This is a genomic window from Apilactobacillus micheneri (assembly GCF_006493595.1).
In the GTDB taxonomy this organism is placed as follows: domain Bacteria; phylum Bacillota; class Bacilli; order Lactobacillales; family Lactobacillaceae; genus Apilactobacillus; species Apilactobacillus micheneri.
In genome coordinates this window covers 1-57,671 of sequence record NZ_QUBI01000003.1, presented here as the reverse complement: position 1 = coordinate 57,671, position 57,671 = coordinate 1, and the positions used below count along the sequence as shown (strand labels likewise).

The following is a 57,671-nucleotide window of genomic DNA, read 5'->3' as shown; positions in this document are numbered from 1 at the left end:
ACTTTTGCGCTAAAACGATTAGAAAAAGAAATGGATGCTAAGCTCATTATCAGACATCGTACGCATGGGGAATTAATTGTTACTGATAGTGGAAAACAATTATTAAAACATGCACGAGCAATTATTCGTCATTTTGAAGTAGCTAAGCAAAATATTGAAAACTTAAAATCAAATAAAATCTCAATTGGATTACCACCAATTATTGAAACAAGATATTTCCCTAAAATTGCACAACATTTAAAGGAAGAAAAATTATTGGGTAACATTAATACTTTTGAATATGGATCTGAAACGACTTTAGATGCATTAAAGAGTGGTGAATTAGATATAGCATTAATTGGCTCAATTAATCCGATGGAAGATGCTCGGATTGAAACTGAAGAAATTGACCAAATTCCTTTTTATGTCTATGTATCCAAAGATAATCATTTGGCAAAACAATCATCAATTAAATTCAGTGATTTAAAACATGAAGATTTTATTTTATTTAAGCAAGGATTTGTCCAAAATGAATCATTTCGCCAATTGACTAAGAAGAATGGGATGCATCCCAATATTATTTTACGATCTAATGAAACCAATAATATTATGAATTTAATATCTAATGATGTGGGAATTGGTTTCTTTAACTCGTTCGTTAATTATCCTGATAGTGTGGTCAGATTGAAATTAGAAGATGATAATATGCCTAAGTTCGTGACTAATTTAGTCTATTTAAAATCACATTATTTTAATGAGTTACAACAAAAGGTTTTAGATAATATTCGTCATTCCATTAAATAAAAAAGAATGCCTTATGATAGGCATTCTTTTTGTTTATATTATCCTTTTGAAATATCAGAAATAACTTTATTATTGGGTAATGTAATCCCAGCAGCTTTAATTGCTTCTAGGTATAATTGTAAGAATTCGAATTGAACATCGAATCTAGTTTCATCAGTTGTTGGAATGTATTCCTTAACTGCGATGGTACCATCACCCATATCAACGGTTCCTAATAATTGAGGATCATCAATGATACCCTTAGTTTTTGGAACATATTCCTTGTTGATATCCTTCATAACATTAATAACTTTGGTAATTGGTGTATCAGGGTTAACACGAATATTAATTTCAGCTTTCATGCGTTCCTTAGACATGTTACTGATACTTGTGATATTACGATTAGGAATAAAATTCAAAGCATCATTATTACTTCTAATTTTAGTAGTTCTTAAGCCTAATTCAGAAACAGTACCAGTTACATCCCCAATGGTTACGTAATCACCAATATTAATTTGTTTTTCAAAAAGAATAAAGAATCCATTAATGATATCACTAGCAAGACCTTGAGCACCAAGACCAATAGCCACTGAGAATAATCCAGCACCAGCTAATAGAGTACCAATTGGAATTCCAATAATAGTTAATGCAGAATAAATCCAAAAGAATACTAACATATAAATATAAGCATTCATGGATAATGAATGTAAGGTTTTCATTCGATTAGATGAAATATTACTATGTTCCTTATTCGCATAGTTACTAAATAAACGATTAATAATAGCTTTACCAATTACTCTTATAATTAAAAAGAAAATAGAAATTAAAACTAAGTCAATCAAAATGTCAGTGATGTTGCGTAGAATTTCATCCCACTTAAATCCTTCAAGGTATTTAGTAAATACGCTAGGATTGTCAGCTTGTGCAAGCATTTGATTCACTCCCTAAATATTTTATTTACATATAATAATAACATTTCTACAATGAACAATGATAGTAAAGAGGCTGTTATTAAAGACTTATAAACATGATAATTAAAAAATTAATTATTTTTTACAAGTAGAGCTGTTATAATAATTACATAATTACATATAAAATGAGGTTTAAAATATGCACAGAAAAAAATTAAGTGTTCAAAGTGTGGTTGCGATTGGTATCGGAACCGCAATTTTATTTTTATTAAAAAGATATGTTTCAATTCCTTCAGGAATTCCTAACACTAATATTGATACTTCCTATGGTTTCTTAGGTTTTATATCCATTATGTTTGGTCCCATTGTTGGATTATTTGTTGGATTCTTTGGCCATTCTTTATCTGATTTTACCCAGTTTGGTGCCCCATGGTGGACTTGGGTATTTACAACTGGATTTATTGGTTTTGCGATTGGATTACTAAAAAAATATATCGTATTAGCTGACGGTAAAATTGGTTTTAAGAAGTTAGTTATTTATAATATTTATCAAATTTTAATTAATATTATTGGTTGGTCTTTGCTTGCACCTACAGGGGATGTATTAATTTATTCAGAACCTAGCAATAAAGTTTATTTACAAGGAATTATTTCTTCAATTACTAACAGTATTTCCACTGGAGTAATTGGAACGATTTTATTAGTTATGTATGCTTCAACTAAAGTCGAAAAAGGTAGTTTAAAAAAGGAATAGATTATGACAAAAACAATGATTGAATTTAAGAACGTTACTTTTCGTTATAATGCCCAAGCAGAGCCTACTTTAAAAAATATTAATCTGCAAATTAATGAGGGCGAAAAAGTTTTAGTAGTGGGTCCATCAGGTTCTGGGAAATCAACACTTGGCAATTTGATTAATGGTGTCATTCCAGAAAATTTTCGTGGCGATTTATCTGGTGAAATATATATTGATGGTGAAAATGCCAAAGATATGTCAATATTTGACACTTCATTAAAAGTGGGAACTCTACTACAAAATTCTAATGATCAGTTTGTAGGTTTAACGGTTGCTGAAGATATTGCTTTTGGGATGGAAAACGATTGCTTTGATAATCAAACAATGCAAACCAAGGTAAATCAATGGTCTAAAAAATTATCAATCAATAATTTATTAAAACAAGCACCTAATAGTTTATCAGGTGGACAAAAGCAACGTACTGGTTTAGCCGGATTATTAGTCGATGATGCACCAATTTTATTATTGGATGAACCGCTGGCTGCTTTGGATCCTATGGCAGGTAGTGAATCAATTCAACTATTGCAAGAGTTACATAATGAATTGAAAAATACCATTATTATTATTGAACATCGTCTAGAAGAATCATTGACTAAAGATGTTGATAAAATTATTTTAATGAATGATGGCGAGATTGTTGGAATTTATAATCCGGCAGAACTTTTAAAGCAGAATATCTTAAATCAATATGGGATTAGAGAGCCCTTATATATTGAAGCGCTTAAAAGTATTGGAATTGATCTAAATAAATTACATGATATTGATTCAGTTGAAGCTGTTGATGGACCAGGTGTTGCAGATCGAATTGAACAAGTTAGTGCAAAGGCTAAATCAATTAGTAAATACAATGCGTCAGCTGATATTCTATCAATTAAAAAATTGAATTTTGCTTATGACAAAAAAGTGATTTTTAATAATTTGAATGTTGATATTCAAAAAGGTGATATGATTTCTTTAGTTGGTAAAAATGGGGTTGGAAAAACCACATTAAGTAAATTAATCGTTGGCTTTTTACAACCTGATGCTGGAGAAATTACTTTTAATGGTGACAATCTTTTGAATAAATCCATTAAAGAACGTGCTGATGATATTGGGTATATTATGCAAGATCCAGACAAAATGATTAGTAAAGTAATGATTTATGATGAAGTAGCATTGGGGCTAAAATTAAGACATTATCCTAAAGAACAAATTAAAGAAAAAGTTGATCATGCGCTAAAAGTATGTAATTTATATCCATTTAGACATTGGCCAATTTCAGCATTAAGTTATGGACAAAAGAAACGATTAACAATTGCTAGTATGTTAGTTTTATCACCTAAATTATTAATTTTGGATGAACCTACTGCGGGACAAGATTACTATCATTATACTGAAATCATGAATTTCTTAAGTCAATTAAACCAAGAACAAGGCTTAACCATGATATTTATTACCCATGATATGCATTTGATGGCTGAATATTCAACTAGAACCTTAGTTATCGGTGATCAAACTATTTTGCGTGATAATACACCTGAAAAAGTTTTAGATGATGAAGCACTACTTGCTAAGGCCAACTTAAAAAGAACCAGTTTAAGCATTTTAGCTAAACGCTTTAATGTTAATTATAATGATTTTTCAAATTACCTAATTAGCAAGGAGCGAGATAACCAACATGAATAGTAATTTATTCGGATATGATCATAATGATACTTGGGTGCATCGATTAACTGGGACTAGTAAATTAATCTTTTTTATTTTAGTTTCAATTATTGCGATGATTAGTTATGATTATCGCTTTATTTTCTTAGTATTATTATTATCTATCTTTGCATTTAAACAATCACAAATTAAATGGTCACAAATTAAATTCGTAGTGAAATTAATTGTTGTTTTTGCAGTATTAAATTTAGTAATGGTCTTTGTATTTTCACCTAATCATGGTGCGGCATTATATGGAACTAGACATGTATTAATCAATTTAGGCTATTTTACTATTACTAAGGAGCAATTATTTTATGAATTGAACTTAGGTTTAAAATATTTAGTAACGGTACCAATTTCATTAATCTTTTTAATTACAACTAATCCAAGTGAATTTTCTTCAAGTTTAAACAAAATTGGGGTTTCTTATCGTTTAAGTTATTCACTTTCATTATCATTAAGATATATCCCTGATGTACAAAATGACTTTAAAGAAATCAGTCTAGCGCAACAAGCACGTGGCTATGAGATTTCTAAAAAGGGAAAATTATTTAGTCGTTTAAAGGGAACTACACAGATTTTAATTCCGTTAATTTTATCTAGTTTAGATAAAATCCAAACAATTAGTCAGGCAATGGAATTGCGTAGATTTGGTAAAAATAAACATCGTACTTGGTATATGAATCGTAAATTTACTAAAAAAGATTATGGAACAATTTTATTATCATTATTCATCGTGGTTATAGGAATTTTATTTATGAAAATGGATGGCGGTAGATTTTATAATCCATTTGTTTAAGGTAGTGATTTATAATGTCTAATTATGAAGCTAAAAGACAGCAAACAAGGCAAATCATTATCAATAGTATGATTATGATTGCAGAAGCTAAGGGGTTAGAAAAAGTAACAGTTAGTGATATTATTAAAAATGCTAACATTAATCGTAGTACTTTTTATCGTTATTTTGAAGATAAGTTTGCTCTGATTAATTTCATTGAATCTAATATTTTAAATGCAATTAAAATTAAATATAATATTTTCAATAATTGTAGTAATGAAGAATTAAAACGAGGTAAACCTCAAGATATATTTATCCGTTCATTTTTAAATGTTATTGAAAATAATCATAAATTATTGTCATTTTTATTAAGTGAAAAGGGTGATTTTGAATTTAATTTTCAATTAGTTCATTTTTTTGAATCCATTATTAGAAAATCTTTGGATAAGAATCCAGATAATTTTGATGACAAAAGAAAGAAAATATTTGCTTTTTATTGTGCAGTCGAAGCAATTGGACTGATTTCATTTTGGGTTCACAATTTTGAAGACTATTCTAAAGATTATATATATAATTTCATAAATAAAGATATGTGGTATGTAATATAAAAAGGATGCTCGAATGAGCATCCTTTATTTTTTATTCAGCACTTAAACTTTCAATTGGATCTAATTTAGCACCTTTATTTGCAGGTAAAATTGAAGCCAATAAGTTAATAATGATTGAGATTACAATTCCAAAAATTGCATTGCCAGGAGTAATTTGAATGATTGAGTATCCGATTGCTCCATCAACAGCAGAATTAATACCAAATTGTAATAAGTAACCAACTATAACGGATATGACTGATGAGAAGATTCCTAATAGTACTGCTTGAGATACGAATAACATTCTAATGCTACTCTTGGTTGCACCGAGTGCACGAAGAATCCCGATTTCTTTAGTACGTTCAGCAACACTGATGTAAAGGACAACAATAATCATAATTGCTGATACTAATAATGAAATTCCAGCAATTGCAGCTAATACATAAATAGCTAAGTTGATATAAGTGTTTAGAGTGGAGACAATTGATCCAGCACCAGAAACACTGTATGCTTTTTTATTATTAACTTTCATAGCATTAATCTTGTTTTGTACGGGAGTAACATTACCAACGCCACCTTTAATTTTGGCATCAATAAAGGTAGTGGTCATCTTAATCTTGTTATCAGCTAATGCTTGTTTAACAGTATTGTAAGTAGTTACTACAAGAGGAGATTGTGAATCATAGATTCCAGCAATCTTAAAATTCTTGGTTACTGGGAATGGACGACCATCTTTTTGAGCAGTAAAAGTAGTTTGAACTTTTTTACCAACTAATGATTTATAATCATTTTTATTTAAACTTTGTGCAGTTGTTTTATTAATTAGTACTTCATTATCTTTAGGAGTAGTACCTTTTTTGATATTACTACTATTAATGGTAGAAGCACTGGTTGTTAACATTTGACTTTGCGCGTTCTTTTTACCATATTTAAATTGAATACCACTCGAATCATATCCCTTTTCAGCAGAAGAAATATCTTTAACATTTTTAATTCGATTAATATCAGATTCTTTAAATGATGAATGATCATTTGAATTTTTATGTTCAATTTGCACACTATTAGGATTTACTTGTGAGTAGATTTCATGATTAATATAACCACGAACTCCATTTCCTAAACCAAGCATGAAAATAACGGAGAAAATTCCAATCATTCCACCGAAGATAATTAATAAATTACGTTTTAAATTATATTTTAAATTGTCCCAAGTCATTTTTAGGGTAGAACCAAATGATAAAGATTTGGATTCTAAAGTTTCATCTTGTTGTTCTGGGAATTTATCACGCAGATTTTTATCTTGATCAATCTTACCGTCAGTCATGTGTACAATCCGAGTTCCATATGCGGCAACTTTATCTGAGTGGGTAACAGTTAAGACTAGTTTACCTTCTTTGGCGATATCTTCTAGGATTTGAAGAATTTCTTCAGTATTTTGTGGGTCTAAAGCTCCTGTTGGCTCATCAGCAATTAACATTTCTGGATCACCAGCTAGCGCACGAGCAATTGAAACACGTTGCTTTTGTCCACCAGATAATTGGTTGGGATGTTTATGCATATGTTCCTTTAAACCAACCTTGGTTAGTAATTCTTCAGCTCTTTTACGTTGGTCACTCTTTGATAATGTGGTCATTTCTAATGGCACCATTACATTATCTAGAAGTGTTAAATGACTAATTAGATTAAAACTTTGAAAAATAAAACCAATTGTATTGCGACGATATTCGTCTAATTGTTTATCAGTTTCATGTTTTAAAGATTTACCGTTTAGTAAAACATCACCAGAATATTTACTATCTAAGCCACCAATAATATTCATTAAGGTTGATTTACCACCACCAGATTCACCTAAGATGGAAATCATTTCACCTTTGTTAAACGCTACATCAATACCTTTTAAGACTTTGAATTCATCTTTTCCTAAATAGTAGGACTTTTGGATGTTCTTTAATTCTAAGAAGGACATCTGAACACTCCTTTCAATTCCCTATATATAAGATTGTAACAACCATTATATTGACGATACAAAAATATACAATCATCAAAATGCATAAAAGTGTTGCATTTTCGTATTAATTTTTCATTTGACAAATAATGACCGATGGTCAATAATATATAAAAATAAAATAGGAGAAAATAAAATGAACGCTAGAACTAATGATCAAAAAAAACAAAAAGCAACATTGATTTCTAATGTTGCATTAAATTTATTTCAAGAAAAGCCATTTGCAGAAATTTCTATGAATGAAATTGCCAAAAAATCTAACGTTGCAAAAGGTACATTATTTAATTACTACAAAACTAAAGAAAATATTTTTATGCATTTATTACTAGTTGGGTATGCAAATTTTTTTAATCGATTATTAAGCCAATTAAATGAAAAGCAAATTAATACTATCAAAGAACTAAAAAATTTTTTATTAAATTCAACAGAAGATTTGATTCAAAAACATTTTACTTTAATTAAATTAAATGCTTTAAGGGGGCCAATTTTGGAAAATAAAGCTTCTCGTGATCAAACCATTGATGGACGAAAAGATCTTTATTTTATTCATGAACAATTATCTAAAAGAATTCATGATTTATTTCCTAAAATTAGTATTAGTCAAGCCAATAAAATTTTTATTATTCAAAGCAGCATTATTAGTGGACTGATTAATTTGTCAGGGCTGGATGCATTTAATCAAGAACCCATAAAAGATGATTTTGTTAATTTTAAAGTTAATGTTTTTGATGATTCTATTGAAACTTTTAGTTTTTATCTTGATGGATTATTAAAAGATAAGGGGTAATAAAAATGGAACAAAGAAATATTAGAAATTTCTCGATTATTGCACATATTGATCATGGTAAATCCACTTTATCAGATAAGATTATGCAAATAACTGATACTGTAAGTTTTAGAAATCATGAAAGCCAAATTTTGGATGATATGGATGTTGAAAAAAGTCATGGAGTGACTGTTAGATCAAGAACCGTAAGAAATTTATACCATGATAGAAATGGTCAGACTTATGAATTGAATTTAATTGATACTCCTGGACATGTAGACTTTTCATATGAAGTATCGAAGAGTTTATCAGCTAGTGATGGAGTTATATTATTGGTTGATGCTACTAAGGGTGTACAAGCCCAAACGGTTGCTAACTATAAAATTGCTAAAGCTAATCATTTACCAGTTATTCCGGTCATTAATAAAGTTGATAATAAAAATGCACAAATAGATATGTGTGAACAACAAATTTATGATTTAGATGATAGCTTAATTGAAAAGAATATTTTGCATATTTCTGCAAAAACGGGGCTAAATGTTGATCAAGTCTTAGAATCTATAGTTGAAGAAATTCCACAACCAAATGGAGATATAGATGCTCCATTAAAAAGCTTAATATTTGATTCTATTTATGATTCTTATAAAGGAATTATTGCTTATGTAAGAATTTATGATGGTAAGTTAAGAGCAAACCAAAAATTAAAATTTATGTCTAATAATCAATCATTTGAAAACAATGAAATAGGAATATTTACACCTTCTTTAAAGCCAGTTAAAGAATTACATTCTGGTGATATTGGATATATAGTTACTGGAATCAAAGATCCTAAAGGAGTTCGTGTAGGAGATACGATCACTAGCAAATTAGAACCAACCATTCATGCTGTTCCTGGTTATAAACCAGTTCGTTCGGTTGTTTATGCTGGAATTTATCCAAAAAATTCTAATTATGATGATTTGAAGATGGCAATTGAAAAATTATCACTTAATGATTCTTCATTATATTACACAGAAGATAATTCTGATTCCCTTGGACAAGGATTTCGTTGTGGATTTTTAGGAATGTTTCATTTGCAAATTGTGCGTGAAAGATTAATTAATGATTTTGATATATCTGTAATTGTTACTAATCCTAATGTAAATTATCGTGTTATTTTAAATGGAAATGAGGCAATTAATAATATTGATAATCCGGCGAAAATGCCTAACTTTTCTAAAATTAATTCAATTGAAGAACCATATGATGAAGTAAAAATGAAAGTACCCTCAAGCTCAATGAGTAAAGTTATGGATTTGGCTAATCAAAGTCGAGGAATTTTAATAACTATGGATAATGATTCAAATCTAGTAGAATTAACTTATGAATTACCGGTTGCAGAAATTGCTTATAATTTTTTCAATAAATTGAAATCAATATCACATGGTTATGCTACTTTTGATACCAAATTTTTAGAATATAAAGTTTCTGATATTGTTAAAATTTCTATTGATGTTAATTATTCGCCAGTTGATGCATTAACATTTATTGTTCATAGAAATAATGCCAGTCAATTGGCACAATCAATTGTGCATAAATTAAAATACGTTATGCCTAAAAAACTATATCCAATTCCAGTACAAGCATATGTAGAAGGACGTGTAATTGCTAGAGTAGATATTCCACCACTTAGGAAAAATGCTGCTGTTAGTGGTGAGAAAAAAAGTATCTCAAAAAAGCAAGCATTATTACGTCGACAAAATATCAATAAACGTAAAATTTCAAGCGCTAATATAATACTGCCACAAAGGATTTTTGATGCTATTCTAGGGATTTAACTCATTTTTAAATAACAAAATTGTTATATTTTGTAATGTTGTCATATCATTCTTGCAATATTTACCCGTTATACTACTAGTTAGTATTGATATTAGAGAAGAATAAATAGGGGTGAATTATATTGATTAAAAAGAGGTCAATATTTCTAATGTTGGCAACTTTATTTGCATTGTTATTTTGTGTAGGTTTTGCTAATACACATAAAGCAAATGCAAGTAGTAATCGAGTTTATGATCTATCCGAATGGCAAGGTAATTTCACTGCTAAAAAAGTGAAAAAATTAAAACATGAAGTTCCATTTGTGATTTTAAGAGTTCAATATGGTAGTTCATACCGAGATAAAACTTTTAACAACAATCGTAAGCTATTAGAAAAGTACGGATTACCTTATGGTGTTTACTCATTTAGTAGATATTCAAGTGCAGGCGCTGCTAAAAGTGAAGCTAAGCACCTATATAAATTAGCACCTAATGCTAAATTTTATGTTAATGATTATGAAATGGCTTCAGTAAAACATGGTAGTTCTAATAATGCTACTAAGGCTTGGGTACAAGCATTACGTCCATTAGTTGGTAGTAAAAAGATTCTGTTCTATTCCTATCAACACTTTATGTTGCAACATGCAGCTAAGGCATTGAAATATTATGATGGATACTGGGTTGCTGCATATCAAAGTAAGAAACCTTCACTAAAAAGTGTAATGTGGCAATATACTGATCGTCACTATTCAAGTGCATTAGGTAAAAAGATTGATGCAAGTTTACTAGGTAAAGGTAAGGATTGGTTCATTGGAAATGTTGAACTACCAGTTTCTAATAAAGATAATAGTGCGAGTAGCAAATCAACAAACACATTAGTTCCAGATAGCCAAAAAAAAAGTAGACCTGTAAAAACTCAAGGTAGCGTTAAATATTATAATAGTAATTTAAAACTTACGGTTAAAGATAATGCTAACTTTAACTTTTATAATCATTTAGGTGAAGATACAACTTATAAGTCTAGAAAACGACTACATTTAGTTAAAGATTATAAAGCAGCTACTCTTTTTGCTAACAAAAAGGGAGTTACTAAAAATGGTGATGTTTATTATCGTGTAACTCGTCATGGTAAGAGCATGGGTTGGATTAAATCTAATTCTGTAGAAAATTACATTGATTATAAGAGTGCTAACGAAGAAAAAACAATTAAAGCAGATGTTACTGGCGAATTTAATGAACACGTCAAAGGTAGTCATTTTGCTGATAATAAATCATTAGGTAATGTCCAAGACTTGGCTGGTAAGAAAGTTAAGATCATTGGAGAAGCTAAGAAAGTTGGTTGGAATACTCATTATTACCTTGTTCAATATGAAGGTAAAACAATGGGATGGACTTATCAATCCGTGTTTGAATAAAATAAAAAGAAAGGCTAGTCTAAAATGACTAGCCTTTCTTTTTTTATAACTGCTCCAGCTGGACTCGAACCAGCAACCTTCGCATTAACAGTGCGCTGTTCTACCATTGAACCATGGAGCAATAAATTAGATTTATGAAAAATAGAGAAATAATATCTCCAACTGCTCCAGCTGGACTCGAACCAGCAACCTTCGCATTAACAGTGCGCCGTTCTACCATTGAACCATGGAGCAATTATTTTTAGGAGATGGTTATTTATCTCCTTGGATAATATATTACTATATTTTAATTTAAATGCAAGCGTTTTTTAATTATTTTTTAATAAAAAATAAAAAGGAAACGATATATTATCATTTCCTTTTTATAGTGCAAACATTTGATCTAGATTTTTCACAAAAAGTGGAGTCCACCCATAGCGATATCCAGCACATGTAGGATGTGCATCATCAGCCATGAAGTATGGATTATTATGATTCATCTTTTTAATTTCTTTATTGTTCCAAACATCAATGATTGCGAAATGCCATTTCTTTTGTAATTCGAATAGTTTATTACGTAGTAATTCATAACCAGGATCAGGTTTTCTTAAGCAAGTATAAAATACAGTAGGGCAATCCCAATTCTTTTGAACATATTCGATGATGTATTCAATTGCACCAATTGTTGTATTAATATCGAAGTCTTCTAAATCATATGAATCACTAATTTTTCCAATTGGTTTTTTCTTGCGTTGATCATTAGTAGATAATTGACAAGCAAATAAATCAATATTTTCATCAGTGTTTAGATTATTTTTCATTCTTGAAACATATGATGATTCTTCTTCACCAGCTAAAGTAGTACCACTAACGGCTTCTTTGATAGTATTAACGCCGTGTTCAACATTTAAGAAATCAACGAATGATTTTCCTTTAGAAGCTAGTCCATGAGTTATTGATGATCCCAGAAAAACCATCTTTTTGCCATTAATATTACTATCAACAAAGAATTCTTTTGATGGCATATAGATTTCTTTGTTAGCTTTTCTTAGTTGCATACTTTTTTTGGAAAGTTTATATAATATTGCACTAGCAAATGTAAAAATAGCTGTTTTAATGAATCCGTTTTTCATATTTAACTCCTTTACTAATACTCGATGTCTTAATAATTAGATTTATCATAACGGCATTATTAACCAATAGCAATTGCTGTAACAGAACCTTAATAATAATGAAAAATATTTTTACTTACATAAACTATTTTTTTCAGTTATGTTATTTAAGTAATACTAATGTAAAGGAGAGTTTTTAATGAATAACAAACAAGTAGTACAAAAATTTTATGATGAAGTTTTTATGAATGGAGATTTATCTAATTTAGATAACTTAATGCAAGATAATTACATTCAACATAGCCCAGAGGTGAAAAATGGTAAATCTGGATTTATGGAATTTATTAAGTTCTTTTTAAAGTTGGATCCTAAGATTGATATTATTAATATTAGCGCTGATCATGATTATGTTTATGTATTTTTCAAATGTACATTAAATAATGGTCATATTAATAAAGTTTGTGACGTTTACCGTTTAGAAAACAATAAATTATCTGAACATTGGGATATTATTGAAAAAAATGTTGAAGATGTAAAAACAGCTAGTGGCAATCCATTATTTTAATTAATTATTGATAGATCAGGTTTTTAAGTGAGCCTAATCTATTTTTTATATATTTATAAAAATAATATGATAAAATGGATTGTACATTTTATAATAACAGGAGGCTTATAGATGCCAAATGAATATAATTTTTCAGCCGTAATTGTGATGGGATCGCAAAATATTTATGTGCAAATTGTTGATATCAATCATGCATCATTAATTGAGAACGCTCACTATGACATTGACTTAGGAGAAGATGTGTTCTCTGATCGATTTATTGCTGGAGACACAGTTAATGAAATTGTTTCTTCATTAGAAGTTGTAAAAAATTTATTACTTGATTATCGAGTATCTGATTATCAATTCTTTGCAACTAATGCATTCCATGAAGCACGTAATTCTGAATTTGTCCGTGATCAACTTCAAAAACGAACTAATTTTGAGATTAATTGGATTAGTCAAAGCCAAGAATCTTTGTACCGTAATTTAGCCACTAATTTTTATCTAAAAGATTTTAAGAAAATAGTTAAAGATAATACATTATTGATTGATATTAGTTCAGGAAATATTGAACTAATGGGTTATAAAAATGGTGAATTTATGTACTCAAAAACATTAAACTTAGGACCTTTAAGAGTTTATGAGGCAATGAGTGATGTTAAACCAGATATTGCTAACTTTAATGAAGTTCTTCATGATTATATTGATAGTCAATTACTAGAATTCGTTAGATTACTACCCAATATTGCATCAACCAAAAATGTTATTTTATTAGGTTCATCAGTAACGATTCTAAAATTACTTTTCGGAACTCATAAAGATACTGATAAATTAACAATGAATGATTTTGATGTCTTATATCACAAGATGCGTCGAGTAAATAATCAAGAATTAACACGTCGTTATAAGATAGATGAAAATGATCTATCACAAGTTGTTCCATTAGTTACGATTATTCATGAATTATTAGATCGATTATCAGTTAAGAAAATATGGTTATCGAACTTGAAGTTTATTGATGGTTTGACCTGTGAATTGATTGAAGATAAACAGGAAAATAATATTCAACAAATGTTGAATAATCAAACTTTAGTTTCTGCTAGAAATATGGCCAAACAATATAACGTTGAACCTACGCATCAAGCAATGGTTGAAAAATTTGCATTAAAACTTTTTGATAGTTTGGAAGATATTCATGGCTTAGATGATCGTCAAAGACTATTATTGCAAGTTTCAACAATTGTTGATGATGTAGGAAACTTTGTAAATAGTTATAATCATTATGCACATTCTGAATATGTAATTAAAAATTCAGAAATACTAGGTTTATCTAACATTGAATTAATAATGGTTGCAATGATTTCTAGATATCACAGTCATTCAGCAACTTCATCGATATTTAAAATGTTAGATAAGCTCAGCATTTCAGATCGAATGGTCGTTATTAAGCTAGCAGCCATTTTAAGAATTGCCGATTCACTAGACGCTAGTCGATTACAAAAAATTAGAACAATTGATATTAATTTAGATGATCCAACTAAATTAATTATTTATGTAACTACTGATGATGAATTAACGTTAGAAAACCTTAACTTAAAACGAAAAGGGGCTTTCTTTGAATCTGTATTTGGCATCAAACCTATTTTAAAAGGAGAGATTAGACAATGAGTTTCAACAAACCAGAATACTTTAATAGTCGTGAATTAAGTTGGGTTGATTTTGATAAACGAGTTCTTGAAGAAGCTAATGATCCTACTAATCCATTATTGGAAAGATTGAGATTTCTTGGGATAACCCAAAGTAACCTTGATGAATTCTTTAATATTAGAGTTGCTTCTTTGCATAAACTAATTTCTGTAGGTTATGAGGGGACTGATTCGGCAGGCCTTACTGCTGCCGAACAATTAAGTGGCATTTCACATAAAGTGCATGAATTAGTTAGAAATCAATATTCCATTCTTTTCAATGAGCTATTGCCTAAGTTATCACGTGAAAATATTAATATTGTAAAAATGAGTCAGGTTACTCAACGTCAGAGAAACTTTTTAGATGAATACTTTCATCAGAATCTTTATCCAGTTTTAACGCCATTGGCTGTTGATTCATCCAGGCCATTTCCTTTCTTAGCGAATAATACTTTGAATATTGGATTAATGATTACTAAAAACGATGATGCAAAAGATGAATCATTTGCGACCGTCCAAGTTCCAGATGCTTGTCCAAGAGTTATTAAACTTCCAGGAGCAGAAAATGATTTTATTTTATTAGAAGAAGTTATTAAATACTTTATCAATGAACTTTTTGTTGGCTATCGAGCTCATGATATGGCTTGTTTTAGAATTACTCGTGATATGGATGTTGAAGCCGATGAAGATACATCTGATTTAATGAAAGAAATTAAGCATGATCTAAGAAAACGTGAATTTGGACCAGTAATGCGTTTGGAAGTTGAAGCTGGTATGAGTCATCAAATTTTAGATTTATTACTAAGTGAATATAATATCGATAAGGAAGGTTTATATGTAGTTGATGGGCCAATTGATTTAAATTGTGTTAACAAATTAATCAAACAAGTTAACGGTCATAAAGATTTATTATTTGAAAAATTCACACCATATATGCCTAAAGTCTTACGCAATCAAACTATGTTTGAAGCTATATCTAAGAATGATATTTTTGTTAGTCATCCTTATGATTCTTTTCAACCAGTTATGGATTTTATTAGTCAAGCAGCCCATGATAAGCAAACATTGGCTATTAAGATGACTATTTACCGTGTTTCTGCTAAATCACCAATTATTAAAGCACTTAAAGAAGCCGCCCAAAATGGTAAACAAGTTACCGTGTTAGTGGAATTGAAAGCACGTTTTGACGAAGCTAACAACCTACATTGGGCTGATGAACTAGAACGAGTAGGTTGTCATGTAATTTACGGATTAGTTGGTTTGAAGGTACATTGTAAGTTGGCCATGGTCGTTAGACAAGAAGAAAATGGGATTAAACGTTACATGCATATGGGAACCGGTAACTATAATGATGTTACTGCTAAGCTTTATACTGATATGGGAGTATTAACTTGTAACCAACAAATTGGTGTTGATGCTACCAACATCTTTAATATGCTATCTGGTTTTTCTCAACCACCATATTTCAATGATTTATCGATTTCACCTGATGGGATTCGTAATTACTTAATGCATATGACTGATAAGGAAATTGAAAACGTTAAAATGGGTAAAAAAGGATTAATTCAAATGCAAATGAATTCCTTATCTGATACGCAAATGATTGAAAAGTTGTACGAGGCTAGTGCTGCTGGAGTTGAAATCCACTTAATTGTAAGAGGGATTTGTAATTTACGAGTGGGTATTCCAGGAGTCTCTGACAATATTACGGTCCATTCAATCGTTGGACAATTATTAGAACATCGCCGTTTCTATTATTTCTATGCTGATGGGGATGAAAAAGTATTCCTATCAAGTGCCGATTTAATGAATCGCAATTTAAGTCGTCGAGTAGAATTAATGTTCCCGGTTTTAAATGATGATATTAGAAAACATTTGATCAATATTTATAAAATTCTATGGAATGATAACGTTAAAGCTAGACAGTTACATTCTGATGATACTTGGACCCACGTTAGAAATGATAAGAAACCTTTGAATTCGCAAAAGTATATGATTGATAATCGTAAAAAAATATCAGATAATTTGTTTAAGCAATTATTCCCTAAGAAACATACTAATCAACAAAAAACAAAGTTTACCCCAATGCGTAAGCCTAACGAAAGGAAGCGTTAATTTTGCAACATTTAGCAGTAATTGATTTAGGCTCTAATTCAGTCCGTTTAGCTGTTACAGAAATCAAAGAAGATGGTTCATTTAAGAACGTTATCGAAAGAAAAGAACCAGTCAGACTTTCTGAAAACATGGGCTCTGAAATGATTTTAAAACAACCAGCAATTGATCGAACCATTAAAACTTTGAAATCATTTAAAGAAGATTTTGAAAATTTAGAAAATGTCCATTTAAGAGCAATGGCGACTGCTGCTACTAGAATGGCAAAAAATCAAAAAGAGTTTTTAGAAGAAGTAAAATCTAAAACTGATATTGATTTGGAGGTAATTCCAGGAACAACAGAAGCATACTATGATTATTTAGGTGTGATTAACTCCTTGCCAGTGGTAAATGGAATCATCATGGATACTGGTGGTGCTAGTACTGAATTAGTATTAATTCAAAATAGACAAGCTGTGAATATGATTAGTTTGCCATTTGGGTCTGTAACACTATCAGAAGGCAATATTGATCCCGACATTCCAACTGCTGGGCAAATGTTCAAAACATTAGATTATTTAAATGAGATTTTTAATGATATCTGGTGGTTATCACGTGGAACTAATTTACCAATTATTGGTTTAGGTGGTTCCAATCGTACTTTAGCTAAGATCAAACGTCGTCGTGATAAAGATCGTAAACATTGGGATGATATTCATGGCTTTCATTTATCTAATCGTGAAGCCAAAGATATTTTCTTAATGTTATTAAATGATAATTTGGAAGAACGTAAGTTGGTTCCAGGAGTTTCTAAAGAACGTGCTGACATTATTGTTGGTGGCCTTTGTCCAGCTATGGAAATGATGAGAAGATTAAATTCTGATCGAATGATTTTTGGTAAACAAGGCTTGAGATATGGAGTTCTTTATGAACATTTAGATAACTTGAGAAGTTCTGGAAAAATTCAACAAAAATAGTAAACAAAAAAGAAGCAACTTTAAAAGTTGCTTCTTTTTTTATTTTTCATGCTGTTCTTTAACATGTTCAGAAATGTTTTGGTAAAAACGTTTTTCCAAATCAGATTTACCAGAACTCTTAAATGCTTGCCAGCTACCTACTAAATCAATACTAAATAGCACAATCCCATCTGGGATTAAGAATTCTTTATCAAGGGTTTCTTTTAAATCCTTTGCAATTTCTTTAGTGCGATCTAATACTTCAAATTCGTTTTCATCAATAAATGATGATTCAAATTCTTTTTGATATTTATTTAGGAAATTGCTCATAACATCATTTAGTTCATCATTATATTTTTCAATAAATTGTCTTTTTCCATCTTTATATGTGTGATATTTATCATCAGCTAGAAAAGATAACTTAAACCACTCTGTATTACCATCTCTGGATTCAATATAGGTTAAGTCGGGATCATTAAATTCATTGAACATTTCTTTAACTAACGCAATTGCCATATTGTTCGAACCTCTTAACTTAAAATATCTTATATTAATATACCTATATTATATACTAATATTTTAAGCTGTTTACTTCAAACCGTTATTTTTTTGAATTTTTAATACTTGATCGTATTGGCTATCCATCCATTTAATATAATTATCCATATTTTCTGGTTTAGTTTCAGTAACATAGATAATAGGTAGGTTATTTTCTTTAGCTAAATTAGCTAGGTTAGTGACAATTTTACTATTAACTTGTTTATTTACTACAAAGAAGGCTAGCTTATGATTTTTAATATCATTTTGCAATTGACGAATGTCGGCAGGTGCAGGATCATTACCTTTTTCGATGGCTTCTTCGAAGTTTTTATTTGCGATGGAGTAGCCTAATTTGTCTAATGAGTAATCAAAGACAGGTTCTGAAACAGCAACTGGTTTATTAATTTTATGCTTCTTGATACTATTAATTTTATTTTCAACTGGTTGTAATTTGCTAACATAATTTTTAGCGTTTTGTTCAAATGCTTTTTTATTTTGTGGCTGTAATTTACCAAATTGATCAGCCAATTCATATGCTAATTTTTTCATAGTATTAATGTTATACCAGATATGAGGGTTATCTCCGTTGCTTTTGTCCATTAATTGGCCAACGTTAATATTTTTAATGTTCTTATTGTTGCTAGTTAGATTTTCAGCCCAGCTATCATAACCTAAACCATTTGATACCATTATGTTAGTTTTAGATACATTTCTGGCATCACTACTCTTAGGTTCAAAATCGTGAGGATCAACATTAGGACTATTGATGATTGATGTAACTGAGCCATGGTTGCCTAATACATCTTTGGCAACCTCACCATAAAAGTTTAATGAAGTAGTTACATTAATACTTTTTTTAGGGTTATTGGTTTTGCCTGAGCATCCAGTAAGAATTAATAAAACACTACTAATAATTAAAAATATACTCATCTTTTTGAATTTATTCATAAATTCCTCCATAAAATACAAATATCTCTTTTTGTTATATATTAAATACATTTATATAACAAAAAGAGATATATGTCAATTAATAAGATTTAATCATTAATATGCGTTTTTAAAGTTAATAATAATTGGTAAACATGCTTATCACTTAATTGATAGATTCTTTCTTTACCATCTTTAGTACTAAAAACTAAGTTAGCATCCGCTAATATTTTCAAATGTCGAGAAATATTAGGTTGAGAGATATTAAAAACATTAATAAGATTTGAAACATTACTACTATTATTTTCAGCTAGATAATATAACATTTTAATTCTTGTTGAATTATCTAGAGCCTTAGTAATCATATGTAGTTTTTGTTCATTAATATTCATTATGGCCTCCAATTGAATTATTGCTTACCTAGTCGGTTAATTTTAGCACTTAATTTTTCTTCGCGATCATCTGAAGCACGATACATAACTTGTGCATAACCGGCGATTATTACTATTAAAGATAATACACTGAACAATGGTAAAGTTAAATGCCATCCAAAAGCATCAAACACAGTTTTAATAGAAACAATTGCTTCTAACATACAAGCAAATGAAATGTATGCCCAGGCAGTAGATTGGTTAGAAATATTATAGAATCTTTTAAAACGTTCGGCATCTTCTTTTGAATTACCACTACTTTTAAGAATATTTCTTAAGCGATTTCTTTCAAGCATAATTTTTAATGGTGGAATCATCCATAGTCCGGTTCTAATAGCTTTAAATTTTTTAGATGAATTTTCAGCTTTATGAATTTCATTTATTTGGGCGGACATATCTAAAACGCCTTGGAACAAACAAAAAACAAACATTATGTATCCAGCGATAAAACTGATAATTGCATAAATCATAGGCATCCTCCTAATAAACTTATTATTAACAATATTATAACATTTTAATAAATTGATTATTTGCAAAATTCTCAAATAGATTTATCATTAACAGTAAATGAATTTTTATAGGGGAGGTGGTTATCTTGAAGACTTTAATATTCGGACATCGTGGTTTTCCGGCTGAATATCCAGAAAATTCAATACAAGGATTTCGTTATGCCATTAATCACCATATTGATGGAATTGAGTTTGATGTACATCTAACGAAGGATAATGTGCCAGTGATTATTCACGATGAAAAAATTAATCGAACAACCGATGGTCGTGGCTTTGTTAAAGATTACACTTTAGATGAGCTTCGCCAATTTTCTTTAGATAACTATGAACCTATTCCGACTTTAAGTGAACTATTAGATTTAGTTGAAAATAAAGATATTTATTTAAATTTAGAATTCAAAACTAATAAAATTCATTATCGTGGAATTGAAAATATAGTGATTAAAATGATGAATGAATATCATTTGTGTCATCCAGTCATTTATTCATCCTTTAATATGGATTCTATAAAAATTGCCCAAAAAATTGATAGTAATCAGAAATATTGCTTTTTATCAGTAAGAAAAATTAAAAATCCACAAATGTTTATGCAAAAGTATCATCTAGATGCACTGCATTTAAAATTCTTTCAGGAAAATATTGAAAATCAAGAATCAATATTTACCGTTAATCATAGACTACGTTTGCGATTCTTATTTAATAAAAAGATAAAGGGAATATTTACCAACGATTTTGAGCGTGCTAATAAAATAAAAAATGAAATACAAAGTTAGCAAATATTACTGCAAAACTTATGTTTAAGTGGTAAAATATTGCTATTCTTTTCACGGAGGCTACATCATGGCACTTACAACTGCTGAAATGTATTTTTTGATTACTAGTAAATCAAAGGATAGTAGAGTAATGTTAAAAAATATTCGCTCACGTGCATACCTAGTCGATAGCTGTTTAATAGATTTAGCAGCTGCAGATGTTATTAGTATCGGTGCGGATAATAAAATAAAGATTTCTAATAATTTGCCACATCAATTGTATTTTTTAAATTCATTTATGGATTTAATTGAAAGAAATAAGGATTCTGATGTTGATACAGTTATCGCTAAACTATTGCAGAATATAGATGTTATGAAACACACCTATATGGCATTAGGCGAACAATTTGCTGAATATGGACACGTAGTTGAAAAGAAAAAAGGATTACTACACAAAGTAAGAACTTTTGTACCTAAACATCAAACTAATCAAGAAATTATTGATCAAATTTCTAGCCAGATGTTAGGAACTGCACCCATGTCAGTTAATGTTTTTTGTTTAACTGAAATATTGAATGTAAGTCGTCAACTGAAACTATGTTTTCGTAATCGTGAACGTCGTGCAATTATCAAAAGAATGAATCGTTTAGAAACACATGATGAATATTTACAAATTCAGGAATTAATTCGTGATTTTGGTGATCACATGCAAAGAGTTTCCAATTTGGTTGCTAAGGAATCACCAGCTTCATACAATACTAAATCACAAACAATTATTTAAATAAAAAAGAGAAATCCAAAAAGGATTTCTCTTTTTCTATTCTATAGCAATCAGTCTAACTTTACTGGTATCTTTAATCTGTCTTATTTTATCCATCATTTCTTCTACTGAAATATTCATATGATTAATGTCTAGTGAAATAACAACATTGGCCATATTATTGATTGGAATGTTTTGATTAATGGTTAAGATATTAGCATCTGTTTTGGAAATTCCGTTTAAAACTTCAGATAAAATGCCACTTTTGTGATTTAACAAAAAAGAAATAACTGCTTTACGCTGTCTATTATTTTCCGCTTCATATACAAAATTTTTATATTTATAATAACTGGCACGACTAATGCCTACTTTTTTGACGGCATCACTAACATTTTTTACTTCACCATTATTTAGTAATTTTCGTGCCTCAATAACACGACTAAAAGCTTCTGGTAGTAGTGATTTATCAACTACATAATAATTGTTGATATTGAACACCTCAAATTCTTTATTTGTTAAAACTATTTTATCACTATTTAAAAAAAAGCTCATCATCTAAACAGATGGTGAGCTTTTAGTAATATTTTATTTTAGTACCAATGGTGTGTTTGCCAGAAGTGCTTAGCATTGGTCCATGTACCATAACGGTTTTTAACATAACGGTTGGCAGTTAATTCTTGATTTTTGTGTGAATAATTACCATGTAAGTAACCAATGCTTAATTGGAACTTACCATAACAATTACCATTTCTTGCATAGTATCTGTTAGTGGATTCGTGGAATGAAACCCAACGTCTAGCAGCAACTTGTGATTTTGATAAACCTCTTTCAGCAACTGTTTGCCAGTTGGTAGCAGCTTGAGCATTATTTTGATTGTTAGTTGATAGGTTAAATGCAAATAATAAAGCAAATGTACCTAACGCGATTACTGTGTATTTAATGATTGATTTTTTAAGACTATTCAAAATATAACATTTCTCCTTGTATTAAATTAATTCGTTTTATTGAGTTCGTTCGTTTAATTTATATTTATAACTATACATGGAGAATGTATCAGCAACGTTATTAGATAATTACATTTATATTATTTAATATTACAAGCCTGACATATTGTGTACAATATTATCCTATATATGTATAAAAAAAGATTGCCAATATGGCAATCTTAAAAAACTTTATTTATTTAGTGATTTCTCCCATATCTAAACCTAAAGCTTTAGCAACACGAGTTCCATAATCATGATCAGCTTTGTAGAACATGCGAGTTTCTAGAACTTTATTTTCATGGCTCTTAATAGTACCTAAGGTGTTCTTAAGAGTTTCGATTAGACGATCTTTTTCATCATCGGAATATACATTGTATAAAGCCCCAGCTTGTGAATATGGATCAGCGTCATAAGTCTTGTAATGACCAGCTTCACCATCGACCTTATATGAATGAATTTTTGCATTTGGATCTTCTGTAGGACCGTTTTCACCATTAGGTTCATAATTAACGTCACCGTTTTGTCCTTGTGCCATGAAGCCATCACGAGCATAGTTATGAACTTCATTCTTAGGACGGTTGATAGGTAACTTTTCATAGTTAGCACCTAAACGATATCTTTCAGCATCTTTGTATGCGAATAAACGACCTTGTAGTAATTTATCCATTGATGGTTCAATTCCAGGAACCAAGTTAGCAGGTGAAAAGGCTGCTTCTTCAACATCATCAAAGTAATTAGCAGGATTTTCGTTTAAAGTAAATTCACCAATTTCTTGTAATGGATAATCTTTGTGCGAAACAGTCTTAGTGACATCAAAAATATCATATTTGTAATTCAAACCTTCTTCATAAGGGATAATTTGAACACAAACTTTCCATTTTGGATAGTCACCTTTTTTAATTCGATCATACAAATCTTGAATTAAGTAATCAGTATTTTCTGATGCCACTTTTTGAGCTTGTGCATCAGTCATGTTTTTAACACCTTGTTCTGAGATAAAATGATATTTAACCCAGCAAGGTTTACCATCAGCATTTACCCATTTGAATGTATGTGAACCATAGCCATTCATGTTAGCATAACTAGCTGGATTACCACGATCACCCATTAAATATGTTACTTGATGAAGTGATTCAGGGGAGTGTGCCCAGAAATCCCATTGCATATCTTGTGATCTTAGATGAGTAGCAGGATCACGTTTTTGAGAATGAATGAAGTCTGGAAACTTTAGTGGATCATTTACGAAAAAGACAGGTGTATTATTACCTACAATATCGTAATTACCATCTTTAGTATAGAATTTCATTGAGAATCCACGAACATCACGAAGAGTGTCAGGATAACCTTGTTCACCCGCAACTTCAGAGAATCTAATGGTCATTGGAGTTTCCTTACCTTTGCCATTGAATATGTCTGCTTTCGTGTATTCACTCATATCACGATTTAATTTAAAGACACCCTTAGCACCGGCACCTTTAGCGTGGACAACACGTTCGGGAATACGTTCACGGTTAAAGTGAGCTAATTTTTCAATTAGTTGATAGTCTTGTAATAAAACAGGGCCACGGTTACCAGCAGTTAAAGAATGATTATTATCTGCCCAAGGTTGACCTTCATCTGTAGTTAATTTATCAGTCATAAATGTTCCTCCTTATTACATGTATAAATACATTATCGTCTAAATAAAATATATAAACAAATAAAATGATTTACAAGTTCGATGGAATTTATAAAAGAAAAGTTGTACAATTAATTTATAATCAATATAAAGTGATAATCATTAAAGAAAGGTGATAATATGACATTTGACCCAAAAGATGCTCAAGATGTTTACAAAGATGCGGGTAAAAATGTACTTTTTACAACATTGATGTTAAATCGGAATAATCAAAAAGAAGAACAAAATAAAATCTCTAATTTAATTTCAAGAGAGCAAGCAATTTTACGCTCAATGAATATTCGCTATCCAGATGACCATTTAAAAGTAACCTTTGGTTTTTCTAATCGTGCTTGGGAATATTTATTTCCTAATGCTAAAAAACCAGCTGAGTTAGAAAACTTTTCACCAATTTATGGGCCAAAATATACTGCTCCTGAAACAGATGCAGATATTTTTATTCATATTCGTGCTGCTTCTGAAGCAGTTGTATATGAAGTTGCTGATTTGATTAGAAAATATTATCGAGACTTTACAAATGTTATTGATGAAACAAAGGGCTTTAGATATTTTGAAGGCCGTTCTATTATTGGTTTTGTTGATGGAACTGAGAATCCAGAAATACAAAAAGCATCTGATTATGCAATCATTGGTGAGGAAGACCCTGATTTTGTTAATGGTTCATATGCTTTTGCTCAAAAATATATTCATGATATGGATTCTTGGAATGATTTAAAAACAGAAGACCAGGAAAAAGCAGTTGGTCGTCGCAAATTTAATGATTTAGAACTCGAAGATGACGATAAACTAGAAAACTCTCATAATGTAGCTTCGCAAGATAATGATGATGGAATTGAACATAAAATTGTTAGAATGAATGTGCCTTTTTCTAATCCTAGTGAGGGCCTTACTGGGACATATTTTATCGGGTATGCTAGACATTGGACTGTTACTAAACGTATGCTAGAAAATATGTTTGGTCAATCTGATCGTTTATTAGATTTTTCTGATCCAGTTACAGGTAATGTGTTCTTTATTCCATCTATTACAACAATGAATCAAATCATTGATGATGAATTACCAAAAAAATAAATATCAATTAACAAAGTAGTTATTTTTAATAACTGCTTTTTTTATTAATGAACTTGACTTTATATTTTATTTATATATAATCATAATTACATATTTATGAGTGAGTACTCACTCATTGAAAGGTTGAATACAAATTGAAAAATGTGATTTTATTAAAAGATGTAAAAAAATCTTTTGGCAATCAACAAGTTTTACGTGGTGTGAACTTGCATGTTGCACCCGGAAAAATAGTGGGATTAATTGGGCCCTCAGGATCTGGTAAATCTACAGTTATTAAAACGACATTAGGTATGGAAGTAATTGATTCAGGTAATGCAGAAGTTTTTGGTAAAAAATTACCTAATCGAAAATTGTTAAGTGATATTGGTTATATGGCCCAATCAGATGCTTTATACACAACATTGTCTGGTTATGCTAACTTAGATTTTTTTGCTTCAATGAAAGGTATTAAAAAAAGCAAAAGACACTCGGAGATTAAAAGAGTTGCTAAAGTTGTTGATTTAGAAAATGCTTTAAATAAACCAGTCGGTGGTTACTCAGGTGGAATGATGCGTCGTTTATCATTAGCGATTGCATTATTGGATAGCCCACAGTTATTGGTATTAGATGAACCAACCGTTGGAATTGATCCAGCATTACGTCTTCAAATTTGGGATGAACTTAGAAAATTAGCTAATAATGGTGCAAGTATCCTTATCACTACCCATGTAATGGATGAAGCCGAAAAAGTAGACGAAGTAGCATTGTTACTAGAAGGCAAAGTGATGGATTATGATGCTCCAGCTAAGTTGAAAGAAAAATATAATGTAAATTCAGTAGAAGAAGCATTCTTGAAAGCAGAAGGTGAGTTATAGTGAGCAGAATAAATGAAATTGGTATAAGACTATTCAAAGAACTATTTAAAGATAAAAGAACATTAGCGATGATTTTTTTAGTACCTATTTTAATTATGTGGTTAATGAGTGTAATTTTCTCATCAAATAACTCTACTAATGTTAATTTAGGAACAATAGGATTAAACAATGGAATCCGTACTGAATTAAAAAACATGGATAACGTAAAACTAAAAAACTACGACAACAAATCTCAAGCTAAAAAAGCCATGAATGATGGAAAAGTAGACGTTTATGTTACTCAAAAAAATAATAATTTAGATGTAACTTATTCTAATACTGATTCTAGTAAAACTAACCTATCAAAGATGGGCATACAAAATAGTGTTACTAAAAATACAATTAAACAATTATCAAATAAAATAAAGTCTTTAACGATTACTAACCAAATGCTTAAGAAATCAAACAATGTTATTATTCCACAAAGCAAATCAAATCAACAAAAAGCTTTTCATGTTCATAATCATTATGTCTATGGTGACTCTAATACTAATTATTTTAGTACATTAGTTCCTATTATGATGGCATTCTTTGTATTTATGTTTGTATTTTTAATTTCAGGGATGGCATTACTGAAAGAAAGAACAGCTGGTACTTTAGATCGCGTTTTAGCTACTCCTGTAAGAAGATCAGAAATTATTTTAGGTTATCTAGAAGCTTATGGTTTACTATCGATATTACAAACAATTGTAATCGTCTTAATAACAGTTTGGTTGCTAAACGTTGAAATCGTCGGGAGTATACTGAGCGTTATTGTAATTAACGTTTTAGTAGCTTTAGTGGCATTAACAGCTGGATTATTAGTATCCACATTAGCAAAATCAGAATTTCAAATGGTACAATTTATCCCAGTAATTGTTGTACCTCAAATCTTTTTCTCAGGAATTATTCCATTTGATTCCTTACCAAATTGGTTAAATACGGTTTCACATATTTTACCTTTAAGATATGCAACTGATGCTCAATTAGCTATTGTATTTAATGGAAAAGGACTAACCGATGTTTGGATGGACATTTTGATATTAGTTATATTTGCAGTATTATTAACAATATTAAATATTATTGGTCTAAAACGGTATAGAAAAGTTTAAAGGGAGCATCTTATATGCAGTTAACGAATATTAAAACGCTATTATCACAAAGTCTGGATGAAGAGGCATTAACTGAGAAACAAAAGTCAGTATTACAAGCAAGTTTAAAATTGTTTGCAGAAAAAGGATTTAATGATACTAAAACATCTGATATAGCAATCTTAGCAGGTGTTGCTGAGGGAACTGTATATAAGCATTTTAAAACTAAAGAAAATATTTTAAATTCAATTTTATCTCCATTCATTAAAGGAGTTATTCCAAGAGCTGCTAACGAATTTATAGCAGAATTGAAAAGTAAATCTTTTGTTACGCTACGTGATTTATTAGAATATATAATTAAGGATCGCTTAACTTTTGCAGAAGAAAATCAATTCATTGCTAAAATCTTTATTCAAGAATTATTTCAGAAACCTGAAGTTAGTAAACAATTAATGAGTGTTATTAAACAAAGAATTTTAGTTAGCATGAATCCAATTTTGAATGATTTAAAAAATAGAAATGAATTGATTAATATTTCTACAATGAAATTTTTTCAATACTTATTTTCTATAGTAGTTGGATATATTATTCCGGTAATTTTGACAAATAATTACCAGAATATAGATATCGATAATATTACTAATGAGTCGGTTGATTTTTTAATTCATGGGATGAAACCTTAAAAAATGATTCTATCTTAATTGATAGAGTCATTTTTATTTTTACCATGATTTAAAATATTGATATAATATATAATATTCAATATTATTTAACGAACATTCAAATGTTTTATTAATATAATATTTGTGAAATATAACTTTGTTATTTTTCACAAAGTATTTTAAAATGTTTCATGCATTTTATTTATATAACAGTTCCATTTATATATCCTTTATATTTACTGATATATAGCTGTTTTATAATGATTAAATATAAAAATAAAGAGTTGCCCACTTGCTTGTGGATAACTTTGTGGATAAAAAAGTTACACGTAAAAACATTATGGTGAAAATGCTTTTTTAATAGTATTTATAAGCTGTTACACAAAAAGTAAAATCATTGTAGCTTGTGGATAACTTTGTGGAAAACATTGACATTTTAAAAATCATATTGGTAGTGTTCTTCCTTAAAATTAAACACAAAATATAGTATTTATTATTTTAGAAGGGAAAATTTCACAAATGAATATTAAGTTAGTTGTAGTAGGAAAATTAAAAGAAAAGTATTTTAAAGCGGGAATTTCCGAATATGCCAAGCGTTTATCTCGTTTTTGTAAATTTCGGATAATTGAAGTTCCAGATGAGAAAGCTCCAGAATCACTTAGCCAAGCTCAAATGGACAATGTGATGGAAAAAGAAGGGCAACGAATTTTATCTAAGATTTCTGATCGTGAATATGTATATGCTTTAGCCATCTTAGGTAAAGAAAGAACTTCGGAAGAATTTGCAAAGGAATTAGATAAACTAACTACATATGGTAATTCTGATATTACTTTTGTTATTGGTGGATCATTAGGGTTATCACCTAAAGTTTTAAAAAGGGCAGATACACAAATTTCATTTGGTAAATTTACTTTGCCCCATCAATTAATGCGTCTAGTTTTAACTGAACAGGTGTACCGTGCATTTATGATTAATGAGGGTAGTCCGTACCATAAATAAAATATAAAAAATGCTCTGATTAATTCAGGGCATTTTTATTATTTAAATTTTTCTATGCATACACATCATCATTTGCATAATATGCCTTTTTGGCTAATGAAGTATTGCCAATGATTGATAATTTGTTACTAGAGTTGGATGGTAAAGTAATATAATCATCAAGATTTCCATCAACTTTAATATAGTTATTCATGAGCTTTTTAAATTCATTTCTAATTTTTTCAATTTCAATTTTATTAACAATATCGCCACCAATAATGATTTTTTGTGGACGAATTAAGAGGGTAGATTGAATAGCTGCTTGAGCAATGTAATAAGCGACAATGTCCCAAATAGGATTAAACATTGAAACTTCTTGATAGCTTTTATTAAAACGAGCTTGAAAAGCAGGTTCAGAAACTAATCCTTCTAAACAGTCACCTTGATAAGGACAAGTTCCTTTAAACGTTTGATCTTTAGGATGACGTTTAGGGTAAATGTGACCAATTTCAGGACTGCCTTTGTAGCCAACTAATTCACCATCATTTACAATTCCAGCACCAACACCTTTACTAATCGTAATGTAGACTAAAGACATTACTGGTTTGTTATTTAAAATAGATGCGATATATTCACCATAAGCGGTACTATTAACATCAGTAGTAAATGCCATTGGCACTTTTAAGTAATGCTTTAAAGTCCCCAAAAGATTAACATTCGACCAATTAGGTCTAGAAGAATCGGTAATATAACCGTATTTAGCAGAGTAAGGTCTTAATTCTAATGGTCCAAAGGAAGATATTCCAATCGCTTTAACTTCTGGAATGTTTTTAAAATAATTAATAATATTTTTGAAGGTCTCATTAGGAGTAGATAATGGAAATTCAACTTTATCTTTAATATTAATTTGGTTATCGCTAACTGCACAAGTAACGTTATGGTCACGTAATTCAATGCTTCCTAGTAACATAGGAATCCCTCTTTTCATGTTTACATAAATACTATGAACAATTAAAAAATACCACTTTATGAAACCGTTTACAAATGTTTTATCTTTTTTTGAACAATATTTATTGTAAGCGATTACAATAAGTGCTATCTTTAAATTGTAGCAATCGCTATAGATTAAAAATAAATTTGAATAATTAATTGTGATTAACGAGGTGATTTTAATGTTATTTGGTAGTATTGAAGCTGGTGGCACTAAATTTGTGTGTGCGATTGGTGATGAAAATTACAACATTAAAGATAGTATTCATATTCCTACCACTACTCCAGAAGAAACAATTGGAAAATGTGTAGAATATTTTAAAAAGTTTGATGACATTAAAGCAATTGGGATTGCATCATTTGGGCCAATTGAAGTCAGAATTGATAATCCTAAATATGGATATATTACTGACACACCTAAGAAACATTGGTCTAATACTAATTTCTTAGGTACGATGAAAAAATATTTTGATATTCCAATGTATTGGACAACCGACGTTAATGGATCTGCTTATGGTGAATACATTACCTCGATTAAGAATCACAAACCCATCCATTCACTCGTTTATTACACTATCGGAACTGGAGTGGGTGCTGGAATTGTTGATAATGGACATTTCTTAGGTTACCTAGGTCATCCAGAAGCAGGACATGTCAGATTGAAACGTGCTAAAGGTGATGAAAATTTCAATGGCATTTGCCCATACCACGGTGATTGTCTTGAAGGAATGGCCTCAGGACCTACTTTTAATGCTAGGACTGGTAAAAATGGTAAGGATGTTCCATTAACTGATCCTTCATGGGATTATGTTGCTTATTATGTAGCTCAAGCAGCCGTTCAAGCCACTTTATTTGTAAGACCAGAAAAAATTATTTTTGGTGGTGGAGTTGTAAGTGAGCCATTCTTAGATATGGTTAGAAAACATTTTAAAGCAATTTTCAATGATTATCTTTCAGTAGGTGATTTGAAGGAATATATTCAAATGCCTCAAGTTCCACACAATGGTTCTGCAACCGTCGGGAACTTTTCACTTGCATTAAAACAGTATTACAAGGAAAATATTGTTAAAATCTAATTGAGGTGAACATGATGACGAATATTAAATTTGATACATCCGCACTAAAACAATTTGTAGATGAAAACGAATTAAAAGAAATTAAACCAATGCTTAATACCGCTCGTGATGAGTTATTAAATGGTACTGGTGTCGAAAGCAAAATGCGTCAATGGATGACTTTACCCACTGATTATGATAAAGAAGAATTTAGTCGAATTAAGCAAGCTGCTAACAAAATTCAATCAGATTCTAAAATTTTAGTTGTGATTGGAATTGGCGGTTCATACTTAGGTGCCAAAATGGCGCTTGATTTTCTTCATGACAATTTCTATGAATCAGCAGATAGTAATAAATATCCAAAAGTGGTTTTTGCGGGAAATTCAATTAGTGGATCCTATGTTAATGATTTAATTAAATTAATTGGGGATAAAGATTTCTCAGTTAATGTTATTTCTAAATCAGGAACTACGACTGAACCATCAATTGCTTTTAGAATTTTTAGACAATTATTGATTAATAAATATGGTAAAGATGAAGCTAATCAACGTATTTATGTAACTACTGACGCTAAAAATGGGGCATTAAGACAAGAGGTTAATGAAAATAACTATGAATCATTTGTAATTCCAAATGGAATTGGTGGTCGTTACTCAGTTCTTTCAGCTGTTGGTTTATTACCAATTGCCGCTTCAGGTGCTGATATTGATCAATTGATGAAAGGTGCATCGGATGCGCAAAAATATTATATGGATACTCCATTAGAAGATAATGGGGCATTACAATATGCTGCTTATCGTAATATCCTCTATCGCAAAGGTTATACTAATGAAATTTTGGAAAATTATGAACCTAACTTACGTTTCTTAGCTGAATGGTGGAAACAATTAGCTGGTGAAACTGAAGGTAAGAGTAATAAAGGACTCTATCCAAGCTCAGCTAACTTCTCAACTGATTTACATTCATTAGGTCAATATATTCAACAAGGGATGCGTAACTTGATGGAAACGGTAGTTAGAATTGAGGAGCCTCAATCAGATATTAAGATTCCAGTTACTGGTAATAATAATGATGGTATTCAATATCTTGAAGGAAAATCAATGAACTACGTTAATGATAAAGCCTTCCAAAGTGTTATCATTGCGCATACTAATGGTGGTGTTCCTAACATGGTTGTGAACTTAAAGGATCAAAGTGAATATAGTTTAGGTGAACTAATTTACTTCTTTGAATTTGCGATTGCTGTTTCTGGATATTTAAATGGTATTAATCCATTTAATCAACCAGGAGTAGAAGATTATAAGAGTAATATGTTCGCATTATTAGGTAAACCTGGTTATGAAGATTTAAAAAATAAAATTGAAAAAGATATGTAATTTATACAAAAAGGCACTTAGAATCTCTGTTCTAAGTGCTTTTTTGTATAGTATATTTATTTTAGGGGAATATTTTGACCATTTGAGGTTATTTATAAATCCAATTTACAGAAGCGGCGTTCCAATTCTGATTAACCTTTAAGTCTATTTTGTATTTATGATTTTTATTGATATTAAACTGTTCATTCTTAATTAAAGTTTTAGTCATATTGTACTACCTTCTTCCTTGCTTGGATTGTTATTAATATATCAGTAGTAACTTAAATGAAACTTAAGGATTATTTATTTTTTGGCAAGAATGGAAGAAGCGGCGATTGATAAACCAATTGCTGATATTGCACCTAAAGCCAATACTTTATATAAAAAGATTCCATCATCATTATCAGGTAGGTTCCAATACATAATTAAAATAATACTTGGTATAAAGCTTCCACATATGCCTAATAACATGCTGAACATATTTATATTATACTTCTTAGCTTTGATAAATGTGATGATATTCATTATTAATAGTATTAACGTAACCATATAAAATATAATGCAACCTACAATAAATATAATATTAACAATTTGTACATTATAAAATGACATGCCTAACATCAGTGTAAAAGGGGCTGCAAATATCATTGCTACTGCAATAATGATATCAAGAATTCCAGTTATTTTTTTAATAAATTTATCCTCCAATGTTCAATTAATATATACATAATTTAACATATAAAATTTTGACCAACATTTCCAGGTAAACTAATATAACACTAAAAGAAGGTGGTAAGTATTAGTTATATTATATTTGTTTCATGTGTAACAATTGTATTATTGTTTCTATTTTTAATGGTTGGCTTTTTGTATAAAGGCCATCATGTTGCGTTAGGAACTTTATTACTTATTTGTACTTTGTTTGCATCTTGTGTAATTTACGTTGTTGGGTCATTTCAAATTGTTCAATATCAAGCTGAATCAACTGTTAATCAAGAACTTAATTCTAGCAAGGTAGATAGATCTGCAGTAAAAGATACATATACTAAAAAATATTTAGCTAGTCATAAAATTTTTAAAGCCAAAATAAATGGCGAAATAGAATATTATAATAAGGCTGTTATTGGAGCATTTAGTGTAAATAATAAAGATGCTGATATTAAAGTTAAGTCAGTCAATGGAAAGTTTAAAGTTCAGGATTTAAAAATTTATAAAAAGACTTAGAGATGAAAATTTATGTATAGAATTAATAATGAAAATTTGGAAACCATTATTGGAACATTAATATCATGGTCAATTATTGTTGAATTATTAATCCAACTAGGTTTCTTATACGATACTAGTGAATTTATTGGAACGACGATGTCTATTATTTGGTTAATCGCAAATATGTATTTAATTGGTTCCTATATTATACATGATGCTTTAAATAAAAATGTAGAGACTCCCTTTTATCATAAATTTTTAGCAGGGCAGGGAATTGCGATGCTATTTTTTTACCTAGTTCTTATGGCAATGGTAGGATCTCCAGGTTGTATGTAATATGTATATATTTATTTAATTCATTCAAATTAATAGCATTCAATAAATACATCTTATACAATATAATTAATAGCTTAGAGCTATGAAATAGTATATAATTAAAATAACATTAAAATAAGATTAAAAAAATCAAATTAGGAGGGCACTATGGAACAAATTAAAAGATTATATAGTCGATTCCAGCCAGAACATTATGATATCTATTTAGATATTAATCGTGAAGAAAAGACTATTTCTGGTAAAACAACGATTCAAGGTAATGCTTCTGATAAAAACATTTCAGTCCATCAAAAAGGCTTAAAAGTAAATGCTGTAAAAGCAGATGCCGATGACTTAGCTTATGATGTTGATGATAATAATGAAATGATTAACATTGAATTGCCAGGGGCTGGAGCAGTTGAATTTTCAATTGAATATACGGCTGCTTTAACCGATTCAATGATGGGAATTTATCCTTCATACTATGAAGTTAATGGTGAAAGAAAAGAATTAGTAGGAACTCAATTTGAAACTAATTTTGCCCGTCAAGCATTTCCATGCGTTGATGAACCCGAAGCTAAAGCTAAATTTAATTTAGCCATCAAATTTGATGAAAAACCAGATGAAATGGCTATTGCTAACATGCCTGAAAATAGAGTTGAAGATGGTGTTCACTACTTTGATGAAACTGTTCATATGTCAACTTACTTGGTTGCATTTGCCTTTGGTGACATGCAAAGTAAAATGACTGAAACTAAGAGTGGGGTTAAAGTTGGTGTTTTTGCAACCAAAGCTCATAAATCCAATGAACTAGACTTTGCATTAAACATTGCTAAACGCGCAATTGAATTTTATGAAGATTTCTATCAAACCCCATATCCACTACCACATTCATGGCAATTAGCACTACCTGACTTTTCAGCTGGTGCAATGGAAAACTGGGGCTTAGTAACCTATCGTGAAGCTTTGTTACTAATTGATCCAGATAATACTTCATTATCAACTAAGCAATTAGTTGCTACTGTTATTACGCATGAATTAGCTCATCAATGGTTTGGTGATTTAGTAACAATGAGATGGTGGGATGACCTATGGTTAAACGAAAGTTTTGCTAACATGATGGAATATGTATCAGTTGATGCATTAGAACCTGATTGGCACATTTGGGAAACTTTCCAAACCTCAGAAGCACCCGCTGCCTTACAACGTGATGCCATTGATGGTGTTCAATCAGTTCACGTTCAAGTTAACCATCCTGCAGAAATCGATGCATTATTTGATCCAGCTATTGTTTATGCTAAAGGTGCTCGGATGCTTGTTATGGTTAGAGCTTTAATCGGTGATGATGCATTAAGAACTGGATTAAAGAATTACTTTGCTGCACATAAATATAATAATGCTACTGGTAATGATTTGTGGGATGCATTAGGTGCTGCATCAGGCATTGATTTAGCAAATATTATGAACTCATGGTTAGAACAACCTGGCTATCCAGTTGTTTCAGCAATGGTTGATGATGGTCATTTGAAATTAACACAAAAACAATTCTTCATTGGTGAAGGTGAAGATAAGGGCCGTATCTGGCAAATTCCATTAAATGGTAATTATGATGAAGCTCCTGAAATCTTCAAAGATAATCATGTTGATTTAGGTGATTATGATGAATTACGTCAAAAGAATGGTAAGCCATTCCGTATAAATGTTGGCAACAATTCTCATTTTATTGTTAAATATGATGAATCATTATTGAATGATATCTTAGATCACTCTGATGAATTAAGTTCAATTGATAAGATGCAAATTTTACAAGACTTACGTTTATTAGCTGAAAGTCGTCAAATTTCATATGCATCAGTTATTCCAGTATTATCTAAATTTGCTGATAGTCATTCTAATGTAGTAAACGATGCATTATATCGTTTAGCATTTAACTTAAGAAAATTTGTTAAACCAGCATCCAAAGAAGAAAAGAACTTAAAACACTTTATGAACCAATTAAGTGTTGATCAAGTTCAACGTTTGGGATGGAATAGTAAAGATGGTGAATCTAATGATGACCAATTAACTCGTCCATTGATTTTGCATGCATCACTATATGCTGAAAATGAAGATACCATGGATAAAGCCCATGCAATCTTTGAAGATAATAAAGATAATCTAATTGGTTTACCAGCTGATACTCGTGTATTGATATTATCTAATGAGATTAGAAACTTTAATGATATGGACTTGTTTGAAGATTTATTAGATGATTATCGTCATACAGCTGATCCAAGTTACAAGTCTGATATTGCGGCAGCATTAACTTCAACCAAAGATCCTAAATTATTGGCAATCATTGTTGCTAACTTTGAAGATAGCAATACAATTAAGCCCCAAGACTTACGTTCATGGTTTAGAGGAGTTCTTGCTAATAATGATGGCCAACAATTTGCCTGGGATTGGATTCGTAATGAATGGCAATGGTTAGAAGATACTGTTGGTGGTGACATGGAATTTGCATCATTTATTACTGTTACTGCAGGTATTTTCCATACTCGTACTCGTTTTGACGAATTTACTGAGTTCTTTGGTCCTAAGGTGGATAATCCAGGATTGACTCGTGAAATTAAGATGGATACCAAAGCCATTGATACTCGTGTTGATTTAGTTGAAGCTGAAAAACAAGCAGTTAACGATAAATTAGCTGAATAATATTTCAAAAGTACTGGTAATATATCAGTGCTTTTTTTGTTAATCATCTCATAATCTAAATGTAACAATTTGTAAACGCATTCCCCCTTTAAAAATAGTACTATGTAGTTAGTATTGATTTTGGAGAGGTATAATATTAATGAAGTTTAAATGGATGAAAAAAACAGTATTAGTTACATTGAGTTTGGTAACTTTAGGAGCTACTGCTAATGGTGTTACTACCAGTGCTAGTTCTTATAATTCTCAAATGAATGATAATGCGAAAACGGCAAAGGCTGCATATGCATTTGATATGAATGATGGACATGTCTTTTATCGTAAAAATGCTTATAAGCGTATGCCAGTAGCTTCAACTGCTAAATTAATGACTTTATATTTAACAATTCAAAAGGCACAAAGTACAAGAAATGGTTGGAATCAAAAGATTACCATGCCTAATAATCTTGCCAGAATGAGTCAAAATCGTTCTTTAGGTAGTTATAAATTAACTGCTGGTAAGCAATATACGGTTTATAATTTGTATCGTGCAACGGTAATTGCTTCTTCTAATAGTGCGGCAATTGCTTTAGGCCAATGGGTTGCCGGTTCTAATACTAATTTTATTAAAAAAATGAACCATCAAGCTAGAGACTGGGGACTAGGTCGTCAAGCTACTTTTGTGTCAGCATCGGGTCTAGAAAATTCAGATCTATATGGCTATGGAGTTAGATATGGTGGATACTATGCTTATAACAAAGTTAGTGCTAAAGCATTAGGTATCATTGCCTCAAATGTTTTGAAAATATATCCAGATGTTGTAAATACATCCAAACTTTATCGAGCTAAACAAAATGGTCAATGGATGCATAATACTAACGAATTATTGAAGGGTGGTTTGAGATACTATCCAGAATTACACGTTGATGGATTAAAAACTGGTTACACACCACTAGCTGGTAATACTTTAGTAAGTACTAGCCAATTACCTGGAAAAGATCGAGTAATTATTGTTACCTTAAATGATCGCTTCAGTGCTTACAATCAATCCAAGATGTATAAGGCTATTTATAAGTATTCACCATACTTCAATCAAACTGATACAAATAGACAAAGAACTAGTAATAGAACGCCTGCGATGGTCCAATAAAATTTATGATTAAGAGCTGATAATAAATCAGCTCTTTTTTTTATAAAAAAATTAAGCATAACTATTTCATTAAAAAATAATGAGAGTATTATGAGGATAATCTTAATCGTTAGGAGGAGATAAATATGATTAAGAATAAGAAAAATCGTTTAGACTTATTGCACTTAGTAGCTGACAAATTTAAATTGCCTACTGGTATTTACAAACAAGATATGAGGAATGTTTTTAATTATATTATTGTCTCTACCGATCGATTGGATAAGTTGAAGCGTTCCGCAAACTAATTATTTAATTAAAGGAGATGTTTAATATGACAACAGGTTCAGTAAGTGAGTTTTCAATTTTAAATTATAAGAATTTCTCAGTCAAAGACGAGAAAGGTAGCGTGTTTTATATTAATATCTCTAATCGTCGATTAGACCGACTAAAGCAATAAAATAATAATTTAGTTTCGGAGATGGTAATCATGAAAATGAATAAATTTAATTTAAAAGGTAGTGCTCTAACTGTTATTCAAGATACTAATAAACGTTTGGATAAACGAAAGCGTTAATTAATTTTATTAAATTGCTTAAATTAGGAGATGTTTAACATGATTGCTAGCAAATTAACCTCTTTTAAAAAATTTAAATATAATATCTTCAATAATGCTAAAACTGCAAATGGGTGTTTAGATAAACGAAAGCCATCTTGCATTAGATAATTATTTATGGAGATGATTAAAATGGTTACAATAAATCTATATTTTAATTCTGAAATTAAAAGTGTATCAATCTTTTCAAAAGTGATGATGAAAAGACGTGATCGTCTAAAGCGTTAACCTAATTGTTGATGGGTTACGTTATTAGGGGATGATTAATATGATTAAAAATTTAAACTTAAATTCAAATAAACATGCTCTACCGCTGGGAGTTTACAAGGATGGTAAGGGTAATGTATTTATCAACTCATTGAATAATTACATTACTGATTCTATTAAAGTAGAATTACCCCCAACTTAAATGAAAGGTGTCGTTCGTGATATACGAGCGACACCTTTTTTAATTGTTATAAACGTAATTATTGAAAAAATCATATCGTTATGTATAATATATTATATTGAATATAATATTAAATAATACATAAAAAGAAGGTGTTAATTAATGGCACTTAAAGTAACAACTGAGTTATTAGATGGGTGTGTACTAGGTGTTTTGAGCAATGATGATTATTATGGATATGCTTTAACACAAAAAATTCAAGAAAGTATTTCTGTATCCAGTTCTACTATTTATCCAGTTATGCGTAGACTAAAAAAACAAGGATTAGTTACTGTTTATGATTCTCCTTATCAAGGTCGAAACCGTAGATACTATAAAATCACTGATGATGGTAAGAATGAACTAAAGCAAATCATCTTTAACTGGAAAGAATTTCAAAATAATATTAATAAATTAATGGGGGATGAATAGAAATGGATCAATATTTAGAAGAATTGCGTAAATATTTGTCAAAATATAACAGTGAAGATGCTGAAAGTGCATTAGAATTCTATACTGATTACTTAACTGATGGTCCATTTAGTACTTATGAAGATTGTGTTAATGATTTGGGTACGCCTAAATTTTTAACGAGAAAGATTATGGCTGAACAATCAATTAAAAGGAATAAAGATAGTAAAAAGTCACGTGAAAATATGAAAACGATTTGGTTAGTAATATTAGGCATATGTTCGACGCCAATTACGATTCCATTAGCAGTTATGTTCTTTGTTTTCTTTGTTATCATGCCACTAGTTATTTTTATCTCAATATTTGCAGTGTTGTTATCAGTATTTCTTTCAGGAATTGCCTTTATTATTGGTGGTTTGAGATTTGATTTACAAACTATCTTAATGTTTATAGGTGCTGGTCTAGTAGCAATCTCTGTTTCAACTATTCTATTTTGTGGTTTGTTCTGGATTTCTGCCAAAACAATTACCGGAATTAAGAAATTATTTATATGGGCTTATGGAAAAATTGGCAAAAGAAAGGGTGATAAATAATGAAGAGAATTATGCAAATATCAGGTGTAGTTATAATCATAGGATTTATATTATTTATAATTGGTTTTGCCAAAAATGATTTTCAATTGCCTAATGGACAAAATAATCCTAATAATAAAATAACGCATACAGTTTCCAAAAAATTAGGTAATTTTAATTCAATCAATATGGATATCTCCAATGCTGGTTCAATGGGGATGCCGGTTACCATTAAGAGTGGCAATGAATCTAAAATTGAAGCAAAATTATCCAAAAAGCAAAATTTAGATTATTCAATTGCCAATGGTCAGTTAAATATTAAAAATAAAAATACATCTGTTTTATCTAAGTTATTAAGAATTGGATATTTAGATCATAATAATTCTTCAATTACTATTTATGTTAAAAAAGGCACTCAATTGTCATCACTTTTGGCTAAAAATGATTTAAGTGATTTTAGTATTGATGGCTTGAATATTACTAATGGCATTAATATAGATGGTGGTGTTAATGCTAAAAATATTCATGCTGGTAGCATTAAAGCAGAATCCGGTGATGATGATGTTTATATTGCTAACAGTAAATTTGATAAAGGTCATAGTGACTTGTCTAGTGCTGATGGAGACGTTTCTCTTCATGGAAATGAATTTGATTCATTAAATGCTTCTAGCAATGACGGAGATGTTTCAATGAGTGATAATATAATTCACAATGGCTTTAGCAAATTAGAAAGTTCCGATGGTGACTTGAACTTAGGGCATAACAGTTGGCATGCTTTAAGCTTATCTAGTTCCGATGGTGATATTAGTTTTGACCATCAAGATATCAAACATAGCTTAAGAGCGGATTCTTCTGACGGTGATATTGATGGGGATGTTTACAGTAATGATAATGCTAGAATTGTTTCTAATACTTCGGATGGTGATAACAATATCGATTCTAGTTTAAATCATCCACAATCTAATAAGGTTTATAACTTTACCAGTTCCGATGGTGATATCACAATTAATTAATTCTTGTATCAGTCAAAATAAAAGCTAATATGACCTCACTTTGTTAGAATTTAGTTAGTGAATATTTTAGATTCATTTTTAATAAAGTGAGGTCATTATTATGGACAAAAAATATTGGACAATGGAAAGATTAGATCGATTATACAAAGATTGGGATCCTAAAGTACTAACCGATTTGAAAGCTAAAATTGCAAAATCAAATTGGCGTTTAGGTTACCATATTCAAACCGAAACTGGTTTGTTAAATGATCCTAATGGTTTTTCATATTTTAATAATCAATGGCATTTATTTTTCCAAGCATTTCCATATGGTGGAGTGCATGGATTAAAGAGTTGGACTCATATGGTTTCTGACGATTTAGTTAATTGGGAAAATACTAATAAACCAATGGTTCCAGATCGTTATTATGATCGTCATGGTTGCTATTCCGGTAGTGCAATTAATGTTGATGACAAGTTATTCTTAATGTATACAGGAAACGTCTTTGAAGATGATGATGAATATCGTCGTCATCCATATCAAGATGGTGCCTGGATGGATAAAGATAATAATATTGAAAAATTATCAGAACCATTAATTGATAATGCACCAGCTGCGATTACTGGTCACTTTAGAGACCCACAAATTTTAAAACATGGTGATTATTACTATGCTATTTTGGGTGCACAAAATATTGACAATGAAGGTGAAATCCTAACTTATCGTTCTAAGCATGTTGATAAAGGTTGGGAATTTTATAAAGTGATGGATTTAGGTCATGATAATTTAGGCTATATGGCTGAATGTCCTAATTTAGGTTTTGTTGATGGAAAAGTTGTCTTAATTTTCTGTCCACAAGGTGCTGATGATACTAAATTTAGTTATGATAATGTTCATCCTAATGCTTATATCACTGCTGATGATTTTGATTGGGAAAATATGAAATTAATTAATCCATCAGCAATGCATCAAGTTGATGAAGGCTTTGATTTCTATGCTACTCAATTATTTAATGCACCAGATGGTAGACTACTAGAATCAGCATGGATTGGTTTACCAGATACGAAATACCTTTCAGATAATGAGGGCTGGGAAGGTGCATTAACAATGGTACGTGAACTACACATTAAAGATGGCCGATTAATTCAAACCCCAGTTAAAGAAAATGATTCATTAATTGGTGAAAAAGATAATGTTGAAAATGGTATGCAATTAGATAAACAAAGTCTAATTAAATTTGATGTCGAAGATGGCAAAGATAATGAAATGTTGATTAATTCTGATGACAGTTATCTAAAACTATCTTTTGATAAGGATTCACATAAATTAAACTTAACTCGTAAAAATATCGGTGAAGATGCAGAAAGCCGCAATGTTTTACTTGGCTCATCTAGATTACAAGATTGTGCAATTTATTTTGATAACACAGTCTTTGAAATTTATATTAACGATGGTCAAAGAACAATGACTGGAACATTCTTCCATGATGGTAAACACTTAAATCTTAAATTTAACAATTTAGATAATGTATCTGTAAATAAATTATCTAATATTGGTATCAATGCTTAAATAAAAAAGATTCTTGTACTTTTGAGTACAGGAATCTTTTTTTATACAAACTATTTTTTATTTTCTTCTAAAATACCATCAACAATTTCCTGAATGTTAATATTATTCATTTCTTGTTCAGCTGTTTGTTGTACTTTGTCGTAAGCATGAGTCAACGTTTTTTGAATATTAGCACCTACGATACAATTTAAATTAGTTTTAGGATCTACATGTAATAATTTAGGTTCTTCAATAGCATTATAAACATCTAGTAAACTAATGTCTTTAGCTGGACGACTAAGTTCTAAGCTTATTTTTCCAGGAGTACTATTTATTAAACCAGCATTACTTAAAGTAGCCATTAAACGTCTGACTAAACTGGGATTAGAATCAATACTGCTGGCAATCGCACGACTAGAAAGGTCAGTACTACTATTCGATATTCCAATATAAGTTAGAACATGGATAGCATCGCTCAATTTATGTGAGTATTTCATGCAATATCACCATCCATTTTTATTGCAATGCTTCTCTTAAAGCATCTTCAATTGATGTTAGGGGATGCCCAAGCACATCTGGCAAATCATTAGTATTTTCTTGTAATTCGCCATCTTTAATTAGTGCTTGAATATCAGTAACCACTTTAGCTACTGCTGCAGGTAAATCTGCTTTTTGCATGCCTTCTTCATATTCATCTAGACTTACTTCTTTAACTACAAAATCATTAGCGGCAACTTTCTTTAAAGCATTGGATAATTCAGCGTAACTTCTACTTTGACCAGCAAATTCATATATTTCCTTAGGCTTATCCATAGTTAGTACTTTAACGGCACTTTCAGCATATTCTTTTTCTAATGCCCAACCAACTTTGCCATTACCTGCAGCATATACAAAAGTACCACCATTATTAGCAGCTTTTAAAGTAGCTAATTCGTTTTCTAAGTACCAATTGTTTCTTAAGAATGAACGATCAATGCCCATTTCTTTGATATATAGTTCTGTTGCAGTATGGTCTTTTGATAGGAAGTTATCAGCTTTATCAGCATGAGGAAAACTAGTGTATGCGATATATTTTACATCAGCTTTTTTAGCGGCATTGACAACATTTTTGTGTTGTTGTAAACGAGAAACTTCTCCACCAGGTTGTGATGAAATAAATAATAATTTATCCACATCTTTTAGTGATTCAACTAGTTGATCTTTATTAGTATAATCTCCAGGACGGACTTTAATATCTTCAGGTAGTTCTTTTTTAGCTTTATCTACATTTCTAGCCAAAGCAATAATATCTTTGTGATCTACTAAGTTCATTAAATAATTAATAGCGGCTTTGCCGAATTTTCCAGTAACCATTGTAATTGCGTATTTCATAATTAAAGACTCCTTTTGATATGTTACTTATAAAGTAACAGGTTGCATAAATGATTTCAATAAAAAAGAATGCAACATTAATTGCATTCTAGTTATTTAGCAGTGAACTGTCCGTCAAAAGTGGAATTATCATTACTATTAATCATATCAATAGCTTGTTTCTTTTTTAATAAATAATCTTCGCGTAACCATGCTTGGATAGAAAAGGCATCAATTATCCACCAAATTCTGATGAATAATATAATAGGGAGACCAATTAAGATAATTGATAAAATCCATCCAGTAACATCAATTATCAACATAGCTAATGCGTTATTGCGATGTAAGTAAAATCTGTGAGCACCAAATTCTCCTAAAAACCACCATAGCACCCATGCAATAATTGGATTTGCTTTATTTGCATCAGCACTATTGTCTACCATATTTTGTTGTTCAGGTGAAAGACGTTGTTCTTCTTTTAAAATTTCCGCTTCTAGTTGATCTAAATCGTTCATAATAAACCTCCTAGGTAATATTACAAAAATTATACCACAATTCTTTTATATGTTTGATTTTACTAATTTAATCTATTAATATAAAAAACAATACATACTTATTTTAAAGGAGGACCTTTTATGGTCGGAATGTGGGAAGCTTATAAATTATTTTTTATGAATTATGTTAATTTCAGTGGGAAGAGTTCTCGTGCTGAATATTGGTGGGTAAGATTAATTAATTTTATTATTGAATTTATTTTTGTAATTATTGGAATTGGTCTAATTTTAGGATATGTTGCTAATACTAGTAATTTTGCAATGCTATGGTACGGTATAATTTTATTTATGTTTCCATCCTTTTATGGTTTGGTTATTCTTATTCCTGGTATCAGTTTATTAATAAGACGTTATCGTGATACAGGAATTTCACCATGGTGGTTATTACTTACAGTTGTATTACCATATTTTATGCTTGTACTAATACAATTTAATATTAACAATAATTTATTTGTCGTTATTGCATACATTATTTTTGCCTTATTGACTATTGCTAACTTTGTTATCACAATTTTACCTAGTAAAAAAGAACTATAGGAGATAATAAATATTGAATGCATATTTTAAATTTTGGAAAAATATTTTCAATTATAAGGATAAAACTAATATAAAAGACTTTTTTATTCCACAAATTATCAATATTGGTTTAATTATTTTATTTATGCTTTTAGCTAATATGGTAAATAATATAAATAATATTATAATTTTAACTTTTGTTAAATTAATTATAGGATTTATAATTATTTCTTTAATCCCAGAAATATCATTAATGGTGCGCCGTTATCGTGACAGTGGAACACCAGTTTATTATTTTTTAATAATTCTGGTATTGATGTTAATTGGAAATATATTACTTAAAGATGTAAAAATTATTTCTTATGTTGGTAAAATAGCACATCTATTTAATTTATATTTCTTATTTAAATCAACAAAAAAAGCTGACAATTAAATGTCAGCTAATATGTTTAAGATGAGTTTTTTAACTCATCTTTTTTTGTAATCTTTTTTAAATACCGACATGATGGCACAATCATGATAACTGCCATTAGCAAAATATTGTTCTTTTAGAGTACCTTCAGTTTTAAAGCCCAATTTTTGATAAACTTTTACTGCCGGAGCATTATCTACATCTACATATAAGTAAACTTTGTGTAAGTTAAGAGTTTCAAATGCATATTTAAGGCATTCTGCAAAGGCTTTTTGGGCTAATTTCAAGCCTCTAAATTCACTATCAATAATAATTTGAATTTCAGCATGACGATGTCTTAAATCAATGTCGATTAATTCAACAATTCCCGCAAAATTTTCATTATAACTAACCGCAAAACTACGAATGGAATTATCATTTAGACTATGATTAAAACGGTCTTCTAATTTTTCCATTGGTAAGTATGGTTCTTCAAACCAAAATTGCATGTTAAAAGGATCATTAAACAATTGATGGATGCTTGTTAAATCACTTTTTTCTAAGGCCCGTAGTTTGAATGACATCTCAAATTCCTCCTATTTTTTACTATTGTAATAAAATAACTAAATAATAGTTATTAAGTTGATTATGATTTCCTAAACGTAATGGACTTTTAATTGCTGATACACCAATATGTTCATTATCAATATTTTTTAGAGTATTATAACTTTGATTATTTTCATTCTGATCAAAGTAGACTAATTTTTTAAATGCTAAATAGCTAAATGAAGTTGGCATATATGTTTCTTGGTAATTTGTATAATACACTATTTGATTATTAGTATTCTTGGGTAAAAAATCTTTATCAATGTTTTTGGCAATTATATTGGCCTTATGATTCAATTTATGGCTGACTTTTAATTTGTTAATGCCATTTTCATTACGATAAGTATTAATTAATTTTCTAAAATTTTTAGAAGCTTGATAAGAAAATGTTCGATCAGAATCAATATTTAAAAATCCATGCCAAACATACCCCAATAATTTTCTTCTTCGATAAACCGCTTGATATACTTTGTTAACACCGTTAATTTTTACGTGATATTGTTTACCTGTCATTACTTTTTTTAAGGTGTCAGTTTTATTCTTATTTTTAAAATCTTTAGTATAAATATTAATCTTTTCAGAAGTATTTATATTGGCAATAGAGTTTTTATTAGTATCTGTAATTTTATAAATGTTGGGGTTTGAATCAGCCTTAATTATATTATTATTTTGAAAAAATATTATGAATGCAGGTACTAATATTAAAAATAGTGTTAGTTTTTTCTTCATACATAAACCTTCTTTGAAAAGAGTTTCCTTTATTATATACCATTTTAAAATCGTGCTAAAATAAAAGTATGTTAAATATTTTTGAGGAGGATATTTGCAATGAAAAAGTTATTGTTATCATTTTTATTATCATTATCTTTGTTAATTTTCGTTGGAACGACTACCTCAGCAAAATCTAACCCTAGTCAAATGTCCAAGTATTGGTATCATTTTAGAACGGTTAAAGTTACTAAACCAGTAACAGTTGATCGTGTTAAAATTACCGGAATCCCTGAATGTAATCATATTAAAGTAGACAAAAAGATTACTTTACATAAAGGACAAATTGTTAAATTAACCAGTGCTGGTAGTAATTTTACTTGGGTTTTAAAACTAAATCACAAAACTGCTAAGCAACTATGGGTTATGTTCAAACCAGATAATACCCGTTGGTTGAAGATTATTAAATAATAAATTAATTTTATAAAGGAGATATTTGAATGCTAAATAAATTAAAAAAGTTTGTTTTCAATTATCTTCTTTATTTTTCTGTTCATTTTAATGGAATTCCGACAATCAATTTTGTAATTTAATATAAATGGTCACTCACTGTGACGTTAAACAAAGGAATTCTAAATATGAAACATACAATATTAAAAGTTATTTTAATAAATGCTTTTACACTTTTATTAATCACAATAATGGCCTTACTTCACGATAAAGGTTTATTGCTAAATGCGTTAGTTGCTTTTTTAGTATTTAGATTGTGTTTAATACAGTTAAATTTTCAATCATCAAATTGTTATGTATGCTTATCTCATAATGAGCAGAAAGTCTATGCTATTATTTATGCAATAGCCATAGTTTGTTATTTACTTCTTATAGAATTTTATTAACTAGCTTTATAATATTAAATTTGAAAGACGGTGAAATTATGCGCATTAATGTTTTACAACATGCATCTAATGAAGGACCTGGCACTATTCGTTCATGGGCGGAAGATCATGGACATGATATGTATATTTATCATCCTAATGAATTTTATAAATTACCTAATATCAATGAAACCGACATGTTAGTGATATTAGGTGGTCCAATGAGTGCTAATGATGATGACGACTGGATTAAGGCAGAACGTAAATTAATTCATGAAGCAATTGATAAAGATATCCCAATTTATGGGGCTTGTTTTGGGTCACAACAAATAGCTAAAGCATTAGGTTATCGGATTGCTCCTTCGCCAGTGAAAGAAGTGGGCTGGGCACCTGTATATTTGAAAGCTAACATAATAGATAATTTTCCTAAAAAATTAATGGCGTTACATTGGCATGGTGAAATGTTTGAAGTTCCTAACCAAGCTAAATTATTATTTTCTAGTGATTTATTGAAAAATCAAGGCTTTGTAATTAACCATCATATTATGGGCTTACAATTTCATTTTGAACCTATGCAAACAGATTTAAGAGAAATTGTCGTTAATGATGGCGAGTATGCTTGTGATAATGCTTTAAATCAAAGTGCTGCTGATATTATTAACTATCCAGTGCCTAAAGAAAATAAAAAGATTATGTATCAACTATTAGATTATATAAATCAATAATAAAAAAGGTTCTATCTTGAATGATAGAACCTTTTTACATATATAAAATAATTGTTATTACCACAATTAATAATCCAATTAATAAATTTAAGCGTTTGTGATTCAAGATAATTGCAAAATATTCACGTAAAATACTATGCGATAAGGACGTAATTTTAGTTTTTGATCCGATACCATTAATTGGTAGACCAACTATTTTAGCATATCGATTAGCGCGATAAACATGATAATTACTTGATACAAAAATGCCTCTATCAATTTTTAAATGTTTACGTTCAATTATTTCTTTTGATTTTTTAAAATTGGTCATTGTATTAATTGAATGTTCTTCTGCAGTTACATCAGCTTCATTTATACCGTGTTGATTTGCATATTCACACATTGCAAAACCTTCAGAAACAGTTTCATCATGACCTTGACCACCCGAACAAATTATGAAGGGATGTTTATTGGTTTTTTCGATTTGTTGCCAATAAATATTAATTGCTTTATTAATTCTGGCAGCTAAAATGGGACCAACCTCATCACCATGCACTAAACCAGCACCTAAAATGATTATATAATCTTGATTTAATGTTGGTCGATTTAAATTGCATAGAATGACTGCAATGCAAAAAGCAATAAATGAACTAACAATATAAAATAAACCAAATTCAATGATTCTTTCGATGATTATATCAAAAGGATTAGGAAAAATTTGAATAATAAAGTGATTAACAATTGGGTACACTATCATTATTAATCCCAATATTAAGCTAAAGATATTTGCCAAATGATGAGTTTCATAATACCAAACTACAATTCCATCAAATATTAGTATCATTGTATAAACTAGGTAGACTAATAAAAGTAACGAACTTATGATTGCAAAAACAATCATTGCTGGAATATGGATCAATTGGATATGTATATTAAATGTTAAGTAACCTAAGTTAGCTACAATGGCAAAAATAGATGATAGAATAAACAATCCATTCATGATACTAGTTTTATTTAATTTATATGAAATTATGGATAAAACAATTGATAATAATAAAGTTAACAATAATATATAAATCATATGTATCCTCCTAATATCATTTTAACCTATATTATTTGATACCAATAACTTTTTCATTCAATTTATTGGTGTTATAATTCTTTATTTATAAGTATCATAAAAATAAAGGAGATGAATGTTACATTGGGTTCGAAAACTGTTAATTGGAAACAAAACTTAAACGTTTTATGGTTTGGAACCTTCGTAGCGGGGATTGGCTTTAGCTGTATTAGTCCATTCATTGCATTATTTATCGGACAACTGGGTCATTATAATGCGACTGAAACTTCAATCTATAGTGGATTAGCCTTTGCTGCACCATTTATTGTTAAGATGATTGTATCGCCACTTTGGGGATATTTAGCCGATAAATACGGACGTAAGCCGATGTTACTAAGGGCTTCATTTGGAATGGCAGTTGTGATTGGTTGTATGAGTTTAGTAACAAGTGCTTGGCAACTGATTATTTTGCGTTTACTACAAGGAGTCTTTTCTGGTTTTATTAGTAATGCCAATGCATTAGTAGCTGCCGAAACTCCTAAAAACAAAATTGGGCATGCATCTGGTAAATTATCGACTGGTAATGTATCGGGAACATTGATAGGTCCAATGATTGGTGGTTTAATAGCCGATGTATTTGGATATCGGTATACCTTTTTAATTACTGGAGTTGCGATGTTGATTGCATTCTTCCTTAGTGTCTTTTTTGTTCATGAGAATTTTACGCCAGTTGTTCATGAAAAGGGCGAAAAGCAACCACATTTCTTAAGTGGGATTCCAACGGCACAAATTTTATTTGGAATGTTTTTAACTACATTGTTTATTCAAGCTACCAATAATTCGATTTCACCAATTCTTAGTTTATATGTAAAACAACTGGATCCTAATTCAACGAACATTGCGTTAGTCGCAGGAATTATTCAAGCTTTAAATGGAGTGGCAATGATTTCAATTGCACCATTTTTTGGTAAATTAGGTGATCGAATTGGGTCGCATCAAATTTTAAAATTTGGCATATTATTTTCTATTTTAATTTTCTTTTTAACTAGTTTTGTACAAAATGTTTGGCAACTAGGAGCAACTCGTTTCTTAATTGGTATTTCAGATGCCGCTTTATTGCCAACTGTTCAAGCAATGTTAGCTAAATATAGTCCTAAAAAAAGAATTAGTCAGGTATTTAGTTGGAATCAAAGTTTTCAAGCTGCCGGCAATGTTTCAGGACCAATGATTGGATCAGCAGTTGTATTAATTGGTGGCTATCGTGGTGTATTTATTGCGACAACTATTTTGGCAGCAATTAATTTATTCTTAGTTAGAAAGAATTTGCGATCAATTAAAAATGATGGAGATTAAGAGGGGTGTTTATATGGAAAAGGACAGTATTGATCAAACATTATTAAATTTAAAAAGAACCCGTTCACATTTAATAAATGCTTTTGATAACACTAATGAAAAAAGTAATGTGATTTCAGACATTGATAATTTGGTTAGCTATTTAAAGCAAAGTGATAATATTAATCAAACCCATGTTGATAATAAGATCAAAATTATTAAAGGTGAGATTGATTGCTCAATGCATTGTTTTATGAATGCTATGAAATCACTATCTTAACACTCGTTAATCGAGTGTTTTTATTTTACATTTAAAAATTAGCGTGCTAGTGTTACTAACATTAAGTAAGCTAAACGGAGGGATAAAATAATATGTCTTTATTATTATCTAAAGCTAATGTTGGTGGATTAAATTTAAAAAATCGAGTGGTTATGTCACCAATGTGTATGTACGAAGTGAAGAATGAAGATGGTATCTTAACGCCATTTCATTTTGCACATTATGGAATGCGTGCCATTAGTCAAGTCGGATTGATTATTACTGAATCAACAGCCGTTGAACCGGATGGACGTATTACTAAAAATGATTTGGGATTGTGGAATGATCAACAAGCAGACAAATTGAAATCGTTAGTTAGTTCGATTCACTATTTAGGTAGTAAAATTGGAATTCAATTAAACCATGCTGGACGTAAAGCTAGTGACGCTAATTATCCAGTTGCACCTAGTTCATTTGAATTTAGTAGTCATTATCGTACTCCCAATGAATTAACAATTAGTCAAATTAAACAAATTGTGCAAAATTTTGGTACAGCAGCTAAAAGAGCAGCTAATGCAGGCGTCGATATGGTGGAAATTCATGGAGCACATGGATATTTATTACATCAATTTTTATCAGCAGTTGCAAATAAACGTGATGATGAATATGGTGGTAGTTTAGAAAAACGTTACCGTATTGTTCGTGAAGTTATTGAAGCTGTTAAGGCTAATTATAATGGCCCAATTTGGATTAGATTGTCATTGAGTGATTATGATACAACCGGCACACAAAATACAATGTCTGATTGGCAACAAATTGGTCGCTGGCTAGAAGCATCAGGAATTGATTTAATCGATGCTTCAACTGGTGGCTTAACTGATGCCAGTCCTGATTTTCCAGTACATGATGGTTATCAAACTAAATTCGCAACTGCAATGAAACAGGCGGTTAACATTCCAGTTTCAACGGTTGGGCTTTTAGATAATCCTGGATTATGTGAATATATTTTGCAAAACAACCAAGCTGATTTGATTATGGAAGGACGTGCACTTTTACGTAATACTAATTGGTTATCTGATGCTGCTAAATATTTACATGATAAAAACTTTAAGGAATTTAATGATTCATATAGTCGTGGCCAAGACTAATAAAAGACACCTAAAATTTACTATTTTAGGTGTCTTTTTTGTCTTATCTTTCACTTTATGAAGCTTTTTATATATAATAGATTTAAAGAGGGTGAAAGGACATGTATTGGACAGATGAAAGAATTAAAACATATCAAGCTAAAATCAAAGGTGCATGGTACATAAAGAAGTTTTATGCTAATTATCATTATGATTTAAGAAACCCTAAAGATAAGGTTAGACTTTATCGTAATATGGATCCTAAACAGGTCAAAAAATATTTTGACGATTTAATGGATAATTATGATGATGAATTTATGACTACCTTGAATAAAATGAGTACTGATGAATTATTTGAAGAACTTCAATCATTACAACTTGATAAATATATTGATATTTAAAAAGCCACTTTATGAAAAGTGGCTTTTTTGATTATCCATTTAATGTGGTAAATTTCTTATTATCTAAATTACTATTTTTGAATGTTAAGTTCACAGCATTGCCATTTTTATCATTTTGATAAGTTAAGAACTGTACACCGTCCGATATTTGTTCTGCAAGTGGACTGCCTAACTTATTTATTACTTCATTATAAGAAGTACCATTTTTTAAGTCCTTAATGGTTTCCTTTTTAACTAATTTAGATGATGTATTTTGTTGATATCCTTTACTTAGAATTTTATCTTTATAAACGATTGCAAAAATGTATTTAATTTTGGCATCATTACCTAATTGCCAAGTATATTCTTTAGCATTTTGATTATTAGTTAATTTAGTGTCTGAAGTATGATATGGCTTACCTAAAGTTTTCATAAGACTCTCTTTAGAACTGCCACCTTTTAATTGATTGCTAGAAACCTTAATGTTGTCATATTTTTGGAGTGAAATACCACTTGTATCAAAAGCACTAGATAATGATGGTACTTGAAGTGGCTTCTTATTTTCATTTGATTGTTGTTTACCACATGCACTTAAAATAAATAGACAAGCAAATGTTGCCAATGTAATTTTTAATAATTTTTTCATTATTTTAATTCCTCCGTATATTGTATAACCTTATTATAATAGACTTTCCAAGCCGATATCAATTATTTACTTTGAATAAGTTCTTTTACTTGTATCATGATTAATTCTTATGTAGCATGTAAATGATCACATGAATAGAGGAGGAATTTTAATATGAGTAAGATTGCTGCTGTTGTTACAAGCGGATATGAAGATTCAGAATTAACTTCACCTAAAAAGGCTTTGGAAGATGCTGGTCACAGTGTATACATTATTGAAGCAAAAGCTGGTAATGAAATTCACGGTGAACATGGTGATGTTCAAAAAGTTGATGTTTCAATTGATGATGCTGATTTTGATAGTTATGATGCTCTATTGCTACCAGGTGGTGGCTCTCCTGATGCTTTACGTGTTGATGCTCGTTACGTTAACTTTGTTAAAGAATTCTTAATGGCTAATAAGCCTGTATTTGCTATTTGCCATGGTCCTCAATTCTTTATTCAAACTGGATTAACTAATGAATTGAAATTAACAGCTTACACAACCATCAGATATGACTTGTTCTATGCTGGAGCTGAAGTATTAAATGCACCAGTTGTGGTTGATAGTAAACACAAATTAGTTACAAGTCGTACTCCTGATGATTTGGAAGACTTCAATCGTGAAAGCTTGCAATTACTAAAATAATATTTAGACAAAAGGGTTCTATCCATTATGGGTGGAGCTTTTTTTACTGCCATATGGATTATATGTACTATAATATATTAATAACTTAAGATAGAAAGAAGTTTTCTAAAATGGTTAAAACAAATAATTTGTATCAATATGGGACTTTAGCATTACTAGTTCCAGGATTATTTAAAGGAACCCTAAAATTAAGTGACTTATTAAAACATGGTGATACTGGAATTGGCACTGGTGATGGCCTTGATGGTGAATTAGTCATTAAAGATGGTACTCCATATCAAATTGATGGTCATGGTAGTGTGAATAAATTAGATGGTAATTTTACGGTTCCATTTGCTGACGTTCACTTTGCTGATTATAAAAAATTATTTGATATTGAATCCACAATGACTCCTGATAAGTTAGAAGAAAAAGTTATGGGGATGAAAGATTGGCAAAATACTTTCTTCTCAATTAAACTGCATGGCACTTTTGATAAAATTAAAACTAGATCAGTTTACAAACAAGAAAAACCATATCCAACTTTAGTGGATTGTGCTCATAAGCAACATGAATTTAATGGTGAAAATGTAACTGGAACTGTTATGGGATATTATTCTCCACAATTATTTAATGGTTCGGCGGTAGGTGGCTTTCATCTACATTTTATTGCTGATGATTTATCAATGGGTGGTCATTTGTTAGACTTTTCAACTAATAATGGCGAAGTTTCAGCTCAAGTATTAGATCATTTAGAACAACAATTACCAGTTAACGATGAAGAGTTTATGAAACATGATTTTTCAAAAGATGACATTGCTGGAGCAATTGGTGAAGCTGAATAAAATAAAAAAGCTTAGGTTATTCCTAAGCTTTTTTATTTTATTTATTATTTGTATTAATATCGCCAACATGTAGCCAACCATTATCTTTGGCTAAGTATTCAAATACTTTTAGTTTTCCATCGTTGGACATTTGACGCCATTGATCACCATTTTGTGGTGTGTAACTACTTAATGCTACCGCATTTGAGTCATTTGGTGCATATAATGAAAATACAATATTACTTTTTTGAGAAGCATAAACGTTGTTTCTAGTTGGTAATTGTATATCTTTGCTAATTGGCATTGGATATTCATTACCATCAACTTTAATTAATGCATTATTGTCATCAACTTTTTTGGCTTGTACTTTTTGTCCAGCCGTTGCAATTGTTTTATCTTTGTTTCCAATATTACTTTGGAAATATGCATCAGTATAATCACTACCAATATCACTTGTAGGAGTGGTATTATATTGTGATTTTAGAATTTGTGAATCGCTAAATTTGTTATTTTGTCCTTGAATGATCCAAGCACCATTTTTGCTAGTATTAGGTACATTACTACTTAATATTAAGAATTCATTTTTACTTAATGGTTTTACTAAAATAGTTGTACCACTTTTTAAAGTGTCTTTTTTAATGTTTTTATTTTGAATGACATTATTTTTGACCGCTTTTTCAGTTATTGAAACGTCTTGATTTAAATCAATATACTTATTACTAATTGGTTTTGGAGTGTACTTTTTCATCCAGTTAGTACCTTTGTTATTAGTTACCCAAGCACCATTTTTACTAGTCTTAGGCATATTATTACCGAAAACTAGCCATTCATTACCACCAAAACTTCTTACATAAACAACTGAACCTTTTTTAAGACTAGATTTTTTCAATGTTTTATTTTGAATTTGATGATTCTTAGTAGCCTTTTCAGTAATGTTTATCTTTTTAGTTAAGGTTACTAATTTAGTTGTATTATCAATCTTCTTTGGTGTATATTTACTCATCCAATTAGTATTCTTTTGATTAGTTGACCAAACAGAATTTTTACTGTTTTTTAAACCATCTAATAAAAGCCATTCATTATGACTGCTTTTTAATCTATCGACGACTAAGACAGTACCTTTTTTAACGGTCATTTTTTTATTAATTTTAGGTTGAATAGAATTATTTTTAACTTTTCTTTGAACAGCTGAAATATTTTTATTTACTTTTATGTACCTAACTTTATTCCAATAATTAGAACTATTTTTAGGCATTCCGTTAGCACTAACAGCCATTGCTGGCATTGATGCTAATGTAATTCCAGTTAGAATTGCTGCAACATTTTTCTTAAAATTCATAATAACCCTTCCTTATAAATATTTATCTCCATGATAACTTAATTAAAGTTTGATATCTATTAATTGATATTATTTGAGCAAATGATTAGTGATTTTTATACTCAAGTGCTAGTATATTTAATCAAGTAAGATTATATCTTACCAAATACATTTTTTTGAGGAGTCTTTATAATGAAAGTATCAAAAGTATTGGCTACAACTTCAATGGCAGCATTAGGTTTATCTTTATTTGGTGGAGTGGGTGCAAATGCATCAATGACCAAAGATATGCATCACTCTGATAAATCATCAATGAATATGAGTGCCATGCATAAAAAAGATAAGTCTATGCATATGATGAAAATGGATGGTTTAACCATGAATATGCATTCAGCCATGCCAAAAGGCCTTAAAAAAGATACCCATGCTAAGTTTCATGTTGGTGAAAAGGTCATTCTAAAAGCTGATCATATGAAGGGCATGAAGAATGCCAAAGCCACTGTAGCTGGTGTATATAAGACTAAATTATATAAAATAGACTTTAAACCTACTAATGGCAGTAAAGAAGTAAAAAATCATAAATGGGTAGTAGCTAGTGAATTAAGTGCCAAGGGTGCATTAAAAGCTGGAAAAGCTGTTACTGTAAAAGCTGATCATATGTATGGCATGAAAGGTGCTAAAGGTAAGATTGTTTCAGTTAATAAGGGACCTGCTTATACGGTAAACTTTAAAGATAAAAAAACAGGTATGAATATTAAAAATCACAAGTGGTTAGTTCAATCAGAACTAAAATCTGAATAAATATAATTTTAAAGAAGTTTATCTTATTAGGTAAACTTCTTTTTGTTTTGCAATGAAATTATGCAAATGTATTTAATTTTTTAGCAAAAAGGTCTATATTTGTTATCATTAGGTTATAAATTTGATTCGAAAGGATACATAATTATAATGAATAAAATTATAAATTGGGTAAAACATTGGTATCGTTATAAAACCGATGAACCATATATAATTGCTTTATCTTTTATTGGTGCATTTTGTTTATATGGTTCGATTTATTTTGATCATAAAAATAAATCAATGATATATGTTCTAATATTAATTTTACTAGGGATTTGGACATTACTTAGAACTGTTACTTTCAAAAAGAACTATATTAATCAGTTTGTTGATAATCATGATTTTACCGCTTCAAGCAAGGGACTAGATTTAGGGACTGGGACTGGCTATGCCTTAATTAAAATGGCTAAAGATAATCATTTAGCAGAAGTAGATGGGGTTGAAGATGTTTATCAATACAGCATTCAACGATTAGAAAAAAATTCTACATTAGAAGATGTAAAAGAAAAAGTTCAATTGAAAGCCCATGATATTACTAGTATTCCATATGATGATAATAGTTTTGATGTGGCAACTGCTATTCATGGACGTGATGATCAATTAAGTAATCGTAAAAAATCGGTCTATCAACCAATCTCCAAGGAATTAAATCGAGTGGTTAAACCTGGTGGAGTTATTTTCATGCTAAATACTCCTGGAATGATCAAACGTTTTAAAAAAGACTTTGAAGCAAAAGGTGCATCTGTTAAATATATGCACCGAAGATTTGAATTGTTCTTTAATGTAAGAGCAATTGTTATCACTGTTAAATAAAAAAACTCGAATGATGTGAACCCTTAAAACGAAACAACTATTTATTTTCTAGGAGGTAAAGTTCCCGATATTCTTTCGGAGCTTTACCTCCTAATTTTGTTTTAATTCTATATTTATTATAGTATTTAATCCAATTTTTCATTGTTTTAATTAACGAATCTTTTGTTTCATAATTAACATTCATGACTTCTGTTTTCATAATATGAAAGAAAGATTCCATTTGAGCATTATCTAAGCATGTCCCTTTACGGGACATGGATTGAAATATATGATTATTCTTTAATAGTCTCTGCYATTTATTATTTTGATA

Annotated in this window: 64 protein-coding genes and 2 tRNA genes (1 of these 66 running past the window's edge); 43 read left to right on the top strand and 23 right to left on the bottom strand. The window is 29.9% G+C overall.

Annotation, left to right across the window (positions count from 1 at the left end):
• Positions 1–783, top strand: the 3' portion of a protein-coding gene (locus tag DY123_RS04025; protein WP_140925729.1) for a LysR substrate-binding domain-containing protein. Its footprint begins 96 nt before the window's first position; the window shows 783 of its 879 coding nt (coding positions 97–879); its start codon lies beyond the left edge, outside the window; it ends in the stop codon at positions 781–783.
• 38 nt (positions 784–821) lie between these two features.
• Here the strand turns inward: DY123_RS04025 and DY123_RS04020 are convergent, their stop codons facing one another.
• The gene (locus DY123_RS04020) at positions 822–1,694 is read right to left on the bottom strand and encodes a mechanosensitive ion channel family protein (RefSeq protein WP_105964235.1); all 873 of its coding nucleotides are present in this window, start codon (positions 1,692–1,694) and stop codon (positions 822–824) included.
• Between the two features lie 178 nt (positions 1,695–1,872).
• Here DY123_RS04020 and DY123_RS04015 point away from each other — a divergent pair, with 178 nt between their 5' ends.
• The 4 genes from DY123_RS04015 to DY123_RS04000 are packed head-to-tail and all read left to right on the top strand — an operon-like array spanning position 1,873 to position 5,541.
• The gene (locus tag DY123_RS04015) at positions 1,873–2,427 is read left to right on the top strand and encodes an ECF-type riboflavin transporter substrate-binding protein (RefSeq protein ID WP_105964234.1); all 555 of its coding nucleotides are present in this window, start codon (positions 1,873–1,875) and stop codon (positions 2,425–2,427) included.
• Positions 2,428–2,430: 3 nt separating this feature from the next.
• Positions 2,431–4,134 carry an ABC transporter ATP-binding protein gene (locus DY123_RS04010; RefSeq protein ID WP_105964233.1) on the top strand — a complete coding sequence of 568 codons (1,704 nt, stop codon included), beginning with the start codon at positions 2,431–2,433 and terminating at the stop codon, positions 4,132–4,134.
• On the top strand, positions 4,127–4,954 hold the full coding sequence (locus tag DY123_RS04005) for an energy-coupling factor transporter transmembrane component T family protein (RefSeq protein WP_105964232.1): 828 nt from the start codon (positions 4,127–4,129) through the stop codon (positions 4,952–4,954). Before DY123_RS04010 ends, DY123_RS04005 begins: the two co-directional genes overlap by 8 nt.
• A gap of 14 nt (positions 4,955–4,968) precedes the next feature.
• A complete protein-coding gene (locus DY123_RS04000; protein ID WP_105964231.1) occupies positions 4,969–5,541 on the top strand; it encodes a TetR/AcrR family transcriptional regulator in 573 nt (190 codons plus the stop codon).
• 31 nt (positions 5,542–5,572) lie between these two features.
• Here DY123_RS04000 and DY123_RS03995 read toward each other — a convergent pair whose 3' ends face one another.
• On the bottom strand, positions 5,573–7,486 hold the full coding sequence (locus DY123_RS03995) for an ABC transporter ATP-binding protein/permease (RefSeq protein ID WP_105964230.1): 1,914 nt from the start codon (positions 7,484–7,486) through the stop codon (positions 5,573–5,575).
• A 175-nt stretch (positions 7,487–7,661) separates the two neighbouring features.
• On the opposite strand from DY123_RS03995, the gene DY123_RS03990 reads away from it, so the two are divergent.
• The 3 genes from DY123_RS03990 to DY123_RS03980 all read left to right on the top strand — a co-directional run bounded on the left by DY123_RS03990 (position 7,662) and on the right by DY123_RS03980 (position 11,502).
• Positions 7,662–8,312, top strand: coding sequence for a TetR/AcrR family transcriptional regulator (locus DY123_RS03990; RefSeq protein WP_105964229.1), 651 nt, complete (start codon positions 7,662–7,664; stop codon positions 8,310–8,312).
• Positions 8,313–8,317: 5 nt separating this feature from the next.
• A complete protein-coding gene (gene lepA / locus DY123_RS03985) occupies positions 8,318–10,108 on the top strand; it encodes a translation elongation factor 4 (protein WP_105964228.1) in 1,791 nt (596 codons plus the stop codon).
• Between the two features lie 122 nt (positions 10,109–10,230).
• Positions 10,231–11,502, top strand: coding sequence for a GH25 family lysozyme (locus DY123_RS03980; RefSeq protein ID WP_140925727.1), 1,272 nt, complete (start codon positions 10,231–10,233; stop codon positions 11,500–11,502).
• Positions 11,503–11,551: 49 nt separating this feature from the next.
• On the opposite strand, the gene DY123_RS03975 is transcribed toward DY123_RS03980, so the two are convergent.
• The 3 genes from DY123_RS03975 to DY123_RS03965 all read right to left on the bottom strand — a co-directional run bounded on the left by DY123_RS03975 (position 11,552) and on the right by DY123_RS03965 (position 12,614).
• Positions 11,552–11,623 (bottom strand) — tRNA-Asn (locus DY123_RS03975).
• Between the two features lie 41 nt (positions 11,624–11,664).
• Positions 11,665–11,736, bottom strand: a tRNA-Asn gene (locus DY123_RS03970).
• A 128-nt stretch (positions 11,737–11,864) separates the two neighbouring features.
• A complete protein-coding gene (locus tag DY123_RS03965; RefSeq protein ID WP_105964226.1) occupies positions 11,865–12,614 on the bottom strand; it encodes an SGNH/GDSL hydrolase family protein in 750 nt (249 codons plus the stop codon).
• A gap of 178 nt (positions 12,615–12,792) precedes the next feature.
• On the opposite strand from DY123_RS03965, the gene DY123_RS03960 reads away from it, so the two are divergent.
• The 4 genes from DY123_RS03960 to DY123_RS03945 all read left to right on the top strand — a co-directional run bounded on the left by DY123_RS03960 (position 12,793) and on the right by DY123_RS03945 (position 17,893).
• On the top strand, positions 12,793–13,158 hold the full coding sequence (locus DY123_RS03960) for a nuclear transport factor 2 family protein (RefSeq protein WP_140936409.1): 366 nt from the start codon (positions 12,793–12,795) through the stop codon (positions 13,156–13,158).
• Positions 13,159–13,269: 111 nt separating this feature from the next.
• Positions 13,270–14,808 (top strand): Ppx/GppA phosphatase family protein, encoded by a 1,539-nt coding sequence (locus DY123_RS03955; RefSeq protein ID WP_140936408.1) that lies wholly within the window; start codon positions 13,270–13,272, stop codon positions 14,806–14,808.
• Positions 14,805–16,940: an RNA degradosome polyphosphate kinase gene (locus tag DY123_RS03950; protein ID WP_105964223.1), complete on the top strand. Its 2,136-nt coding sequence runs from the start codon at positions 14,805–14,807 to the stop codon at positions 16,938–16,940. The genes DY123_RS03955 and DY123_RS03950 overlap by 4 nt, the downstream gene beginning before the upstream one ends.
• A 2-nt stretch (positions 16,941–16,942) precedes the next feature.
• Positions 16,943–17,893 (top strand): Ppx/GppA family phosphatase, encoded by a 951-nt coding sequence (locus DY123_RS03945; RefSeq protein WP_105964222.1) that lies wholly within the window; start codon positions 16,943–16,945, stop codon positions 17,891–17,893.
• Positions 17,894–17,932: 39 nt separating this feature from the next.
• On the opposite strand, the gene DY123_RS03940 is transcribed toward DY123_RS03945, so the two are convergent.
• The 4 genes from DY123_RS03940 to DY123_RS03925 form a co-directional block, all read right to left on the bottom strand.
• Positions 17,933–18,388 carry a hypothetical protein gene (locus DY123_RS03940; RefSeq protein WP_105964221.1) on the bottom strand — a complete coding sequence of 152 codons (456 nt, stop codon included), beginning with the start codon at positions 18,386–18,388 and terminating at the stop codon, positions 17,933–17,935.
• Positions 18,389–18,460: 72 nt separating this feature from the next.
• The gene (locus DY123_RS03935) at positions 18,461–19,360 is read right to left on the bottom strand and encodes a metal ABC transporter solute-binding protein, Zn/Mn family (RefSeq protein WP_140936407.1); all 900 of its coding nucleotides are present in this window, start codon (positions 19,358–19,360) and stop codon (positions 18,461–18,463) included.
• An 89-nt stretch (positions 19,361–19,449) separates the two neighbouring features.
• Complete coding sequence (locus DY123_RS03930) at positions 19,450–19,731, bottom strand: ArsR/SmtB family transcription factor (protein ID WP_105964219.1); 282 nt, start codon at positions 19,729–19,731, stop codon at positions 19,450–19,452.
• A gap of 17 nt (positions 19,732–19,748) precedes the next feature.
• Positions 19,749–20,240 (bottom strand): hypothetical protein, encoded by a 492-nt coding sequence (locus DY123_RS03925; RefSeq protein WP_105964218.1) that lies wholly within the window; start codon positions 20,238–20,240, stop codon positions 19,749–19,751.
• Positions 20,241–20,362: 122 nt separating this feature from the next.
• Here DY123_RS03925 and DY123_RS03920 point away from each other — a divergent pair, with 122 nt between their 5' ends.
• Both DY123_RS03920 and DY123_RS03915 read left to right on the top strand, forming a co-directional pair.
• Positions 20,363–21,052: a glycerophosphodiester phosphodiesterase family protein gene (locus tag DY123_RS03920; RefSeq protein WP_105964442.1), complete on the top strand. Its 690-nt coding sequence runs from the start codon at positions 20,363–20,365 to the stop codon at positions 21,050–21,052.
• Positions 21,053–21,119: 67 nt separating this feature from the next.
• Positions 21,120–21,812: a GPP34 family phosphoprotein gene (locus DY123_RS03915; protein ID WP_108983041.1), complete on the top strand. Its 693-nt coding sequence runs from the start codon at positions 21,120–21,122 to the stop codon at positions 21,810–21,812.
• Positions 21,813–21,848: 36 nt separating this feature from the next.
• On the opposite strand, the gene DY123_RS03910 is transcribed toward DY123_RS03915, so the two are convergent.
• The 3 genes from DY123_RS03910 to DY123_RS03900 form a co-directional block, all read right to left on the bottom strand.
• Positions 21,849–22,280, bottom strand: coding sequence for an ACT domain-containing protein (locus DY123_RS03910; protein ID WP_140934683.1), 432 nt, complete (start codon positions 22,278–22,280; stop codon positions 21,849–21,851).
• A 101-nt stretch (positions 22,281–22,381) separates the two neighbouring features.
• Entirely contained in the window at positions 22,382–22,756 is a 375-nt protein-coding gene (locus DY123_RS03905; protein ID WP_225426775.1) for an aggregation-promoting factor C-terminal-like domain-containing protein, read from the bottom strand.
• Between the two features lie 214 nt (positions 22,757–22,970).
• A complete protein-coding gene (locus DY123_RS03900; protein WP_140934662.1) occupies positions 22,971–24,416 on the bottom strand; it encodes a catalase in 1,446 nt (481 codons plus the stop codon).
• 159 nt (positions 24,417–24,575) lie between these two features.
• On the opposite strand from DY123_RS03900, the gene DY123_RS03895 reads away from it, so the two are divergent.
• The 5 genes from DY123_RS03895 to rlmH all read left to right on the top strand — a co-directional run bounded on the left by DY123_RS03895 (position 24,576) and on the right by rlmH (position 29,150).
• A complete protein-coding gene (locus tag DY123_RS03895; RefSeq protein ID WP_140934661.1) occupies positions 24,576–25,526 on the top strand; it encodes a Dyp-type peroxidase in 951 nt (316 codons plus the stop codon).
• A 134-nt stretch (positions 25,527–25,660) separates the two neighbouring features.
• Positions 25,661–26,380, top strand: coding sequence for an ABC transporter ATP-binding protein (locus DY123_RS03890; RefSeq protein WP_140934660.1), 720 nt, complete (start codon positions 25,661–25,663; stop codon positions 26,378–26,380).
• Positions 26,380–27,510, top strand: coding sequence for an ABC transporter permease (locus DY123_RS03885; protein WP_438830212.1), 1,131 nt, complete (start codon positions 26,380–26,382; stop codon positions 27,508–27,510). The genes DY123_RS03890 and DY123_RS03885 overlap by 1 nt, the downstream gene beginning before the upstream one ends.
• A 14-nt stretch (positions 27,511–27,524) precedes the next feature.
• Entirely contained in the window at positions 27,525–28,172 is a 648-nt protein-coding gene (locus DY123_RS03880; RefSeq protein ID WP_140934659.1) for a TetR/AcrR family transcriptional regulator, read from the top strand.
• Between the two features lie 498 nt (positions 28,173–28,670).
• On the top strand, positions 28,671–29,150 hold the full coding sequence (rlmH, locus tag DY123_RS03875) for a 23S rRNA (pseudouridine(1915)-N(3))-methyltransferase RlmH (protein ID WP_108983045.1): 480 nt from the start codon (positions 28,671–28,673) through the stop codon (positions 29,148–29,150).
• 52 nt (positions 29,151–29,202) lie between these two features.
• On the opposite strand, the gene DY123_RS03870 is transcribed toward rlmH, so the two are convergent.
• Positions 29,203–30,099 (bottom strand): ROK family protein, encoded by an 897-nt coding sequence (locus DY123_RS03870; protein ID WP_140934658.1) that lies wholly within the window; start codon positions 30,097–30,099, stop codon positions 29,203–29,205.
• Between the two features lie 202 nt (positions 30,100–30,301).
• Here DY123_RS03870 and DY123_RS03865 point away from each other — a divergent pair, with 202 nt between their 5' ends.
• Both DY123_RS03865 and DY123_RS03860 read left to right on the top strand, forming a co-directional pair.
• The gene (locus DY123_RS03865; RefSeq protein WP_140936406.1) at positions 30,302–31,195 is read left to right on the top strand and encodes an ROK family protein; all 894 of its coding nucleotides are present in this window, start codon (positions 30,302–30,304) and stop codon (positions 31,193–31,195) included.
• A gap of 14 nt (positions 31,196–31,209) precedes the next feature.
• Entirely contained in the window at positions 31,210–32,550 is a 1,341-nt protein-coding gene (locus DY123_RS03860; protein WP_140936405.1) for a glucose-6-phosphate isomerase, read from the top strand.
• 282 nt (positions 32,551–32,832) lie between these two features.
• Here DY123_RS03860 and DY123_RS07600 read toward each other — a convergent pair whose 3' ends face one another.
• Complete coding sequence (locus DY123_RS07600) at positions 32,833–33,054, bottom strand: hypothetical protein (protein WP_140938833.1); 222 nt, start codon at positions 33,052–33,054, stop codon at positions 32,833–32,835.
• 330 nt (positions 33,055–33,384) lie between these two features.
• Between DY123_RS07600 and DY123_RS03850 the strand changes: the two genes are divergently transcribed.
• The 10 genes from DY123_RS03850 to DY123_RS03815 all read left to right on the top strand — a co-directional run bounded on the left by DY123_RS03850 (position 33,385) and on the right by DY123_RS03815 (position 42,434).
• On the top strand, positions 33,385–33,753 hold the full coding sequence (locus DY123_RS03850; RefSeq protein ID WP_108982753.1) for a hypothetical protein: 369 nt from the start codon (positions 33,385–33,387) through the stop codon (positions 33,751–33,753).
• A gap of 12 nt (positions 33,754–33,765) precedes the next feature.
• Positions 33,766–34,071 (top strand): hypothetical protein, encoded by a 306-nt coding sequence (locus DY123_RS03845; protein ID WP_108982752.1) that lies wholly within the window; start codon positions 33,766–33,768, stop codon positions 34,069–34,071.
• Positions 34,072–34,218: 147 nt separating this feature from the next.
• A complete protein-coding gene (locus DY123_RS03840; protein WP_181401241.1) occupies positions 34,219–36,744 on the top strand; it encodes a M1 family metallopeptidase in 2,526 nt (841 codons plus the stop codon).
• A gap of 154 nt (positions 36,745–36,898) precedes the next feature.
• Entirely contained in the window at positions 36,899–37,870 is a 972-nt protein-coding gene (locus tag DY123_RS03835) for a D-alanyl-D-alanine carboxypeptidase family protein (protein ID WP_181401240.1), read from the top strand.
• 125 nt (positions 37,871–37,995) lie between these two features.
• Positions 37,996–38,154, top strand: coding sequence for a hypothetical protein (locus tag DY123_RS07595; RefSeq protein ID WP_165807757.1), 159 nt, complete (start codon positions 37,996–37,998; stop codon positions 38,152–38,154).
• Positions 38,155–38,730: 576 nt separating this feature from the next.
• A complete protein-coding gene (locus DY123_RS07590; RefSeq protein ID WP_157944951.1) occupies positions 38,731–38,871 on the top strand; it encodes a hypothetical protein in 141 nt (46 codons plus the stop codon).
• Positions 38,872–39,012: 141 nt separating this feature from the next.
• Positions 39,013–39,321 (top strand): PadR family transcriptional regulator, encoded by a 309-nt coding sequence (locus DY123_RS03830; RefSeq protein ID WP_105964198.1) that lies wholly within the window; start codon positions 39,013–39,015, stop codon positions 39,319–39,321.
• 2 nt (positions 39,322–39,323) lie between these two features.
• Complete coding sequence (locus DY123_RS03825) at positions 39,324–39,893, top strand: DUF1700 domain-containing protein (protein WP_105964197.1); 570 nt, start codon at positions 39,324–39,326, stop codon at positions 39,891–39,893.
• Positions 39,893–40,885, top strand: a complete 993-nt coding sequence (locus DY123_RS03820) for a DUF4097 family beta strand repeat-containing protein (protein ID WP_105964196.1) — start codon at positions 39,893–39,895, stop codon at positions 40,883–40,885. The genes DY123_RS03825 and DY123_RS03820 overlap by 1 nt, the downstream gene beginning before the upstream one ends.
• Before the next feature lie 100 nt (positions 40,886–40,985).
• On the top strand, positions 40,986–42,434 hold the full coding sequence (locus DY123_RS03815; RefSeq protein WP_105964195.1) for a sucrose-6-phosphate hydrolase: 1,449 nt from the start codon (positions 40,986–40,988) through the stop codon (positions 42,432–42,434).
• 50 nt (positions 42,435–42,484) lie between these two features.
• On the opposite strand, the gene DY123_RS03810 is transcribed toward DY123_RS03815, so the two are convergent.
• The 3 genes from DY123_RS03810 to DY123_RS03800 form a co-directional block, all read right to left on the bottom strand.
• Positions 42,485–42,910, bottom strand: coding sequence for an Rrf2 family transcriptional regulator (locus DY123_RS03810; RefSeq protein ID WP_105964194.1), 426 nt, complete (start codon positions 42,908–42,910; stop codon positions 42,485–42,487).
• 19 nt (positions 42,911–42,929) lie between these two features.
• Positions 42,930–43,784, bottom strand: a complete 855-nt coding sequence (locus tag DY123_RS03805; RefSeq protein ID WP_105964193.1) for an SDR family oxidoreductase — start codon at positions 43,782–43,784, stop codon at positions 42,930–42,932.
• Between the two features lie 92 nt (positions 43,785–43,876).
• Positions 43,877–44,278 carry a TM2 domain-containing protein gene (locus tag DY123_RS03800; RefSeq protein WP_105964192.1) on the bottom strand — a complete coding sequence of 134 codons (402 nt, stop codon included), beginning with the start codon at positions 44,276–44,278 and terminating at the stop codon, positions 43,877–43,879.
• A gap of 120 nt (positions 44,279–44,398) precedes the next feature.
• On the opposite strand from DY123_RS03800, the gene DY123_RS03795 reads away from it, so the two are divergent.
• Positions 44,399–44,854: a DUF805 domain-containing protein gene (locus DY123_RS03795; RefSeq protein ID WP_105964191.1), complete on the top strand. Its 456-nt coding sequence runs from the start codon at positions 44,399–44,401 to the stop codon at positions 44,852–44,854.
• 13 nt (positions 44,855–44,867) lie between these two features.
• Positions 44,868–45,266, top strand: coding sequence for a DUF805 domain-containing protein (locus DY123_RS03790; RefSeq protein WP_157944950.1), 399 nt, complete (start codon positions 44,868–44,870; stop codon positions 45,264–45,266).
• A 35-nt stretch (positions 45,267–45,301) separates the two neighbouring features.
• Here DY123_RS03790 and DY123_RS03785 read toward each other — a convergent pair whose 3' ends face one another.
• Both DY123_RS03785 and DY123_RS03780 read right to left on the bottom strand, forming a co-directional pair.
• Complete coding sequence (locus DY123_RS03785) at positions 45,302–45,808, bottom strand: GNAT family N-acetyltransferase (RefSeq protein ID WP_140925705.1); 507 nt, start codon at positions 45,806–45,808, stop codon at positions 45,302–45,304.
• A 22-nt stretch (positions 45,809–45,830) separates the two neighbouring features.
• Entirely contained in the window at positions 45,831–46,559 is a 729-nt protein-coding gene (locus DY123_RS03780) for a CAP domain-containing protein (protein ID WP_105964188.1), read from the bottom strand.
• 99 nt (positions 46,560–46,658) lie between these two features.
• Here DY123_RS03780 and DY123_RS03775 point away from each other — a divergent pair, with 99 nt between their 5' ends.
• Positions 46,659–47,009 carry a hypothetical protein gene (locus tag DY123_RS03775; protein WP_105964187.1) on the top strand — a complete coding sequence of 117 codons (351 nt, stop codon included), beginning with the start codon at positions 46,659–46,661 and terminating at the stop codon, positions 47,007–47,009.
• 463 nt (positions 47,010–47,472) lie between these two features.
• A complete protein-coding gene (locus DY123_RS03770) occupies positions 47,473–48,138 on the top strand; it encodes a type 1 glutamine amidotransferase (protein WP_105964439.1) in 666 nt (221 codons plus the stop codon).
• A gap of 34 nt (positions 48,139–48,172) precedes the next feature.
• On the opposite strand, the gene DY123_RS03765 is transcribed toward DY123_RS03770, so the two are convergent.
• Positions 48,173–49,198 carry a YdcF family protein gene (locus DY123_RS03765; RefSeq protein ID WP_105964185.1) on the bottom strand — a complete coding sequence of 342 codons (1,026 nt, stop codon included), beginning with the start codon at positions 49,196–49,198 and terminating at the stop codon, positions 48,173–48,175.
• 111 nt (positions 49,199–49,309) lie between these two features.
• Between DY123_RS03765 and DY123_RS03760 the strand changes: the two genes are divergently transcribed.
• The 4 genes from DY123_RS03760 (at position 49,310) to DY123_RS03745 (ending at position 52,296) form a co-directional block, all read left to right on the top strand.
• On the top strand, positions 49,310–50,530 hold the full coding sequence (locus tag DY123_RS03760) for a multidrug efflux MFS transporter (protein WP_140925704.1): 1,221 nt from the start codon (positions 49,310–49,312) through the stop codon (positions 50,528–50,530).
• Between the two features lie 13 nt (positions 50,531–50,543).
• Positions 50,544–50,789 carry a hypothetical protein gene (locus DY123_RS03755; RefSeq protein WP_105964184.1) on the top strand — a complete coding sequence of 82 codons (246 nt, stop codon included), beginning with the start codon at positions 50,544–50,546 and terminating at the stop codon, positions 50,787–50,789.
• Between the two features lie 92 nt (positions 50,790–50,881).
• Positions 50,882–51,916 (top strand): NADH:flavin oxidoreductase/NADH oxidase, encoded by a 1,035-nt coding sequence (locus DY123_RS03750; RefSeq protein WP_105964183.1) that lies wholly within the window; start codon positions 50,882–50,884, stop codon positions 51,914–51,916.
• Positions 51,917–52,017: 101 nt separating this feature from the next.
• The gene (locus DY123_RS03745; protein WP_105964182.1) at positions 52,018–52,296 is read left to right on the top strand and encodes a hypothetical protein; all 279 of its coding nucleotides are present in this window, start codon (positions 52,018–52,020) and stop codon (positions 52,294–52,296) included.
• Between the two features lie 31 nt (positions 52,297–52,327).
• Here DY123_RS03745 and DY123_RS03740 read toward each other — a convergent pair whose 3' ends face one another.
• Positions 52,328–52,921 carry a DUF3862 domain-containing protein gene (locus tag DY123_RS03740; protein WP_105964181.1) on the bottom strand — a complete coding sequence of 198 codons (594 nt, stop codon included), beginning with the start codon at positions 52,919–52,921 and terminating at the stop codon, positions 52,328–52,330.
• Positions 52,922–53,074: 153 nt separating this feature from the next.
• On the opposite strand from DY123_RS03740, the gene DY123_RS03735 reads away from it, so the two are divergent.
• Both DY123_RS03735 and budA read left to right on the top strand, forming a co-directional pair.
• The gene (locus DY123_RS03735; protein WP_105964180.1) at positions 53,075–53,587 is read left to right on the top strand and encodes a type 1 glutamine amidotransferase domain-containing protein; all 513 of its coding nucleotides are present in this window, start codon (positions 53,075–53,077) and stop codon (positions 53,585–53,587) included.
• A 110-nt stretch (positions 53,588–53,697) separates the two neighbouring features.
• Positions 53,698–54,411 (top strand): acetolactate decarboxylase, encoded by a 714-nt coding sequence (gene budA / locus DY123_RS03730; RefSeq protein WP_105964179.1) that lies wholly within the window; start codon positions 53,698–53,700, stop codon positions 54,409–54,411.
• A 37-nt stretch (positions 54,412–54,448) separates the two neighbouring features.
• On the opposite strand, the gene DY123_RS03725 is transcribed toward budA, so the two are convergent.
• Positions 54,449–55,729: a hypothetical protein gene (locus DY123_RS03725; protein ID WP_105964178.1), complete on the bottom strand. Its 1,281-nt coding sequence runs from the start codon at positions 55,727–55,729 to the stop codon at positions 54,449–54,451.
• Between the two features lie 171 nt (positions 55,730–55,900).
• On the opposite strand from DY123_RS03725, the gene DY123_RS03720 reads away from it, so the two are divergent.
• Both DY123_RS03720 and DY123_RS03715 read left to right on the top strand, forming a co-directional pair.
• On the top strand, positions 55,901–56,509 hold the full coding sequence (locus DY123_RS03720) for a YdhK family protein (RefSeq protein ID WP_225362846.1): 609 nt from the start codon (positions 55,901–55,903) through the stop codon (positions 56,507–56,509).
• A 147-nt stretch (positions 56,510–56,656) separates the two neighbouring features.
• Positions 56,657–57,361 (top strand): class I SAM-dependent methyltransferase, encoded by a 705-nt coding sequence (locus DY123_RS03715; protein ID WP_140936403.1) that lies wholly within the window; start codon positions 56,657–56,659, stop codon positions 57,359–57,361.
• 37 nt (positions 57,362–57,398) lie between these two features.
• Here DY123_RS03715 and DY123_RS03710 read toward each other — a convergent pair.
• Positions 57,399–57,671: IS3 family transposase (locus tag DY123_RS03710; protein WP_140936402.1), on the bottom strand; the 273-nt coding region annotated here is incomplete at its 5' end.

Coding starts and splice junctions, on each gene's coding strand:
- DY123_RS04020 (WP_105964235.1), bottom strand. CDS start 1,694: ATGCTTGCACAAGCTGACAATCCTAGCGTATTTACTAAATACCTTGAA.
- DY123_RS04015 (WP_105964234.1), top strand. CDS start 1,873: ATGCACAGAAAAAAATTAAGTGTTCAAAGTGTGGTTGCGATTGGTATC.
- DY123_RS04010 (WP_105964233.1), top strand. CDS start 2,431: ATGACAAAAACAATGATTGAATTTAAGAACGTTACTTTTCGTTATAAT.
- DY123_RS04005 (WP_105964232.1), top strand. CDS start 4,127: ATGAATAGTAATTTATTCGGATATGATCATAATGATACTTGGGTGCAT.
- DY123_RS04000 (WP_105964231.1), top strand. CDS start 4,969: ATGTCTAATTATGAAGCTAAAAGACAGCAAACAAGGCAAATCATTATC.
- DY123_RS03995 (WP_105964230.1), bottom strand. CDS start 7,486: ATGTCCTTCTTAGAATTAAAGAACATCCAAAAGTCCTACTATTTAGGA.
- DY123_RS03990 (WP_105964229.1), top strand. CDS start 7,662: ATGAACGCTAGAACTAATGATCAAAAAAAACAAAAAGCAACATTGATT.
- lepA (WP_105964228.1), top strand. CDS start 8,318: ATGGAACAAAGAAATATTAGAAATTTCTCGATTATTGCACATATTGAT.
- DY123_RS03965 (WP_105964226.1), bottom strand. CDS start 12,614: ATGAAAAACGGATTCATTAAAACAGCTATTTTTACATTTGCTAGTGCA.
- DY123_RS03960 (WP_140936409.1), top strand. CDS start 12,793: ATGAATAACAAACAAGTAGTACAAAAATTTTATGATGAAGTTTTTATG.
- DY123_RS03955 (WP_140936408.1), top strand. CDS start 13,270: ATGCCAAATGAATATAATTTTTCAGCCGTAATTGTGATGGGATCGCAA.
- DY123_RS03950 (WP_105964223.1), top strand. CDS start 14,805: ATGAGTTTCAACAAACCAGAATACTTTAATAGTCGTGAATTAAGTTGG.
- DY123_RS03940 (WP_105964221.1), bottom strand. CDS start 18,388: ATGGCAATTGCGTTAGTTAAAGAAATGTTCAATGAATTTAATGATCCC.
- DY123_RS03935 (WP_140936407.1), bottom strand. CDS start 19,360: ATGAATAAATTCAAAAAGATGAGTATATTTTTAATTATTAGTAGTGTT.
- DY123_RS03930 (WP_105964219.1), bottom strand. CDS start 19,731: ATGAATATTAATGAACAAAAACTACATATGATTACTAAGGCTCTAGAT.
- DY123_RS03925 (WP_105964218.1), bottom strand. CDS start 20,240: ATGATTTATGCAATTATCAGTTTTATCGCTGGATACATAATGTTTGTT.
- DY123_RS03915 (WP_108983041.1), top strand. CDS start 21,120: ATGGCACTTACAACTGCTGAAATGTATTTTTTGATTACTAGTAAATCA.
- DY123_RS03900 (WP_140934662.1), bottom strand. CDS start 24,416: ATGACTGATAAATTAACTACAGATGAAGGTCAACCTTGGGCAGATAAT.
- DY123_RS03895 (WP_140934661.1), top strand. CDS start 24,576: ATGACATTTGACCCAAAAGATGCTCAAGATGTTTACAAAGATGCGGGT.
- DY123_RS03880 (WP_140934659.1), top strand. CDS start 27,525: ATGCAGTTAACGAATATTAAAACGCTATTATCACAAAGTCTGGATGAA.
- rlmH (WP_108983045.1), top strand. CDS start 28,671: ATGAATATTAAGTTAGTTGTAGTAGGAAAATTAAAAGAAAAGTATTTT.
- DY123_RS03870 (WP_140934658.1), bottom strand. CDS start 30,099: ATGTTACTAGGAAGCATTGAATTACGTGACCATAACGTTACTTGTGCA.
- DY123_RS03865 (WP_140936406.1), top strand. CDS start 30,302: ATGTTATTTGGTAGTATTGAAGCTGGTGGCACTAAATTTGTGTGTGCG.
- DY123_RS03860 (WP_140936405.1), top strand. CDS start 31,210: ATGACGAATATTAAATTTGATACATCCGCACTAAAACAATTTGTAGAT.
- DY123_RS07600 (WP_140938833.1), bottom strand. CDS start 33,054: ATGAATATCATCACATTTATCAAAGCTAAGAAGTATAATATAAATATG.
- DY123_RS03850 (WP_108982753.1), top strand. CDS start 33,385: ATGGTTGGCTTTTTGTATAAAGGCCATCATGTTGCGTTAGGAACTTTA.
- DY123_RS03845 (WP_108982752.1), top strand. CDS start 33,766: ATGTATAGAATTAATAATGAAAATTTGGAAACCATTATTGGAACATTA.
- DY123_RS03840 (WP_181401241.1), top strand. CDS start 34,219: ATGGAACAAATTAAAAGATTATATAGTCGATTCCAGCCAGAACATTAT.
- DY123_RS03835 (WP_181401240.1), top strand. CDS start 36,899: ATGAAAAAAACAGTATTAGTTACATTGAGTTTGGTAACTTTAGGAGCT.
- DY123_RS07595 (WP_165807757.1), top strand. CDS start 37,996: ATGATTAAGAATAAGAAAAATCGTTTAGACTTATTGCACTTAGTAGCT.
- DY123_RS07590 (WP_157944951.1), top strand. CDS start 38,731: ATGATTAAAAATTTAAACTTAAATTCAAATAAACATGCTCTACCGCTG.
- DY123_RS03830 (WP_105964198.1), top strand. CDS start 39,013: ATGGCACTTAAAGTAACAACTGAGTTATTAGATGGGTGTGTACTAGGT.
- DY123_RS03825 (WP_105964197.1), top strand. CDS start 39,324: ATGGATCAATATTTAGAAGAATTGCGTAAATATTTGTCAAAATATAAC.
- DY123_RS03820 (WP_105964196.1), top strand. CDS start 39,893: ATGAAGAGAATTATGCAAATATCAGGTGTAGTTATAATCATAGGATTT.
- DY123_RS03815 (WP_105964195.1), top strand. CDS start 40,986: ATGGACAAAAAATATTGGACAATGGAAAGATTAGATCGATTATACAAA.
- DY123_RS03810 (WP_105964194.1), bottom strand. CDS start 42,910: ATGAAATACTCACATAAATTGAGCGATGCTATCCATGTTCTAACTTAT.
- DY123_RS03805 (WP_105964193.1), bottom strand. CDS start 43,784: ATGAAATACGCAATTACAATGGTTACTGGAAAATTCGGCAAAGCCGCT.
- DY123_RS03800 (WP_105964192.1), bottom strand. CDS start 44,278: ATGAACGATTTAGATCAACTAGAAGCGGAAATTTTAAAAGAAGAACAA.
- DY123_RS03795 (WP_105964191.1), top strand. CDS start 44,399: ATGGTCGGAATGTGGGAAGCTTATAAATTATTTTTTATGAATTATGTT.
- DY123_RS03785 (WP_140925705.1), bottom strand. CDS start 45,808: ATGTCATTCAAACTACGGGCCTTAGAAAAAAGTGATTTAACAAGCATC.
- DY123_RS03780 (WP_105964188.1), bottom strand. CDS start 46,559: ATGAAGAAAAAACTAACACTATTTTTAATATTAGTACCTGCATTCATA.
- DY123_RS03775 (WP_105964187.1), top strand. CDS start 46,659: ATGAAAAAGTTATTGTTATCATTTTTATTATCATTATCTTTGTTAATT.
- DY123_RS03770 (WP_105964439.1), top strand. CDS start 47,473: ATGCGCATTAATGTTTTACAACATGCATCTAATGAAGGACCTGGCACT.
- DY123_RS03765 (WP_105964185.1), bottom strand. CDS start 49,198: ATGATTTATATATTATTGTTAACTTTATTATTATCAATTGTTTTATCC.
- DY123_RS03760 (WP_140925704.1), top strand. CDS start 49,310: ATGAATGTTACATTGGGTTCGAAAACTGTTAATTGGAAACAAAACTTA.
- DY123_RS03755 (WP_105964184.1), top strand. CDS start 50,544: ATGGAAAAGGACAGTATTGATCAAACATTATTAAATTTAAAAAGAACC.
- DY123_RS03750 (WP_105964183.1), top strand. CDS start 50,882: ATGTCTTTATTATTATCTAAAGCTAATGTTGGTGGATTAAATTTAAAA.
- DY123_RS03745 (WP_105964182.1), top strand. CDS start 52,018: ATGTATTGGACAGATGAAAGAATTAAAACATATCAAGCTAAAATCAAA.
- DY123_RS03740 (WP_105964181.1), bottom strand. CDS start 52,921: ATGAAAAAATTATTAAAAATTACATTGGCAACATTTGCTTGTCTATTT.
- DY123_RS03735 (WP_105964180.1), top strand. CDS start 53,075: ATGAGTAAGATTGCTGCTGTTGTTACAAGCGGATATGAAGATTCAGAA.
- budA (WP_105964179.1), top strand. CDS start 53,698: ATGGTTAAAACAAATAATTTGTATCAATATGGGACTTTAGCATTACTA.
- DY123_RS03725 (WP_105964178.1), bottom strand. CDS start 55,729: ATGAATTTTAAGAAAAATGTTGCAGCAATTCTAACTGGAATTACATTA.
- DY123_RS03720 (WP_225362846.1), top strand. CDS start 55,901: ATGAAAGTATCAAAAGTATTGGCTACAACTTCAATGGCAGCATTAGGT.
- DY123_RS03715 (WP_140936403.1), top strand. CDS start 56,657: ATGAATAAAATTATAAATTGGGTAAAACATTGGTATCGTTATAAAACC.